Source organism: Halapricum desulfuricans (genome assembly GCF_017094465.1).
Taxonomy (GTDB): Archaea; Halobacteriota; Halobacteria; order Halobacteriales; family Haloarculaceae; genus Halapricum.
The window spans coordinates 1116902-1174572 of sequence record NZ_CP064791.1; the positions used below are offsets into that span (position 1 = coordinate 1116902).

At 63.4% G+C, this 57671-nt stretch carries 49 protein-coding genes and 1 pseudogene (1 of these 50 cut by a window edge); 15 read left to right on the forward strand and 35 right to left on the reverse strand.

All coding sequences use genetic code 11. The features are described 5' to 3' along the window. Both HSEST_RS05760 and HSEST_RS05765 read left to right on the forward strand, forming a co-directional pair. Window positions 1-129, forward strand: partial view of an alpha-amylase family glycosyl hydrolase gene (locus HSEST_RS05760; RefSeq protein ID WP_229122737.1) — the 3' end only. The gene continues 1923 nt to the left of window position 1, outside the view; 129 of the gene's 2052 nt are visible here — the last part of the coding sequence; the start codon falls outside the window, past its left edge; the stop codon is at window positions 127-129. Window positions 130-200: 71 nt separating this feature from the next. Further along, the gene (locus HSEST_RS05765; protein ID WP_229122738.1) at window positions 201-443 is read left to right on the forward strand and encodes a hypothetical protein; all 243 of its coding nucleotides are present in this window, start codon (window positions 201-203) and stop codon (window positions 441-443) included. A 61-nt stretch (window positions 444-504) separates the two neighbouring features. Here HSEST_RS05765 and HSEST_RS05770 read toward each other — a convergent pair whose 3' ends face one another. From HSEST_RS05770 to HSEST_RS05810, 9 genes are all read right to left on the reverse strand, one after another. Continuing rightward, window positions 505-2331 carry an FAD-binding protein gene (locus HSEST_RS05770; RefSeq protein WP_229122739.1) on the reverse strand — a complete coding sequence of 609 codons (1827 nt, stop codon included), beginning with the start codon at window positions 2329-2331 and terminating at the stop codon, window positions 505-507. A gap of 81 nt (window positions 2332-2412) precedes the next feature. Continuing rightward, window positions 2413-3495: a glutamate--cysteine ligase gene (locus HSEST_RS05775; protein WP_229122740.1), complete on the reverse strand. Its 1083-nt coding sequence runs from the start codon at window positions 3493-3495 to the stop codon at window positions 2413-2415. 52 nt (window positions 3496-3547) lie between these two features. Beyond that, a complete protein-coding gene (locus HSEST_RS05780; protein ID WP_229122741.1) occupies window positions 3548-4177 on the reverse strand; it encodes a fibrillarin-like rRNA/tRNA 2'-O-methyltransferase in 630 nt (209 codons plus the stop codon). After that, window positions 4174-5010, reverse strand: coding sequence for an NOP5/NOP56 family protein (locus HSEST_RS05785; RefSeq protein WP_229122742.1), 837 nt, complete (start codon window positions 5008-5010; stop codon window positions 4174-4176). The genes HSEST_RS05780 and HSEST_RS05785 overlap by 4 nt, the downstream gene beginning before the upstream one ends. A gap of 51 nt (window positions 5011-5061) precedes the next feature. Next, entirely contained in the window at window positions 5062-5607 is a 546-nt protein-coding gene (locus HSEST_RS05790; protein ID WP_229122743.1) for a hypothetical protein, read from the reverse strand. A 3-nt stretch (window positions 5608-5610) separates the two neighbouring features. Continuing rightward, window positions 5611-5970 (reverse strand): hypothetical protein, encoded by a 360-nt coding sequence (locus HSEST_RS05795; RefSeq protein ID WP_229122744.1) that lies wholly within the window; start codon window positions 5968-5970, stop codon window positions 5611-5613. Window positions 5971-6167: 197 nt separating this feature from the next. Then, on the reverse strand, window positions 6168-7511 hold the full coding sequence (gene truD / locus HSEST_RS05800) for a tRNA pseudouridine(13) synthase TruD (protein ID WP_229122745.1): 1344 nt from the start codon (window positions 7509-7511) through the stop codon (window positions 6168-6170). Window positions 7512-7610: 99 nt separating this feature from the next. After that, window positions 7611-8474, reverse strand: coding sequence for a 2-oxoacid:ferredoxin oxidoreductase subunit beta (locus HSEST_RS05805; protein ID WP_229122746.1), 864 nt, complete (start codon window positions 8472-8474; stop codon window positions 7611-7613). After that, complete coding sequence (locus tag HSEST_RS05810; RefSeq protein ID WP_229122747.1) at window positions 8471-10225, reverse strand: 2-oxoacid:acceptor oxidoreductase subunit alpha; 1755 nt, start codon at window positions 10223-10225, stop codon at window positions 8471-8473. Before HSEST_RS05810 ends, HSEST_RS05805 begins: the two co-directional genes overlap by 4 nt. 133 nt (window positions 10226-10358) lie before the next feature. Here HSEST_RS05810 and HSEST_RS05815 point away from each other — a divergent pair, with 133 nt between their 5' ends. Further along, entirely contained in the window at window positions 10359-11003 is a 645-nt protein-coding gene (locus tag HSEST_RS05815) for an FAD-dependent oxidoreductase (RefSeq protein ID WP_229122748.1), read from the forward strand. 276 nt (window positions 11004-11279) lie between these two features. Here HSEST_RS05815 and HSEST_RS05820 read toward each other — a convergent pair whose 3' ends face one another. Together HSEST_RS05820 and HSEST_RS05825 are read right to left on the reverse strand one after the other, a co-directional pair. Beyond that, window positions 11280-12134, reverse strand: a complete 855-nt coding sequence (locus HSEST_RS05820) for a coenzyme F420-0:L-glutamate ligase (protein WP_229122749.1) — start codon at window positions 12132-12134, stop codon at window positions 11280-11282. A 128-nt stretch (window positions 12135-12262) separates the two neighbouring features. Next, entirely contained in the window at window positions 12263-12541 is a 279-nt protein-coding gene (locus HSEST_RS05825; RefSeq protein ID WP_229122750.1) for a helix-turn-helix domain-containing protein, read from the reverse strand. A gap of 160 nt (window positions 12542-12701) precedes the next feature. Here HSEST_RS05825 and HSEST_RS05830 point away from each other — a divergent pair, with 160 nt between their 5' ends. The 3 genes from HSEST_RS05830 (at window position 12702) to HSEST_RS05840 (ending at window position 16165) form a co-directional block, all read left to right on the forward strand. After that, entirely contained in the window at window positions 12702-13529 is an 828-nt protein-coding gene (locus tag HSEST_RS05830; RefSeq protein ID WP_229122751.1) for an MBL fold metallo-hydrolase, read from the forward strand. Window positions 13530-13831: 302 nt separating this feature from the next. Continuing rightward, entirely contained in the window at window positions 13832-14245 is a 414-nt protein-coding gene (locus HSEST_RS05835; RefSeq protein WP_229122752.1) for a universal stress protein, read from the forward strand. A gap of 90 nt (window positions 14246-14335) precedes the next feature. Next, window positions 14336-16165 carry a hypothetical protein gene (locus tag HSEST_RS05840; RefSeq protein ID WP_229122753.1) on the forward strand — a complete coding sequence of 610 codons (1830 nt, stop codon included), beginning with the start codon at window positions 14336-14338 and terminating at the stop codon, window positions 16163-16165. Window positions 16166-16252: 87 nt separating this feature from the next. On the opposite strand, the gene HSEST_RS05845 is transcribed toward HSEST_RS05840, so the two are convergent. From HSEST_RS05845 to HSEST_RS05870, 6 genes are read right to left on the reverse strand one after another with little or no spacing between them, the layout of a single operon-like run. Next, entirely contained in the window at window positions 16253-16678 is a 426-nt protein-coding gene (locus HSEST_RS05845; protein WP_229122754.1) for a NusA-like transcription termination signal-binding factor, read from the reverse strand. A 1-nt stretch (window position 16679) separates the two neighbouring features. Further along, on the reverse strand, window positions 16680-19382 hold the full coding sequence (locus HSEST_RS05850) for a DNA-directed RNA polymerase subunit A'' (protein ID WP_229122755.1): 2703 nt from the start codon (window positions 19380-19382) through the stop codon (window positions 16680-16682). Next, the gene (locus tag HSEST_RS05855) at window positions 19382-22294 is read right to left on the reverse strand and encodes a DNA-directed RNA polymerase subunit A' (RefSeq protein WP_229122756.1); all 2913 of its coding nucleotides are present in this window, start codon (window positions 22292-22294) and stop codon (window positions 19382-19384) included. Before HSEST_RS05855 ends, HSEST_RS05850 begins: the two co-directional genes overlap by 1 nt. A 2-nt stretch (window positions 22295-22296) precedes the next feature. Next, window positions 22297-24123, reverse strand: a complete 1827-nt coding sequence (gene rpoB, locus HSEST_RS05860; RefSeq protein WP_229122757.1) for a DNA-directed RNA polymerase subunit B — start codon at window positions 24121-24123, stop codon at window positions 22297-22299. Window position 24124: 1 nt separating this feature from the next. Continuing rightward, window positions 24125-25690, reverse strand: a complete 1566-nt coding sequence (locus HSEST_RS05865; RefSeq protein ID WP_229122758.1) for a DNA-directed RNA polymerase subunit B'' — start codon at window positions 25688-25690, stop codon at window positions 24125-24127. 2 nt (window positions 25691-25692) lie between these two features. Further along, a complete protein-coding gene (locus tag HSEST_RS05870) occupies window positions 25693-25920 on the reverse strand; it encodes a DNA-directed RNA polymerase subunit H (protein WP_229122759.1) in 228 nt (75 codons plus the stop codon). A 260-nt stretch (window positions 25921-26180) separates the two neighbouring features. On the opposite strand from HSEST_RS05870, the gene HSEST_RS05875 reads away from it, so the two are divergent. Continuing rightward, the gene (locus HSEST_RS05875; protein ID WP_229122760.1) at window positions 26181-28133 is read left to right on the forward strand and encodes an AMP-dependent synthetase/ligase; all 1953 of its coding nucleotides are present in this window, start codon (window positions 26181-26183) and stop codon (window positions 28131-28133) included. 15 nt (window positions 28134-28148) lie between these two features. Here HSEST_RS05875 and HSEST_RS05880 read toward each other — a convergent pair whose 3' ends face one another. Both HSEST_RS05880 and HSEST_RS05885 read right to left on the reverse strand, forming a co-directional pair. Then, the gene (locus HSEST_RS05880) at window positions 28149-29594 is read right to left on the reverse strand and encodes a DASH family cryptochrome (RefSeq protein WP_229122761.1); all 1446 of its coding nucleotides are present in this window, start codon (window positions 29592-29594) and stop codon (window positions 28149-28151) included. Window positions 29595-29712: 118 nt separating this feature from the next. Further along, a pseudogene (locus HSEST_RS05885) lies at window positions 29713-30100 on the reverse strand (secondary thiamine-phosphate synthase enzyme YjbQ). A 100-nt stretch (window positions 30101-30200) separates the two neighbouring features. Here HSEST_RS05885 and HSEST_RS05890 point away from each other — a divergent pair. Then, entirely contained in the window at window positions 30201-30758 is a 558-nt protein-coding gene (locus HSEST_RS05890; RefSeq protein WP_229122762.1) for a universal stress protein, read from the forward strand. A gap of 1 nt (window position 30759) precedes the next feature. Here the strand turns inward: HSEST_RS05890 and HSEST_RS05895 are convergent, their stop codons facing one another. From HSEST_RS05895 to HSEST_RS05910, 4 genes are read right to left on the reverse strand one after another with little or no spacing between them, the layout of a single operon-like run. Further along, the gene (locus HSEST_RS05895; protein ID WP_229122763.1) at window positions 30760-32793 is read right to left on the reverse strand and encodes a SpoVR family protein; all 2034 of its coding nucleotides are present in this window, start codon (window positions 32791-32793) and stop codon (window positions 30760-30762) included. After that, window positions 32790-34097 (reverse strand): YeaH/YhbH family protein, encoded by a 1308-nt coding sequence (locus HSEST_RS05900; protein ID WP_229122764.1) that lies wholly within the window; start codon window positions 34095-34097, stop codon window positions 32790-32792. The genes HSEST_RS05895 and HSEST_RS05900 overlap by 4 nt, the downstream gene beginning before the upstream one ends. Next, the gene (locus tag HSEST_RS05905) at window positions 34088-36367 is read right to left on the reverse strand and encodes a PrkA family serine protein kinase (protein WP_229122765.1); all 2280 of its coding nucleotides are present in this window, start codon (window positions 36365-36367) and stop codon (window positions 34088-34090) included. Before HSEST_RS05905 ends, HSEST_RS05900 begins: the two co-directional genes overlap by 10 nt. Beyond that, the gene (locus HSEST_RS05910) at window positions 36367-38439 is read right to left on the reverse strand and encodes a PrkA family serine protein kinase (protein ID WP_229122766.1); all 2073 of its coding nucleotides are present in this window, start codon (window positions 38437-38439) and stop codon (window positions 36367-36369) included. Before HSEST_RS05910 ends, HSEST_RS05905 begins: the two co-directional genes overlap by 1 nt. Before the next feature lie 415 nt (window positions 38440-38854). On the opposite strand from HSEST_RS05910, the gene HSEST_RS05915 reads away from it, so the two are divergent. Beyond that, entirely contained in the window at window positions 38855-39244 is a 390-nt protein-coding gene (locus tag HSEST_RS05915) for a DUF5820 family protein (RefSeq protein ID WP_229122767.1), read from the forward strand. Between the two features lie 26 nt (window positions 39245-39270). After that, window positions 39271-39723: a UPF0179 family protein gene (locus HSEST_RS05920; RefSeq protein WP_229122768.1), complete on the forward strand. Its 453-nt coding sequence runs from the start codon at window positions 39271-39273 to the stop codon at window positions 39721-39723. 22 nt (window positions 39724-39745) lie between these two features. Here HSEST_RS05920 and HSEST_RS05925 read toward each other — a convergent pair whose 3' ends face one another. The 3 genes from HSEST_RS05925 to HSEST_RS05935 form a co-directional block, all read right to left on the reverse strand. Next, window positions 39746-40534, reverse strand: a complete 789-nt coding sequence (locus HSEST_RS05925; protein WP_229122769.1) for a succinylglutamate desuccinylase/aspartoacylase domain-containing protein — start codon at window positions 40532-40534, stop codon at window positions 39746-39748. 55 nt (window positions 40535-40589) lie between these two features. Then, entirely contained in the window at window positions 40590-41870 is a 1281-nt protein-coding gene (locus HSEST_RS05930) for an adenosylhomocysteinase (RefSeq protein ID WP_229122770.1), read from the reverse strand. Window positions 41871-41962: 92 nt separating this feature from the next. Then, window positions 41963-42877 (reverse strand): hypothetical protein, encoded by a 915-nt coding sequence (locus tag HSEST_RS05935; protein ID WP_229122771.1) that lies wholly within the window; start codon window positions 42875-42877, stop codon window positions 41963-41965. A 246-nt stretch (window positions 42878-43123) separates the two neighbouring features. On the opposite strand from HSEST_RS05935, the gene HSEST_RS05940 reads away from it, so the two are divergent. Then, a complete protein-coding gene (locus HSEST_RS05940; RefSeq protein WP_229122772.1) occupies window positions 43124-44752 on the forward strand; it encodes an MATE family efflux transporter in 1629 nt (542 codons plus the stop codon). Window positions 44753-44782: 30 nt separating this feature from the next. Here HSEST_RS05940 and HSEST_RS05945 read toward each other — a convergent pair whose 3' ends face one another. From HSEST_RS05945 to HSEST_RS05955, 4 genes are all read right to left on the reverse strand, one after another. Next, on the reverse strand, window positions 44783-45031 hold the full coding sequence (locus HSEST_RS05945) for a hypothetical protein (protein ID WP_229122773.1): 249 nt from the start codon (window positions 45029-45031) through the stop codon (window positions 44783-44785). A 654-nt stretch (window positions 45032-45685) separates the two neighbouring features. After that, window positions 45686-46723 carry an FG-GAP repeat protein gene (locus tag HSEST_RS05950; protein WP_229122774.1) on the reverse strand — a complete coding sequence of 346 codons (1038 nt, stop codon included), beginning with the start codon at window positions 46721-46723 and terminating at the stop codon, window positions 45686-45688. A gap of 711 nt (window positions 46724-47434) precedes the next feature. Further along, window positions 47435-47560, reverse strand: a complete 126-nt coding sequence (locus HSEST_RS14525) for a rubrerythrin-like domain-containing protein (protein ID WP_267491928.1) — start codon at window positions 47558-47560, stop codon at window positions 47435-47437. 93 nt (window positions 47561-47653) lie between these two features. Further along, window positions 47654-48940 carry an amidohydrolase gene (locus HSEST_RS05955; protein WP_229122775.1) on the reverse strand — a complete coding sequence of 429 codons (1287 nt, stop codon included), beginning with the start codon at window positions 48938-48940 and terminating at the stop codon, window positions 47654-47656. A gap of 94 nt (window positions 48941-49034) precedes the next feature. Here HSEST_RS05955 and hisG point away from each other — a divergent pair, with 94 nt between their 5' ends. Next, window positions 49035-49883 (forward strand): ATP phosphoribosyltransferase, encoded by an 849-nt coding sequence (gene hisG / locus HSEST_RS05960; RefSeq protein WP_229122776.1) that lies wholly within the window; start codon window positions 49035-49037, stop codon window positions 49881-49883. Window positions 49884-49904: 21 nt separating this feature from the next. On the opposite strand, the gene HSEST_RS05965 is transcribed toward hisG, so the two are convergent. Further along, window positions 49905-50555, reverse strand: coding sequence for a chemotaxis protein CheC (locus HSEST_RS05965; RefSeq protein WP_229122777.1), 651 nt, complete (start codon window positions 50553-50555; stop codon window positions 49905-49907). Window positions 50556-50710: 155 nt separating this feature from the next. Between HSEST_RS05965 and HSEST_RS05970 the strand changes: the two genes are divergently transcribed. Next, entirely contained in the window at window positions 50711-50956 is a 246-nt protein-coding gene (locus tag HSEST_RS05970) for a hypothetical protein (protein ID WP_229122778.1), read from the forward strand. 4 nt (window positions 50957-50960) lie between these two features. Here the strand turns inward: HSEST_RS05970 and HSEST_RS05975 are convergent, their stop codons facing one another. Then, window positions 50961-51803, reverse strand: a complete 843-nt coding sequence (locus tag HSEST_RS05975) for a COX15/CtaA family protein (RefSeq protein WP_229122779.1) — start codon at window positions 51801-51803, stop codon at window positions 50961-50963. A gap of 214 nt (window positions 51804-52017) precedes the next feature. Here HSEST_RS05975 and HSEST_RS05980 point away from each other — a divergent pair, with 214 nt between their 5' ends. Together HSEST_RS05980 and HSEST_RS05985 are read left to right on the forward strand one after the other, a co-directional pair. Next, window positions 52018-54264 carry an NADP-dependent malic enzyme gene (locus tag HSEST_RS05980; protein WP_229122780.1) on the forward strand — a complete coding sequence of 749 codons (2247 nt, stop codon included), beginning with the start codon at window positions 52018-52020 and terminating at the stop codon, window positions 54262-54264. Between the two features lie 221 nt (window positions 54265-54485). Beyond that, the gene (locus tag HSEST_RS05985) at window positions 54486-55397 is read left to right on the forward strand and encodes an alpha/beta hydrolase (protein ID WP_229122781.1); all 912 of its coding nucleotides are present in this window, start codon (window positions 54486-54488) and stop codon (window positions 55395-55397) included. Between the two features lie 34 nt (window positions 55398-55431). Here the strand turns inward: HSEST_RS05985 and HSEST_RS05990 are convergent, their stop codons facing one another. The 3 genes from HSEST_RS05990 to HSEST_RS06000 are packed head-to-tail and all read right to left on the reverse strand — an operon-like array spanning window position 55432 to window position 57586. Next, a complete protein-coding gene (locus tag HSEST_RS05990) occupies window positions 55432-56112 on the reverse strand; it encodes an HAD family hydrolase (RefSeq protein WP_229122782.1) in 681 nt (226 codons plus the stop codon). Window positions 56113-56167: 55 nt separating this feature from the next. Beyond that, window positions 56168-57064, reverse strand: a complete 897-nt coding sequence (locus tag HSEST_RS05995) for a DMT family transporter (RefSeq protein WP_229122783.1) — start codon at window positions 57062-57064, stop codon at window positions 56168-56170. A 36-nt stretch (window positions 57065-57100) separates the two neighbouring features. After that, the gene (locus HSEST_RS06000) at window positions 57101-57586 is read right to left on the reverse strand and encodes an SRPBCC family protein (protein ID WP_229122784.1); all 486 of its coding nucleotides are present in this window, start codon (window positions 57584-57586) and stop codon (window positions 57101-57103) included. Window positions 57587-57671: the final 85 nt, after the last annotated feature.

Genomic DNA, 57671 nt, shown 5'->3' on the forward strand with positions numbered 1-57671 from the left:
GTGTCCGTCCGGGAGTCACTCGCAGCAACGGATCTCGTGACCGGCGACGCGATCGATGTCGCACGCGCCGGCGGGGAGACGACCGTTTCCGTGGCGACTGTCGCTGTACTCGAAGTCGTGGGCGAGTAGCTGTCGTCGCGGCAGACGCCTGGCTGACGCTCGCCGTCACCTTTGATACTGATGCGCCCCTATCTCTAGGCATGCACGGGACGCCGGGAGACGTCTTCGAGCACGACCGACTCCAGGCGATCTACGAGGCGCGGTCGCTACTGATCATCGCGTTCGTCCTGGCGAACCTGGTGGGGTTGCAGCTGCTCAGGCTCGGCTTCCCGACGGCCGCCAATGCGGTCGTCACCGTCGCGGCGCTGCCGCTGGTGATCGTCGTCATCGGACTACTGCGAGAGACCGGTCGCTGGATCGGTCGTCACTGGCTGGTCGGCTGATCACAGTCGCTGGCCAGAATCGGTGGCTGACCACCAACTACGGGCGTCGAGCGGAACCCCCTCAGTACGAGCGCTCTTTGGGTTCGTAGGTTTCCTCGTCGCCCTCGAGGATGACGGGCTTGTAATAGAGTTCGGGCGACCCCTCGTTCCAGGCGAGCATGGTGTGTTTGATCCACTCGTCGTCCTTTCGCTCCTGATGGGCTTTCCGCCAGTGTGCGCCGCGGAACTCCTCGCGGGCGAGCGCGCCGACGGTGATCGCCTCGGCCAGATCGAGGATGTTGCGGGTTTCGATCGTGTGGATGAGATCGGTGTTGTACGTCCGTGAAGGGTCGGCGACGGCGACGTCCCGGTAGGCTTCTCTGGCGCGCTGGAGTTCCTCGAGTGCCTGTTGCAGGCCGTCCTCCTGCCGGAAGACGTTGACGTACTCGGTCATCGTCTCCTGGACGTCCGCCCGGACTTCCGCGTGGTTTGTCCCGTCTTCCTCGAGCAGTTGTTCGACGCGTTCGCGTTCACGCTCGACGGCGGTGTCCAGCACCGCCTCGGGTGCAGTCATCGCGCCATCGGCCGCGACGTCGCCTTCCGAGCCGTCGACGGCGCCGAGTTCGACAGACGCGTCGACGGCGGCGTCCTCGCTTCTGGCCGACGGACCGGTCTCGATTTTCGCTTTGGCCATGTCGCCTCCGGCAGCGTGCTTGCCGGCGCGCGCGCCGAACACGAGCAGTTCCGGCAGCGCGTTGCCGCCCAGCCGGTTCGCACCGTGCAGAGAGACGCAGGCGTTCTCGCCGGCGGCGTACAGGCCGTCGATGCAGGTCTGGCCGTTTTCGTCGGTCTCGATGCCGCCCATCGCGTAGTGTTGGCCCGGCTTGACCGGCATCGGCTCTTCGAGCCCGTCGACCCCTTCGAAGTCCTCCGCGAGGTGGAGGATGTTCTCCAGGCGATCGACGATGCGCTCCTCGCCGAGATGACGCATATCCAGGTGGACGTACTCGTCTTCGATGCCCCGTCCCTCCTGGACTTCGGTCAGCTCGGAGCGCGAGACCACGTCCCGGGAGGCCAGTTCCCCCTCATTGTTGGCGTACCCGCGTTCGAACATGAACCGCTCGCCGTCGTCGTTGTAGAGGATCCCGCCCTCGCCGCGAACCCCTTCGGAGATGAGCACGCCCGTCGACGGCAGGGTCGTCGGGTGGAACTGGATCATCTCCATGTCCTCGAGGGGGACGCCGGCGCGGTAGGCCATCGCCGCGCCGTCACCGGTGTTCGCGACGGCGTTCGTCGTGTGGTCGAACACCTGGCCCAGGCCGCCCGTTGCCAGGACGACGCCGTTCCGCGCGTGGAAGCCGGCGATCTCGCCGGATTTGATCTCGTAGGCGACGGCGCCGTGACACTCCCGATCCTCCGGGTCGTCGTGATCGGTCACGGCGAGATTCATCACGTACCACTCGTCGTAGACGTCGATCCCCCGTTTGACGACCTGCTCGTACATCGTGTGCAGCAGGTGATGGCCGGTCTCGGCACCGGCATAGGTCGTCCGCGGGAAGGACAGCCCGCCGAAGGGGCGCTGGGAGACCCGACCGTCGTCCTCTCTAGAGAAGGGCATCCCCCAGTGTTCCAGCTGGATCACCTCGTCGGGCGCGCTCTTGGCGAAGGTGTCGATCGCCGGCGCGTCGCCCAGATAGTCCGACCCCTTCATCGTGTCGTAGGCGTGCAGTTCCCAGTCGTCGCCCTCTCGAAGCGCGGCGTTGATACCGCCTTCCGCCGCGCCGGTGTGGCTGCGGACGGGATGGAGCTTCGTGACGAGCGCCACGTCCGCGCCTTCCTCGTGGGCCGCGATAGCCGCCCGAAGGCCGGCGCCGCCGGCACCGACCACGATCACGTCGTACTCGTACATTGATTATCGTCCATACGGATCAGCGTGACTTCAGGTTTTGCACTACACGGTGGCTCCGGTCGTCCCTGGCGGGGTTGCACGTCACTGGAGTTCGAGACGGAGCGAGTCACAGAGCGCGTCGACACCTTCTTGGTCCCGGATACGGCGCTGGCGATCCGCGCCGCTCTCGCCTTCGTACAGCTCGCGGATGCCATCGACGCCCAGCCGATCCGCTTCTCGGTGGACGACCTCGCCGAGATCGACCGTCCCGTCGCCGTCACGGGCAAGAAACGACGCGTCGTGGCCGTGACGGGTCGCTCGCCATTTGTTCTCATCAAGTAGTTCGCGCCGCATGTCGGTCCCGGATTCGCCGTCGTCGTATCGGGCAGCCAGGTCGAGCACGAGCGCGTGAGCGTACTCGACGAACGCCATCGTCCGATCGGGGTCGGCCTGTCCGTCCGGCGCACGGACCTCGACGGTACCGTATTCGGTGTGGGGACGCACGTCGAACCACAGTTCCCCACGATCGTTGATCGAATCCGTCTCCAGCATCCGTCGTTCGAACGCCCGGTACTCTTCGATCGAGTCGAAGGCCGTCGGCACGCCCGTGTTGGGCAGCCCCTCGAAGATCTTCGCTCGCGCCGAGGCGAGTCCCGTGTCGTATCCGTTCCAGTAGGGGGAGTTGGCCGACAGCGCCAGCATGATCGGCAGGTACCACCGGAGTTCGTTCGAGATCCACATGGCCTTGTCACCGTCGTCGACGCCGACGTGGACGTGGACGCCGGCGGTCGTGTTGCGGTGCTGCGGGTACTGGATCCGGTCGAGTTGCTCCCGGTAGCGCGGCTTCTCGGCATGTTCGAGTTCCCGCCATTTCGCCAGCGGATGCAACCCCGCGGCCGCGATGCCGAACCCGTGGTTGCGCGCGTGTTCGAGCAGCGCGTTCCGGATCTCGAGGACGGCCTCGCGTGCGTTTTCCGGCTCCTCGATCAGTCGTGTCCGGGTCTCGATGACTGTCTTGAAGAGTTCGTGGTCGATGCGGTCTTCGAGCACGGCGGGCGGATCGGATTCGTAGACCAGTTCGTCCGATCCGGCGGTCGGCCGGCCCGCGTCGTCGACGACGTAGAACTCCTCCTCGATGCCCAGCGTTCCCAGGCGGGTGAACGGCGACTCCGTGCCCGTATCCATCGCTACCACGCGTTTGGTTTCGGCCGGCTAAAACCTTCCCGTTACTGTCGGGTTATTGCCGCGGGGTCGCAACGACGCCCAGGTGATCGTCGTGGTACGGTTCCAGACGCCCGCGGTCGAGGATCTCGTAGCCCGAGGAGAGTGTCTCACAGACCCCCTCGAAGACGCTCTCTGGATCGGCCGTGACGTCTTCGCTGCGGGCCTTGATCGCCATGAGCAGGCGACCGTCGGGTTCGAGGAACTGTCGGTTCGCGAGCGCAACCTCTGCCTGGCCGCGCGTGGCAACGTCTTGGACGAGCACCTCGACCGGCTCGACGACGTGGGCGTAGGTCTCGGGCTTGCGAGCGTCTTTCAACAGCGGAAACAGCCGGTCGCGGTCGGCGGCGACCTCGATCAGATCGCGGGTCGGTCGCGGGGCGAACTCGACGGCGTAGGTCGGGCCAGCGAAGTCAGCGATGTGACTGACGGTCGTCCCGCTTGCGGCACCGAGATACAGCACGCGCTCGCCGCCCTCGAGGCCGTGCTCCAGGCCGTCTTCGAACATCGCGCCGACCTTCGAGCGGTCAGGATCCCAGCGTCGCCACCCGTCGACGGTCGGCTCCTCGGAGACCTGCGGCCCGCGTGTCGCGAGCGACTCCCGGCCGTCGAACGAGCGGCGCTGAACGCCCTCTGGGAGGCTCATTCGTTCTCACCTCGCGCCCGAATCGTCGCGATGCGGTCGTCGAGTTCGGCCTCAAGTTCGGGCCGGCGCTCGCCGCTGTAGTGGTCGACGCGGGCAGCGAGCGTCAGTTTGCCCGCCAGCGCCCGCGCCGCCGAGCCGCGATGTTCGGGGTCGGTCCCGCGGACGTACTCGTGGGTGTAGATGACCCCGTGTTTCGGCGAGGGAGCGTCCCCCCGTAGGTGGGCAAAGAGCGCGTCCTCGGCACCCAGGACCTGGACCGTGCCGCTGGTCGAACGGGCCAACTGCTTGAGCCCGCCCGAGAGCGCGATCAGCCGCGCCGCGAGCACCGGTCCAGCCATCGAGGAAAGGTTCGGCGCGACCTCCGGCGTGAACCGCTCGATCGACGCTCGGAGTTCGGTGGCCCGCTCGTCGAGGTCGACCACCTGTTCGGCGAGCGCACGCAGTTGTTCGTCGAGGTCGCTATCTGGTTCGTGCTCGGTAATCTCGCGGGCGAAGGCGACACCGCCGCCGGACTTGCCGACCCGGCTCCCGCCCCACTCGGCGACCCGCTCGGCCAGCTCGTTCGCGGTGCGTTCACAGTCGTCCATGGCCCGAACGGCGTGCACGAGTTGCTGGTCGTCGGCGCGCTCGCGCTGGGCGACGGCCTCGCGAGCAGTCTCGATGGTCGCCTCACGCAGTTTGTCGTAGTAGTCGTCCGCGTCACTGGCGAAGCCCGACGCGATCGCTCTGTCGGGCCACGCTGCCGGGGATTCGGCAGTCCCGTCTTCGATCGCGTCGCGAGCGTCGAGAACCTCGGGATCGACGCCCTCGAACCAGCCTGTGTCCGTGGTCATTGTCGGAGTGTATACGTTCCCCCCGTATATCGGTTCCCGAGTCGGTGTCGGTCACAGCGTCGCCAGTACTGCCTGGACGTAGCTGTTCGCGCCCCAACTTCGGTGCGGAGCGATCGTCTCGACGAGCCGGCGGGCCTGTTCCTCGCGCATGTGTCCGACTCGGGCGTAGTCGCGGAGCAACCGCGGCGTCGGCACGAGTGTCGCGCCCTCGATCAGCGCGTGGACCCGAGCGAGGTTGGTGAACTCGTCGGTGAGGAGGGCGTCTACGCCGAGGGCGTTCGCGAGCACGATCGCGGCTGTCTCGCCCTCGTCGAGCCCGTAGGCCGGCAGCGCGTCGTCGGCGTCTTCCCGATCTAACGGATCGACGACCCGATAGTGCTCGTCTGCCGCGCGGACGTTCGTCGCGGCCGCAGCGTGAACGTCGTCGTACCCAGCCATCTCTTGTAGCTCGGTCTCGACTTGCGTCGGGACGAAAACATCGCTCCCTGTCAGGAGGTACTGCAGCGGATCGGGTTCGGAAGCCGTGTCGTAACTCGACACGGACCGTGGAATCGCCAGACTCGCCAGTGCACACGTGTCGGCGACGACTGTCTCCATTGATCAGTCCTCTGGATCGACGGTCGCCGTCTCGCCGTCGTAGACATCGGTGTCTTTGTCTGGTTCCGGGACGTCCAGGGGGTCGCTCTCCAGATCGCGTTTCAGTAGCTGAAGCGTCCGTGCTCGTTCGGTCCCGACTAGCGTCTCGACAAGGTCGTATTCGATCCGATTGTCGTAATAGGCCTCGGCGACGTGCTCGCGAAACTGCTCGTTCTGGCGATGTTCCTGCAGATACTCCTGCAGGGCCTCGATGATAACGTCTGTCCGATCCTTCCCTTCGATGTCTGCCAGCGCGTCTGCCTGCTTGACGAGCTCCTCGGGCGAGAGAAAGTGGACGCGCTTGCGCTTGGAATCTGCAGCCATATGTGCAAAGTATGTGTGTCAGAAATGTAAATGTGTGCATGGCGTGTGCGTATACACCCCTTAGAAGTTCCACTCAGCTAGTTTCAGACGGACTCTTGTGGGGTTGAAGCGCGCCGACGGGCTCGCCAAAGCCACGCCAGACGAGTTTCAGACGGACTCCGCCAATATCTCGCCCAAACCCAAATCACGCCACTGAATTACGCGAGTGCGTCAGGATCAGCTTTCATGTATTCTCGCAGCAGGACAGTAGCGTAGGACCCTTTCGGAAGCGAAAACTCAAACGTCGGAGGGTCGCCTGAGACCGTCAGATTCGTCCGGACCAGGATCGCCCGACGCGTTCCGGAGGATTCGAACTCGCCGGGCAGATCGAAGTCGGCGGGTTCGATATCGAGATCAGCGAGCACCTCCTGGGCGATCTCAGCCGGTTCACCTTCGCCAAACTCGGTATCGGTCCCGACCAGCGGTGCGGTCACGAACGCTCGCCCGCGGTCGACGTGTCGCCGAGCCGTGTCGAGACGCGACTTGTTGACAACCTGGGTTCGGTCGGCATCGGGTAATTCGAGATCCGGCGGCGCGTCCCGGTCGCCGAAACAGATCACGTCGCCCGCGACCGGTTCGTCGAAGGGGAGTCCACGTCGAAGTCGCTCCGAGCAGATCCGGTTGAACACGTACGACTGGGCGGCGTTGACGAACAGCCGCTGCAGGTTCGTCGGGAGCGCGGTCAGCGCCGCCCGGAAGTCGGCTGGTTCGTCGCCGTCGATCTCGGCGAGGCGCTGTACCATCGCGCGCTCGTATCCGAGATACCCTGGCAGTGCTTCCGTTGCTCGTCCCCACTCCCGGTCGTCCCAGCATTCCTCGACGGTCGCCCGCGCGTCGCGCGTCGACTCGCGTTCGCGCTCGCTCGGGTTCCCGACGTACGTCCGGACCGCACCCTCCCAGTCCCGGCGGACAATCGCCAGTCCGACCTCGTGTGTGATCGCCCGTCGGCTCCCGAACCGCTGCTGGCCGAAGACGTTGGGCACGCCGACGCGGTCGTCGCTCCCGCCGAAGGCCCGGAGATCGCCGGTGATCGCCTCGATCGTCTCGACCTGTTCGGGCTCGGAGACCGTGATCTCGAAGCGATTGCCCGCGAGGTCGCCAAAGGTCAGTCCCCGGCCGGTCCGTCCGAGCACGTCGATGTCGGCACCCGCGAGGTCGACGCTCGCGACGGCCTCGGGATCGGCGTTCCGGACCGTGAACAGCTGGGTCGTGATCGCGTACTTGTCCTTCGTCCCGGCCCAGTCGACGCGTTCGCGGCTGATCCCCAGTCGATCCGACAGGGCACTCGCGAAGTCGTTGGTATCCCACTCTCGCAGTGTCGCCCGCAGCAGAATATGCGGATATCCGCCGGCATCAGCCTCGATGGGCTCCGGTTCGACGGTCTCGATCTCCTCGACCCGAAAGTGATCGGGCGAAGCACGGAGTTGCCCACCGATCCCCTCGGCGTCGCTGACGTAATAGTCGATTCCGACCGCCGCCTCGAGTGGGTGTGCGTCACGCATCGCGTCGCTCGAACCGTGCGGCGGCGGGAGTAAAGCACTGTCGCAACAGTTAGGACCGCCGTCGTGCCAGATATCTTTACGAACGTGTCGCCACCAGTATCAATAGAACTCCCTGACGAGATCCGTCGCCCCGTCAGGCGCGCCGTCCGGAATCTCGGCTTTGTTGGATCCGATTCCCTCCCGTTCCACGTAGGGCGTGCTGTCTTCGTCCTGGTAGAGGATGCCGATGTACTCTTTGTCGCTGTCGAGAACCCGGTCTTTGGCCTGGTCGAAACTGCCCGGATCGTGGTCGGTATCCTCCAGATCGACGATCGAGTCCCGGAAGTAGTCGTAGGTGTCGACGTCGTTGAACGTCACGCAGGGGCTGTAGACGTTGACGAAGCCAAAGCCGTCGTGTTCGATGGCCTGTTTGACGAGTTCGGTGTGTCGCTGGGAGTCCGATGAAAAGGACTGCGCGATGAAAGTCCCGCCGGCCGACAGCGCCAGCGCCTTCGGGTTGACCGGCGGAACGCTCGTCCCATCCGGGGAGGTCGCGGTCTCGAATCCCTCCTGGGAAGTCGGCGAAGCCTGTCCCTTCGTCAATCCGTAGATCCGGTTATCCATGACGACGTAGGTCATATCGACGTTCCGGCGGACGGCGTGGATGAAATGCCCGACGCCGATCGAGTAGCCGTCGCCGTCGCCGCCGGCGACCATCACCTCCAGGTCAGGATTGGCCAGCTTCACGCCGGTCCCGACCGGCAACGCGCGACCGTGGACCCCGTGCAGCGCGTAGCTGTGCATGTAGGTCCCGATCTTGCCGGAGCAGCCGATCCCCGCGACGAGGAACGTCTCGTCGGGGTGGTTGCCGGTTTCGGCGAGGGCTTTCATCATGCCGTTCATCGTCCCGAAATCGCCACAGCCGGGACACCAGGTCGGTTGCTTATCGGATTTGAAGTCCGTGAATCGAACGTCGGAACTCATTGTGGTACCTCCGTCTTCGCGACGGCGTCACGGATCGCTTCGGCCAGTTCGTCGGCCTTGAACCGGACGCCCGTGTACTTGTTGATGCGCTGGACGCGTTCCAGCGTGTCCTGTTCGATCAGGTCCGCGAACTGCCCGGTCGCGTTCGCCTCGACGACGAGCACGTCTTCGGCGGCCTCGACCGCCTCGGTGAGGTCCGGCCGCGGATGGATGTACGGCACTGACAGCAACCGGACTGACACCCCGTCCAGTTGCGTCATCGCTTCGCGGATCGCCCCCTCGTTAGAGCCCCACGTGAGCACGAGCGTATCGGCGTCCGGATCGCCGAACTCCCTGGGCTCGAAGGTCTCCCGTTCGCGCGCAGTCTCGACTTTCCGTTCGCGTTTGTCGACCTGTTCGACCCGCACGTCCTCGTCCTCGGTCCGGCGGCCGAGTTCGTCGTGTTCGAGCCCGGTCGTCATGTGCGCGCCGTCGGCCGTCCCCGGGAACGCACGCGGGCTGATGCCGTCTTCGGTCGCTGCGTGCGCGCGGAACCGTCCCTTCTCGTCGAGCCACGCCTCGACGTCTTCCTCGTCGACGACCTTCCCGCGCTCGATCTCGACGGCGTCCATGTCGAACTCCTCGGGTTCGTAGGTACGCTCGGTCACGGCCATCGAGAGGTCTGCCGTCAGATAGACCGGCACCTGGTACTTCTCGGCGAGGTTGAACGCCTCGATCGTCTTGTGGAAACACTCCGCAATCGTCGTCGGCGCGATAACGAATCGCGGAATCTCGCCGTGCCCGCCGTAGAGCATCATGTTCAGGTCCTCCTGTCCCTGTTTGGTCGGCATCCCCGTCGAGGGGCCCGAGCGCATCACGTTGGCTATCACCAGCGGCGTCTCCGTCGTTGCCACGAGTCCGAACGTCTCGCTCATCAGGTCGATTCCCGGGCCCGAAGTGCCCGTCATCGCCCGCGCGCCGGCCCGGGCGGCCCCCAGCGCCAGGTTGATCGCCGCGAGTTCGTCCTCGGCCTGGACGACCGCCCCGCCGAACTCCTCGATCCGGCCCGTGAGATACTCCATGATGTCGGTCGCCGGCGTGATCGGATAGCCGGCGTAGAACCGACACCCGGCGGCGATCGCGCCCATGCCGATCGCCTCGTCACCGTTCAGCAGGACGTAGTCGTTGTCGGTCGTTTCGAGATCGTATTCGAAGTCGTACTCGTAGTTCTCTCGGACGTACTCCTGCCCGAGCCGGGCCGCTTCCTTGTTGTTCTGGACGATTGCCCTACCCTTGTCGCCGAAGCGCTTTTCGAGCGCTTCGTCGAGGTTCTCGATCGGGAACGCCGCCACTTCGCAGGCTGCCCCGAGCGCGACGACGTTGCGCATGATCGCGCCGCCAGCCTCCTCGCCGAGCCCCTGTAGGGGCACTTCCAGCCCGATCATCCCCTCGGGCACCTCGACGTCCTGCATCGTCGTCTGCTCGCCGTCGTAGATGATGACACTCCCCTCGTGGAGTTCATCGAGGTTCTCGTCGATGGTCCGCTCTGTCAGCGCGATCAACACGTCGAGCCGGTCGACGACGCTCTCGACCGGATCGATCGCTGTGCGGACCTTGTAGGCCGTGTACCCCCCGCGGATGCGTGAGGCGAAATCCTTCGAGGTGTAGACGTGGCGGCCGGCACGTGACAGCGCGCGAGCGAAAATCTTGCCCGTCGAGTCGATCCCGTCGCCGGCCTCGCCACCGATGGCCCAGTTGAGATCCTCATGCATGATGAGGAAGGTTTCAAAGCGACCGACGAAAAGCCTTCTGGAACCCCACCCCGATGCCGCCGGCCCGGACGTTTTGTTACCTCGAATTGCACCTTCCGAAAGGACCATCCACCGCCCGCTCGGACTATCGGGCATGGACACGACGGATCTCACTATCGCGGCACTCGAATCGGTCGGCCCGGACGCGATCGCAATCACGTTCGACACGCCAGCCGGGTTCTCGGCGTATCCCGGACAGTTCGTCAAATTGACGCTCGATACCGACGACGGCGAGCAGTCTCGCTTCTATACGATCTCTTCGCCCGATGTCGCGGACACGTTCGAGATCACGGTCGGAATCGATCCCGAGGGCGAGGTGGCTCCGCTGCTCGCCGATCTGGAGCCCGGGGACGCTGTCTCCGTCGCCGGCCCGTTCGGCGACGCCTATTACCAAGGAAACACGGACGCGGTCGTACTCGCCGGCGGTCCCGGCGTCGGACCGGCGGTCGGCATCGGCGAACGTGCCCTCGACCACGGCAACGGTGCTGCTATCATCTATCAGGACCGCGATCCCATCCATCGCGACCGCCTCGACGATCTGTCCGAATCGGGTGGTTTCGTCCGTATCGTCGGGGAGGATGCCGATCTGAGCGAGTCTGTCGTGGCCGCACTTGACGCGGTCGATGACGACGCGCAGGTGTTCGTCTACGGCTTCGCGGACTTCCTGGACGGTGCGATGGACGCCCTCGAAGTGGCCGGCGGCGATCCCGAAACGGCAAAGGTCGAGAACTTCGGTTGAAAGCCCTCGCGGCGGTCTGGCGACCGCCGCTCGCCCTTTTCATGTCCGCCAGGGCCGCCTTGCGGTGCCGCGCCGATCGGCGCGGCATCCGCCTGGGTTACGCCGACGCTTTTCGCAGTCGCGGCCGCCGTGGCCGCGACAAACCGTCCTGTGGCCGCCCCGCTACTGCGGCCGCGCCCCGTTCCTCCCCAGGCGCGCGGCTGAAACCGCGCGCTGGCGTCCTGACTGTCTTGCATACGGTCTCAGTCGGTTCTTTGGTGAACTCTGGAGTTGCTATCAGAACCATTCACGGGCCTTCAGGCGAGCCGTCAACTGTATGCTCTTGCGAAGTCCGCGGCGGACGACCCCGCCTGAATTCGGCACACCCTCTCCATCCTCATACTCCAGTCCGCGGACGACCGTGACGGGGATCTGTTCGTCCGCCTGTCCGAACAGCAATGCTGACCCGGCAGTAAGTTCGTCTGCGATGAGGTCAACGCCGCCGACCTTCGGCGCACCATATAGATCTGTCTGTCCAAAGTTGCTATCGATCGCTTCGATCCCTGCACAGCCGATCGCCAGATCCATCGAACCCGGGCCGGCAATTTCCGAGTCAGCCAGGACGACGGCCACGTCTGCGTCTGTCTGTGCTTCGATCCCTTCGCGGAGGCGACGGGCACTCTCGTCGGGATCGTCCGGCAGCAGCGTCATCATCCCGTCCGGACTGTTTGACCAATCGACACCCGCGTTCGTACAGAGTCGACCGTTACGCTCGGTCACGAGCATCGCTGGAACGTCAGCAAGTGCTTCCTGCGCCGCTTCAGGGTCGACAGCGTGTTCCAACAGCACGTCTTCGCCGATCTCTGCGATCGGGACCGCACCGATGACCTCGCTTTCATCGTAGATGACGGCCACTTCCCGTGGATCAATGCCGGTGACATCGGCCACTCGGTGGTCGCGGTCAGTAACTTCGACCTCATCAGCTTCGACAAGTCGATTCTCGGCGAACGATACGACCTTCGCGGTAACGACGACGATGTCACCGTCTGCCAGGGGATACTCTTCAGCCGTCGTTTCGACGATACGGCCGACGAGATCGTCGTTTGGCTGGACCCGCCCAATATCAAGCCCGTGGAATGTTAGTTCTGACATCATTTAAATATCGGAAATAGCACCCTTCAACGCTGGGAAGATTGCATATCGATGAGAATAGACGAGATCTTTCGAGATACGTTCGCTCAGTCAGCCGATTATATTGAGAGAATACTAACTATATCTCGTCATCGCTCGAGTGGAGCTCGTGTATCAGTCGGAATGGGCGTCCCGGCTGGCTCTGTATCAGCGACATCAGTGTCCGCGGGGACGACCCAGACGCGCTCGTTTCCGAATGTTTTGCTTTCGATAGCTCCGTCCCGTTCCAGATCACGTAACTTCTCGGCCACCGTCTCGTAGGAGTCCGAGACGACATCCGCAACATCTTGCGTTGTCGTCATCCCCCCAGCATCAGTCATCTCCCCTTCTTTCACCGCCTTGAGAAGTGTTTGTGGGTCTGTTGTCATTATACAATGTGGTATGAGTTGACAAGGAATAACTCTGCTGGTCACGTAATTGACCGGTTCAGGCTCCATACGTAGCTATTCTGTCTAGGTCGGTCCGTCTACACGGCCGCCGCTCAGCCGGTCCGAAACGCTTAGCCGTGCCCGCGGCGGATCGACTGGTATGGTACACAGCGACTGGGGAGACTGGCTCCCGCGTGCGATTGAGGACGCTGATCCCGACGGCGTCGCGATCTGGTATCTCGGCTGCAACGGCTTCGCTCTCAAGGCCGACGACGGGACGACGCTGTTCGTCGATCCCTATCTCGGCACTGGTGATCCGCCCCGAACAGTCCGGATGATTCCGGTACCGTTCGATCCCGAGGACGTCGGTCCCGTCGACGCGGTACTGGCCACTCACGAACACAGTGACCACGTCCACGGCGAGTCGACCGCGCCACTCCTCGCCGATTCGGACGCATCCTTCTACGCACCGGACGACAGCCTCGCGGTCGCACGCGAGGCGGGCTGGGACGATCGGTGGGATCTCGATACCGATCAGTACGTCGAGGTCGAGGACGGCGATACCTTCGAACTCGGATCGCTGACGGTCAACGTCGAGCCCGCGAACGACCCGGACGCGACCCACCCTGTCGCCTACGTTTTCGAACACGACGCCGGAACGTTCGTCCACGGCGGCGACGCCCGTCCCGGGGCCTTCGAGTCCGTCGGCGAGACCTACGACATCGATGTGGGGGCACTGGCGTTCGGCAGCGCCGGGATGATTCAGGACAAACAGACTCGCGAACCCAAATACACCAAGTGGTACAACGACGAAAACGAGATTATTGAGGCCGCGACCGAGCTCCAACTTGAGACGCTCGTGCCGACTCACTGGGATATGTGGAAAGGATTGAATGCCGATCCAGCCGTTCTGCATCACCATGCTCGGAGTTTCGAGTATCCCGAGCAGGTCAACGTCATCGAGATCGGCGATCGATTCGACCTGTAGGGCTGGGGCGGGGCGGTCTTTTTCCCCACGTTTTTGCGCGAGTGACCGGCGGGAACGAGCGGAAAAAGTGGTCTCGGAAGGGATTGAATGCCGATCCAGCCGTTCTGCATCACCACGCCCAGAGCTTCGAGTACCCCAACCAGGTCAACGTCGTCGAGATCGGCGACCGGTTTAATTTGTAGTAGCGTGTCATAGAGACGTTCTTGACCTCTCTCCTGTCGGGTAGTACGAGTGAACTGATTGCTCACCTTCCCGGTCATATTCCATAGCTATATTATCCTTCCCGTGTCATTTTCTGACAGATGTACCGGGCGCTGATGCCGATTGATGGGAGTGAGTCACGCGGGGAGGCACAGGCCGAGGCAGTCATTGGGCTCCCGAATGCAACAGAGAGCGTCACCGTAACACTGCTGTACGTGTTTGACGACGCAGACCAGATGGAGACGACTGCTCCCGACGAACTCGACGGTGGACGGGTAGCAGCGACCCGATTACAGGACGCAGGCATCGCCGTTGAGCAATCCTCCCGTGTGGGCGATCCGGCGACGGAAATCCTTGCTGCAGCCGACGAGCTCGACGCCGATCAAATCGTTCTGGGCGGCCGAAAGAGATCACCGGTCGGCGCGATTCTCTTCGGTAGCGTCAGCCAATCCGTGATCGTTGACGCTGATCGACCGGTCACCATCACGGGCGACGCAACGTCACACTCTGCGTAACGCACCCGGCGAGAAGGGCGGTCTTATCGAATCTGATCAATGTGTGCTATAGCCACAACTTATATACTCGCACTACATATAATATTAGTGATGGATAAAGCACGTCACACAAATACCAAAACGCTAGATCGCACCGACAGTATCCCACTGGCGACGCGTCGGGCGGTCCTCGCAGCGGGTGGCGCTGTCAGTCTCGGGAGTCTCGCTGGCTGTACTGCGCTCGATGGGCTCCTCGACCGAGCCAGTGAGGAAGCGGTTGGGACCAAGATGGCGTCGCCAGCCGGCTTCTACGCCGGTGGCGAGATCGACGGCGTGACGGCGTACAGGAGCGGACCGGTCGACGTCCGGTTCGTCCCACCGAGCCTGCGGGCCGAGGACCGACGCATCGACGTCGACGGCTGGAGCACGACCACGACCACGAAGGCCCAGGATTACAACTCCTCGCGCTCGAACAAGCCGAGTTCGATCTGGGTCCCTGACCCCCGCGACGAGGACTCCGACGACGACGGTATCGGGACGCTCGCGGGGGTGCTGGATACCGAACGGGCGCTGTTGGTCTACGCGGACGCCGCCATCGAAGCCATCGACGGCCGGTCGGGCGACGACGCGACGGCCGCGCTCGAGGCGTTCAGCAAGGCGACGACGACGGTGCGGGGCGCGCTCGAAGACTGCCCCTCCGAGACCTGCAAGACCGTTTACGAACACGCGGACGGACGGAAGGACCTCGCCCAAGACGCAAGCGACGCCGTGGGCGCAGGCGAGTGGGACAGCGCGCGACGGTCCATGCAACAGGCTCGCCGGATCGTCCAGGGCGACATCGAGCGAATCCGCGGCGATCTCGACAGCGACGGCGACGGACTCCTCGACGGCACGGAGCCCCTCTACAACTACCTCGACGGGGAGCCGACGATCGGCGAGCACTTCGTCGTCAGTCTCCCGGACGCCAGCGTGCGGGGCGGCGGTCCGGCACTGGCCGAGGAACTCACGCCCGAGCGCGTCCTCGCATACTTCTTCGGCGAACGGGACGCCGATAGCTGTGGCGAGAGCGACCGGACCGTCGCGGTCCACCGGGATCTATCCTGCCGGGACCTCCTCACGTCGACGCTCGAACTCGACGACGGCTTCGACCTCGGCCGGCCCGACGACATCGACAAGAAGGATATCCGTCGCGGCGTCGCCGCCTTCGGAACCTCGGGCGGCGTCGTCGTCACCGGGGCATCGCCGGCGGCGGTCGCCGAGCCGATGGCGCGGGTCTCGGGCCGATTGCCTGGGGAGAGCGATTGTTGCTTCGACTATAATAATTCCTGGGGCGAGGAGACCACCTCCGGGGAGGCCGCCGTGTCCGAGACGTTCGTCATCCCTGTGGCGGCGACGCCGGCGGACAGTCCGCTCGCGATGCCCGCGCTATTCTTCGTGCGTCGGATCCGCCACGAGGACCAGCTGCTGTTTGTCGGCGGCTGGCAGATCGACGACGGCGCGCTCTACGAGAACAGCGCGACGCTGTTGACCGCCGACGGTCCGAACGTCGTCGCGGGGGTCACGCGTTCGGACATCGAGGACGGCGGTATCGACCTCGAGAAGATAGTAAGCGACGACAGAGTCGTTCGGAAAAAACCCGGGCGGACGAAATACTCGAACATCACGCTACAGAGCCAGTACGACCCGGACGCCGAGTACTTGCCCGCGGGTGCCCACTCAGTGTGCAGGGACGACGGCGACCTGTACTGCTGGGGAGTCCAGTCCCACGAATCACTCGCACGGCACGACACTCGCGACTGTGACGACGACGACGCCGATGTCCGCCCATCGGCCGTCACAACGGCGCTCGATGCACCGGTACTGCACCTCGTCGGGGCTGGCAAGGCATCGAACGACGTGAAGTTCAAGGCGGGGGCGGAGCTGTCGAAATCAGTCAACTGAGAGCATTGACGGCCGCCCGGGTGAACTTTAGACGGGTGTTTCCCTCGTGACTGGCCCGATCGACAATAGAACGGAGGTCGCGTCCGGTCAGGTCAACTCGACGCCGTCGATATCGAAGTGTCGTTTCGCCAGCGTTCGCGCGGCATCGATGTTGCGGCCGTCCTTGCCGATCGCGACGCCGGTGTCTTCCTGATCGACTTCGACGTAGGCGACGGTGTCGTCGTTCTCGCTGATCGTGACGTTGTACACCGCGGCGGGAGCGAGTGCGCTGGCGATGACGTCCTCGGCTGCGGGACCGTCCTCGACGAACTTGATCGACCGGTCGAGTTGCGATTCGAGTTCACGGACAGTTTCGCCGCCAGGGCCGATCGCCCGTGCCATCTCGCCGGCTTTCACCAGCACGAGCAGCCGATCGAACGTCTCGTCGATCACGCAATCGCGGACGGTCGCACCGGTCTCGTCCTCGATAATCGGGATGAGCTGGCGCGCTTCGTCGCTGAGCGTGATCGTCATATCAGTCTGCGGAGCCGCCCTTGCCGGGGTTCATCCGCAGGTCCACGTCGCCGGTACCGAGCTTGATCGGCTTGCCGACGATGACGTTCTCAGTGACACCGTCGAGTCCGTCGACCTCGCCGTGGATCGCGGCGTCGAGCAGGTGCGAGACGGTGACTTCGAAGGCCGCTCGCGCCAGGACGCTGTCCTTGTTGCCGGAGATGCCGTGGCGACCGATCGACTCGATCTCGCCATCGTTGGTCATGATGTCCGCGACCAACATCAGGTGACGGACGTTGACGTCGTCAAGCCCCTGTTCCGCGAGGGTGTCCATCGTCTCGTTGATAATCGCCTCGCGGGCGGCCTCGACGCCCAGCTGGCGATAGATCTCGTGGATGTTGTTACACGTCGTCCGGGAGGCGTCGACGCCCTCGATGTCCAGGACGTCGCCGAGGGCTGATCCCTCGGTGTACAGGACGAACTCCTCGCCCTCTTCCGTGTCCTCCTTGCGGATGACGACGCGGGAGACGTCCTCGATCCCCTTGAAGACGATCTCACGCAGGTCCTCGACCAGCTGCAGCAGGTCCCGGTAGGACGGCTCCTCGGGACCGAACTCGATGGCTGTGCCGGACTGGCGAGTCTGGACGCCCAGCGCGCCCTCGATAGTCGAGGCGATCTCCTCGGCGACGACCTCGACGTCGTCGACCGTTGGCCACCGTTCAGCCAGTGTGTCGGGATTGAGGTCGATCTGGACGAGCATGTCCGCGACGTTCGTCGAGATGTCCCCCAGTGCGAGGATCTTTGTCGCCTCGATCTTCCAGACGACCTCGTGGGCACGCTCGCGCTCGGTCGCGTACTCGTCCTCGAGGTGGACCGTCATCATCGGGGTGTCCGGGGTCTTCCGGGCGTCCACCAGTTCGATGAGTCGCGGCAGCCCCTGGGTCACGTCGATCTCGGCGACCCCCGCGTAGTGGAACGTGTTCATGGTGTTGTGGGTCACGACGCCCTGTGCCGTGGTGAACGTCTCCAGTCCGGTCACCGAGAAGTCGTAGACGTACTCGTGGTTGGGTTCGATCGTCTCGATCGATTCGATCCGTTCCCAGACGATATCGCCATCGACAGCCTGTTCAAGTGTGTCGAGTTCCGACGGATTCTCGTCAGTCCGCTCGTCGATCATCTCGACGAGCGAAGCAAGACGGTTGCGCCCGATCCGCTGGCGCTTGTGGGCACTGTTGATCTGACGCGAGGGAATTCCAGCTTCCTTGGCAGCGGTTTTCAGCGACTCGCCGAAGTTCGGAATCTGGTCACTCGCGTCCGGTCCGTCGACATCGACTTCAGTGGCCAGCGCAGCCAGTTCGCTGCCACGCTCGCCGACCATCCCAACTCGATCCGCGAATGCCGGGACGAACTTCTTCGGGACGCGAAGCGTCTTGGAATCGTCCTGCTGCCCGAAGGTCGCGTAGATGTCGAATCGTGACAGGAGCAGGGAAACACCATCGACCAGTTCGTCGCTTGTCGAACTGGCCCGAACGGCGTTTTTGCTGACGTTCCCGTCGCCGCTGAAGTAGCCTGAGAGCAGGCCACGGACAAACTCAGTCGTCGCACCGAACGCGAAGTCCGGAACGACCTTCGAACCGTCCTCAGTACAGGTGGCTCGCAGGAAGTCCACCAGAACGGTGCCGTTGACGCGGATGTCATAGCCAGTCGCGAATCCGCTGTCGTTCTCGTACTCGTTCACCGAGAGGTCGAAGCGCCCAGCGAACGCGCGAACGCGATTCTGGAACGTCTCTTCGACGTTCGAAATCGAGACGTAGTGATCTGTCAGGCTCCCTTCAGCGAGGAACGCGCCGAGGAAGAATCCGGTCTCCTCGTCGAGCGGGAACCGTTCGGGTAGCCCTACAGTTCCCTGTACCGGGTAGACGGCGTGTTCGTCGAGGTCGCCAGCTTCGAGCGCCTGGCGTTTGTTCCGGATCTGATCTTCACCACCCGGCAGTGTGGCTGTCCCGCCATCGGTCAGCGCCGACGTGTACCAGTAGTCGCTCGTCGGGAGGTGCTCGCGAAGGTCGACAGTTTCCTGCTGGTCGCTGTCAAACGACCGGACGACTGGCAGCCAGTCGCCCTCGTCGAGGTCATCGCCCGCGACGGGTACGACCTCGTTGTCCTGTCGAGTCACGAACGAGTGTGCTCTCGTCGCTCGGATCGACCGCCCCGATTCAAGCTCGAACCGGAGCAGTTCGTCCGGTGCTTCGTGGCGACTCACCTGTTCGAGCGGTTTCCATTCGGTACGCTCGTCTGCACGCAACGAGAGCACTTCCATGCCCTCTGGGCCGGACGTAACTTCGTGACCGTCGACGTCGGCGGTCTCACGTACGTCCATGAGGCCATCGATCAGCGAGCCGATCTCGGTGACGTCAGTCTCGCCGTCGCGCCGGACGAGAACGTCCTCATCGTAGGGAACGCTCATCTGCGTTCCGGGTTCCCCGATCGACTGGGCGGAGACGGTCCCGACCGGATCCAGTGGGTCGACGCGCGTGTCGACGTACCTGGATTCGACTGCGGAGGCAATCTCCTCAACGGCGTCGAGGTCCATCCCGCCGCGGTCGTCGATCGTCTCGTAGAGTTCGTTCTTCAGGCGGCGCGGCAGATCCGTGTCCTCGACGAGAACTTCGACGTCCTCGTCGACGTACTCGAATCGATCCGTAGCGTGGTATTGTGTTTCGCTCATCAGTCATCACCCTCCGCGAGCCACCAGTCGTCGGCGTGCTCCGAGAGGTTGGTCGGTCGCTTCTCGGTGCCAAGGAACTGCTGTTTTTCCGTCTCGTCTTCGAACTCTTCGTCGAGGATCCGGTCGGTGATGTCCTCGACGTCGACGGCAGCTTCTTCCTCCGCGGAGGAGACGTCGACGGGCGAGGTGCCGTCCTCGCCGAACTCGAACTGGACGATCGTGTCCGACGTATCCCGGACGGTGCCGTCGTACTGCGTCTCCAGTTCGGAGAGGGCGTTAATCAGGCGTCGCTGCAGGTAGCCGGACTTGGAGGTACGAACGGCGGTGTCGACCAGGCCCTCGCGGCCACCCATCGCGTGGAAGAAGAACTCCTTGGGTTCCAGCCCCTCGCGATAGGAGTGTTCGACGAACCCGTGGGCGTCCGCGCTGAGGTCGTTCGGCCGGTAATGTGAGAGCGTGCGGTCCTCGTAGCCGCGGTTGATCCGCTCGCCCCGAACCGCCTGCTGGCCGACCGCGCCGGCCATCTGGGTGAGGTTCAGCATCGACCCACGCGCCCCCGAGTCGGCCATGATGACCGCGGGGTTGTCGTCGGCGAAGTGATCCTCGGCGATGTCACCCGCGGAGTCGCGGGCCTTGCCGAGCGTCTGCATGATCTTCATCTCGAGGGTCTCGTCGACCGTGCGACCCGGCAGGGATTCGAGTTCGCCCCGTTCGTAGGTCTCGATGAGTTCCTGGACGCGCTCGTAGGCGTTCTCGATGGCCTCGTCGACCTGTTCCTGGGCCTCCGGCGGGATCGACTCGTCGTCGATCCCGATCGAGAACCCGAAGTGCATGATCGTTCGGATCGCAAGCGTCCCGATCTCGTTGATGAAGATCCGGGCACGGGTCTTGTCGTACTGTTTTGCGATCGTGTCGACGATCTCCCCGCCGAAGGCGCCGACCGCGTCCTCGTCGATCGTGCCTTCGAGGTGCTGGCCGTCCTCGATGAGAACGGTATCACCCGCACTGGAGGTGAACTCCAGGTCGAGCCCGTCCGGCAGCAGCTCCGAGAAGATCGAGCGGCCGGTCCAGTAGGGCGTGCCGTCTTCCTCACCGTCGGGTTCGGGCAGCGTGTCGACGCTGGTCGCCCGCAGCAGATCCAGCGCTTGGGTCTCGTTGAAATGGGGGTTCTCGTGAGTTAGCAGGTACGTCGCGGAGATGTGGTCCTGGATGGCTCCGAGGATGTTCTCCCCGAAGCGCGGACTGAGCATCTGCTCCTGGACGCGCATCAGCACGCGTGCCTCCGCACGGGCCTCCTCGTTCTGGAGGGCGTGCATGTTCATCTCGTCGCCGTCGAAGTCCGCGTTGTACGGCGGGCAGACGACGGTGTTCAGCCGGAAGGTCTTGTACGGCATCACGACCACTTCGTGGGCCATGATGGACATCCGGTGCAGCGACGGCTGGCGGTTGAAGATCACGATGTCGCCGTCGACGAGGTGTCGGGAGACCTCCCAGCCGGCCTCGACCTTCTCGGCGAGTTCCTCGCAGTTCTTCTCGGTCACTTTCAGCCGGCGATCGTCCGGTCGGCGGACGTAGTTCGCGCCCGGATGGCTCTCCGGACCGTTTCGGACGTACCGTCGCGCCTCTTCGAGGTTGCGCTCGGTGACGTTCATCGTCTGGGTCATCTCCGTGGCGACCCGGTCCGGGACCCCGACCTCGTTCAGACTAAGGGTCGGGTCCGGCGAGATGACCGTCCGCGCGGAGAAGTTGACACGCTTCCCGGACAGCGACCCGCGGAAGCGACCTTCCTTGCCTTTCAGGCGTTGAGAGAGGGTCTTGAGCGGCCGACCCGAGCGGTGTCGAGCCGGTGGCGTCCCGCTGATCTCGTTGTCCATGAAGGTGGTGACGTGGTACTGCAGCAGTTCCCAGAGGTCCTCGATGATCAGCTGGGGCGCGCCGGCCTCGCGGTTCTCCATGAACCGCTGGTTGATCCGGATGATGTCCACCAGCTTGTGGGTGAGGTCGTCCTCGCTACGCTGGCCGTTGTCCAGCGTGATCGACGGTCGTGCCGTGACCGGCGGGACCGGCAGCACAGTCAGGATCATCCACTCCGGCCGGGACTTCTCGGCGTCGATCCCCAGCACTTTCAGGTCCTCGTCCGGGATGTCCTCGAACCAGTCCCGGATGTCGCTGGGCATCAGCTTGTCCATGTCCTCCTCGGTCAGATCGACATCCAGGGCCTTCTCGATGGCCCGGCGGTCCTCCTCTCGGGGGCGGAACTCCCCGGAGAGGATGTCCTGGATCCGGCTGTCGTCGATTCCGGTTTCCTCAGCGAGCTCGTGTGGCGCAATCGGCTCCTCGTCCTCCTCGTCGGGCTCCATCGCGGCGGCGATTAGCTGGGGATACTCCGAGGAGAGCACCTGCTTGACCTCGTAGTAGGTCGTGGGTTTCTCGTGGTTGATGTCGTACTGGACCGCGCCACAGTGGGGACAGTAGTCCTTCTTGCGGGCCTGGCGGATCGCGGCCTTGGTGACGTCGTTGAGATCGTCGCCGAGCTCGCGCGTCCGGTCGAGGCGGTCGCGGAACTCCTGGCGTTCGTTCTCGTCGAGGGTGAGCCGCGAGCACTCACGGCAGGTTCCGCGCAGCAGCCGGCGAATGAGCTTCGAGAAGCCGACGTGGATCACGGGGGCGGCCAGCTCGATGTGGCCGAAGTGGCCGTTGCACGATCCGCTGTGCTTGCCGCAGGTCTTACATTCCAGCCCGGGGTCGATCACGCCCAGACGCGGGTCCATCAACCCCATGTCGATGGGGAACCCGTCGTCGTCGTAGGTGTCGGCCGTGATGACCTTGGTCGCGCTCATATCCCGATACTCCTCGGGGTCCATCAGCCCGAAGCTGAGACTTCCGATCGATTTTGGTGCGTGGCCTGACATTGTTAGACTGCGTCCTCCAGTTCGATCCGCGGTGCGATGCCCAGCGCCTTCATCTCGTCCAGCAGCAACTTGAACGCGTAGCTCATCTCGATCTCGTGGACATCCGTCTCCTCACCGCAGTTCGGACAGTAGACCCGGCGCTGGTCGACGTTCTCGACGGCGGCCATCCCACACTCAGCACAGATTGGGATGAACTCCCGGTCGGACTCATCGAGCAGCCGTTCCTTGAGGGTCATCGCTGCCCCGTGACCGATGAAGACGTCCCGTTCCATCTCCCCGATCCGGAGCCCGCCTTCCCGGGCACGACCCTCGGTGGGCTGGCGGGTCAGCACCTGCACCGGGCCGCGCGAGCGAGCGTGAATCTTGTTCGAGACCATGTGGTAGAGCTTCTGGTAGAAGATATCCCCGACGAAGATGTCGGCCTCGATCTTCTCGCCGGTAACACCGGAGTACATGGTTTCCTTGCCGCTGGAGTCGAATCCGTGTTCCTCCAGCGAGTCGCGCAGTTCCTCCTCGTCTTCGCCGGTGAAGGCGGTGCCGTCGACCCGGCGACCTTCCAGCGCGCCGACCTTCCCTCCGATCATCTCGAGGATGTGTCCGACCGTCATCCGCGAGGGCAGCGCGTGGGGATTGAGGATGAGATCCGGCACGACGCCCTCCTCGGTGAAGGGCATGTCCTCCTGGGGTGCGATGTGACCGACGACGCCCTTCTGGCCGTGTCGGGACGCGAACTTGTCCCCCAGTTCGGGGATCCGTTCGTCCCGGACTTTGACCTTCGAGAGCTTCGAACCGTCCTCGCCTTCCATCAGCGTGACGGTGTCGACGATGCCGGACTCGCCCGAGCGCATCGTCACCGACGTTTCGCGGCGCTTCTGCGGGGAGAGCCCACCCATGTCGTCCGGTTCTTCGAGGAACCGCGGCGGTGAGGTCTTCCCGAGGAGGACCGCGTTCTCGTCGACGCGGGTCTCGGGGTTGACCAGTCCGTCTTCGTCTAGATGGGTGTACGCGTCCTCGCCGCGAGCACCGCGGACTTCGTCATCCGGGATCTCGAAGCGATCCTCCTGGCCGCCGGGGTAGCGCCGTTCCTCGCCTTCGTAGGTCCGGAAGAAATGCGAGCGAGCGAGTGCCCGCTCGACGCTGCCCTTGTTCATGACCAGCGCGTCCTCGATGTTGAACCCCTCGTAGGACATGACGGCGACGACGAAGTTCTGTGCGGCGGGCCGGTCGTCGTAGCCGATCTGTTCGGTCGTCTGGGTCTTGACCATCGACAGCTGCGGGTAGTGCAGCAGGTGCTGGCGGGTATCGGGTCGGACCCGGTAGTTCGCGCTCGGCAGCCCGAGGGACTGCTTGATCATCCCTGACCCCATCGTAATCCGGGGACTGGCGTTGTGCTCGGGGTAGGGGATCATCCCCGCGCCGATCCCGAAGATGAGCTGGGGATCGACTTCGAGGTGCGTGTGATCCTCGGTGAGTTCCTCGCGTTCGACAGCGACGAGGATGTCCTCCTCTTCCTCGGCGTCGATGAACTCGATGTAGCCGCGATCGACCAGGTCCTGGAAGTCGATCTCGTCCGCTTCGAGAAGTTCGACTTCCCGCTCGGTCAACAGCGGTTCGCCGTCCTCGACGACGATCAGCGGTCGTCGTGCCCGGCCGGCGTCGGCGTTGACGATGACCTCGTCGGTGCGGTCTTTGACCGAGACGTTGACCATCTCGCTGACCTCACCGCGGCGGCGGGCCTGGCGGATCTGTTCGGCGAGCTGTTCGGGGTCGGGATGCGTGCCGACCAGACTTCCGTTGACGTAGACTTTCGCGTCGCGTCCCTGACTCATATTAATCGTCCGCGGGCTGTGTTTCGATGCTCTCGATGCCGGGGATGCCCTGAACTCCCATATCGGCGAGCGACTGTTTCAGATTCTGTTCGTTTTCGACGTTCTGGCTCAGCTCCATCGCCTGCGCGAAGTTCTTCACGAGCCCACAGTTCGGACCCTCCGGCGTCTCGGAGGGACAGATACGACCCCACTGGGTGGCGTGCAGGTCCCGCGCTTCGAAGTGTGGCTGGCTGCGACTGAGTGGCGAGCGAAGCCGCCGGAGGTGAGAGAGAACGCCCATGAAGTCCGTCCGATCGACGAGCTGGCTCACACCGGAGCGGCCACCGACCCAGTTGCCGGTCGCGAGTGGGTGCTCCAGTCGCTCCGTGAGAACGTCCGATCGGACGACCGTCGAAACCGAAAGCTGACGGTTGCGCATGTTGGCGCGTTCGAGCTGGTATTTCACGTCGCGCGCCAGCTTGTTCAGCGCCGTCCGGAAGAGGTCCCGCATGAGGTCGCCGGAAACCTTCAGGCGCTTGTTGGCGTAGTGGTCCTTGTCGTCGGACTCTCGCCGATCCAGCGCCAGCTCGAAGCAGGCCTCGGCCATCCGACAGAGGTAGTAGGCCTTGTTGATCCGGACTTCCTCCTCGTCGATGCCGTCCTCGTGAAGGTGCGGCAGGAGATAGCGATCGATGACGTAGTTGGCACGTTTGAGCTGGTAGTTTTTGCCCTGGCCCGAGGCGACCCGTTTCCCGAGCTTCTCGATGGCCTCCTCGGTCGTCTGGACGTCGGCGGCCTCCAGGTTCTCCAGCATGAACTTCACGATCTCGGGGTCGTCGCTGACGCGGTGGACGATCTCCTCGTCGGATTCCAACCCGAGCGCACGTACGAGCGTGACGAAGTCGACCGAGCCCGAGACCGAGGGGAACGACACTTCCAGCAATCCGTCGCGGGTGCGTTCGGTCAACACCAGCGCGCGATAGCCCCGGCGCTGTGAGAAGGTCTTTGCGACCTGGACCTCGTCGCCGTACTTGCTGTCGTATTCTGCGAGGATCTTGTTCGGGGCGAGGTCCTCGCTGGTCATCAGCACTCGCTCGGACCCGTTGACGATGAAGTAGCCACCGGGGTCGGCGGGGTCCTCGCCAATGTCGATTAGTTCCTCGTCGGAGAAGCCGGCGATGTTACACTTCTCGGACCCGACCATGATCGGCATGCGACCGATCTTGGTCTCGGTCTGGTCGACGACCCGCTCTTCCTCTTCCTCGCCGCCCTTGACGATAGCCATCTCCATGAAGACCGGCGCGGAGTAGGTGATGTTCCGCAACCTGGCTTCCTGGGGGTACAGCAGTTCCTCGCTACCGTCGGCCTCACGAACCCGGGGCGTGACGACGCGGACGTCGCCCAGTTCGACCCAGACGGGCTCCTGGCCTTCCTTGTCCCCGATATCGGTTTCGATGGTCGCCTTCTCGTCGACGACCTCCTGCATCCCCCGTTCGAGGAAGGCGTTGAACGAGCGGAAGTGGTGTTCGGCGAGGCGATCCTTCGAGAAGTATTCCCGTGAAATGGTTCGGCGTTGTTCTGTATCCATGCTTACTCGATTACGAGTCGATAGACGACCGCTCGGTCTGTGGTTCGCGAATCGCGCTCGACCTTGATCACGTCGCCAACCCCGGCGTCATCCGGCAGCCCGGGATCGGTTCGTTTGATCTTCGGCAGATCAGTCTTTTTGATGTCGTACTCTGCGAGCACGTCCTCGAGTTCGTCGCTGTCGAGGACGGTGTGGTCCGGGACGAGTTCGTGTTGGCTTACATCTACCATGTGTGGTGTGGGTTGACCGACTAGAGAAGGCTGTTCGAGATACTACAGCTACCTATTGGCGGCATCCATTTAACCCTTGCCAAAACCGCCTGCAACAGCTATCGACGACCCCGCGAACGGTACCCGTGTGTACGAGGACCACTATCAAAGGTGTTGGGGTCCGAGCCGCCGTGGCCGCGCCACGTCCGCCCCGGGCCGATCGCATCGCCCCGATTGCCTCTTCCACGATGATTATTCATAAGGGATTCGAACAGCCGGGTATGGACACGCGGAGCTGGCGTGACGCGGAACGGGAGCACACAGACGCGGTGGTCGGGCGGGACACGCTCGCGGAGATGTTCGAAGGGGCGGCCGATCGCAACGCGGCGCAGGACGCGCAGCTGTACAAGACGGGCTGTTACGAGCGGACGCTGCCGGCGACCGAGACGCCGGGTTCGGAGTCCGGTCGCTACCGGGCGCTGACGTACGCGGAGATGCGCGAGAGCGTCCGCCATCTGGCGGCGGGGTTTCGCGAACTCGGGGTAGGCAGCGACGATCGGGTCGGCATCTTCGCGAACACGCGCATGGAGTGGGCCCAGACCGATTTCGCGCTGCTCGCGGCTGGCGGTGTCGTCACGACCGTCTATACCGAGTCCTCGCCACAGCAGGTCGGGTTCCTGCTGGGCGATCCCGATGCGATCGGGGTCGTCGTCGAAAACGGCGACCTGCTCGATCGCGTGCTGGAGGTCGAAGACGACCTCGACTTGGAGTTCATCGTCGCTATGGACGAGATCTACGGTCACGGCGACCGCGAGGACATCTACACGCTGGGCGAGGTCGCACGCCTCGGCGCGGACGCGTTCGAGGAGTCCGCCTATCGGGGCTGGCTGGGAGAGCGCGACCCCGGGGACCTGGCGACGCTGATCTACACCTCTGGGACGACGGGCACGCCCAAAGGCGTGAAACTCACCCACTGGAACCTCCGGTCGAACGTCAACCAGACCCGCAAGCGGATCGGGCCACGCCCCGACAAGCCCGAGGATGTCCCCACTCTGGATAGCGGTACGCGGACGATCTCGTTTCTCCCGCTGGCGCACGTCTTCGAGCGGACCGCGGGCCACTTCCTCATGTTCGCCACTGGCGCGACTGTCGGGTACGCCGAGAGCCCGGACACCATTCCGGAGGACATCAACAAGATCCGGCCACAGACCGGGACGAGCGTCCCGCGGATCTACGAACGGATCTTCGGCCGGATGCGGGACACGGCCGGCGAGACGGCGACCAAGCAGCGGATCTTCGAGTGGGCAGTCGACGTGGCCCGAGCCTATGCCCGGGCGGATCCGCCGGGACCGTTGCTTCGGGCCAAACATCGGCTGGCGGACTATCTGGTCTACGAGAGCGTCCGGAGCCGGCTCGGTGGCAACGTCGAGTTCATGGTCAGCGGCGGTGGGAGCCTCGGTACCGAACTGGCCGAGCTGTTCCTCGGGATGGGACTTCCGATCCTGGAGGGGTACGGTCTGACTGAAACGTCGCCGGTCGTGTCCGTCAACCCACCTGAGGACGTCCGACCCGGGACGCTCGGACCGCCGGTCGTCGACGTGGAGACGCGTCTCGACACGGAACTGGTCACCGACGAGGAGTTTCCGGACGCCGAGGGCGAAGTCGGAGAGCTACAGGTCAAGGGCCCGAACGTCTATCCCGGGTACTGGGAGCTTCCCGAGGACACAGAGCGCGTGTTCACCGACGACGGCTGGTTCCGGACTGGCGACATCGTCGAGCAGACCGCTGATGGGTATCTGATCTATCGCGACCGGATGAAACAGATCCTCGTGCTCGATACGGGCAAGAACGTCGCCCCGGGCCGGATCGAAAACGAGTTCGCCACCAGCGAACGGGTCGAACAGATCATGGCCGTCGGCGACGGCCAGAAGTTCGTCAGTGCGCTCATCGCGCCGAACTTCGAGCGACTCGAACGCTGGGCTGAGCGGGAGGGGATCGACCTGCCGGACGATCGCACGCGGCTCTGTCAGGACGAGCGCGTCCGCCAGTGGATCGGCGAAGAAGTCGAACGGGTCAACGAGAACCTCGAACCGGTCGAGCAGGTCAAACAGTTCCGACTCACGCCGGAGGAGTGGACGCCCGACAACGAGCTGTTGACGCCCTCGCTGAAGAAAAAGCGCCGGACGATCCTCCAGCGGTTCAACAACCAGGTCGAGGATATCTACGAGGAGTAGTTCCCTCATCGAGACCTACGACGAGGGGCCATCGAAGTGCATGTTGGGGTCGACTATTGGCTCGGGGTACTCGACCCTGAGTTCGACACCGTAGCGCGCCTGTTCGTCGGCGTCCATCCGCCAGGGCTCGTGGGCGTACCGGGGTGGGAGATCCGCTAACTCGGGCACCCAGTGACGGACGTACTCGGCGTCGGGGTCGTAGTTGTGTGCCTGCCAGAGCACGTCGAACGCCCGGTCGCGCGAATCGGTTCCGACGCCGGCGACGTACGCCCAGTTGCCGTAGTTCGAGGCGACGTCGTAATCGAGTAGACTGGATTCGTAGTAGGCAGCCCCCCAGCGCCAGTCGATCCGGAGCGTGTTCGCCAGAAAGGAAGCGGCGTTCTGACGGGCGCGGTTGCTCTGATAGCCCGTCGCTGCCAGCTCCCGCATGGCCGCGTCGACGAACGGGAAGCCGGTCTCACCGTCGGCCCACCGCCGGAAGGCAGTCTCGTCGCGGTTCCAAACGATCTCACGGTCCTGGATTCCGCCGGGCGTGAAGTACGCGTCGCCGTGTTTCGCGAGCTGGAACTGGAAGAAGTCACGCCAGCGCAACTCGAACACCAGCCAGTACGTCGAGTCGTTCGAGACGCGCTCGCGCTCGTATCGATCGACCGCCCGCTTGACCCGTCGCGGCGACAGACAGCCCTGTGCGAGCCACGGCGAGAACTTCGAGGAGAAGTCCATCCCGAGCAATCCGTTTCGCGTCTCACGGTACTCCCGCAGCCGGTCGCGCTCGAAAATATACGTCTGCAGTCGCTCCAGGGCCGCCGACTCCCCGCCGGGGACGGGCATCGGCGTGTCGTCGCCGGGTGTGTCATCCGTCCGTTCGTCGTATCCCAGCTCCGACAGCGTCGGGATCGACCCCCCATCCATGTCGGGTGTGGGAACCGACTCGGGCGGAGCCAGTGGCTCGGGAACTGACGAGTTCGCTTCCACGCTGTCTTTCCAGGGCGTGAACGTGTCCTGGACGTGCTCGATTGCCGTCGGCAGGTCTTCGATCGCGTGTAGCGTGTGGGTCCAGTGGGTCGTCAGATCGACGCCGACTGATTCGAGTTCGCTCTCGACGGCGGATGCAGTCCGACGCTCCTCAGTTCCGGGAAGCCGCTGGGCGTGGACTGCGTCGGCGTCGACGGACTCGGCGACGGCGGGAACGACTGACCCGGGATCGCCGTGGCGGACGAGCAACTCGCCGTCGCGTTCGTGCATTCGCTGTCGAAGGTCCTGAACGCTCTCGCGGACGAACCGCGCTCGGCGGCGTCCGATCCGAGGTTCGTCGATCCAGCGGCTCCTGGCTCCGAACAGCCCAGGTTCGAACGTGTATAGCGGGACGACGCGGTCGTTTTCTTCGAGGGCCCGCTGGAGCGTCGGGTTATCGTGGACGCGAAGGTCGCGGCGAAACCAGACAACTGCCACATCTGCCATATCCATTGCTGGGCACTACAGCCCCCTTACCACCATGCCGAAACAGTTTGATGTCGGGCCGATCGCACGAAATCTGGCCGTTCGCTATGTATCGACGACTGTGATATCTGGCCGTTCGCTATGCATCGACGACTGTGACCCGAAGTTCGCGCGTACGAGGTCCGTCACACTCGACCAACAGTGCTGATTGCCAGGTGCCGAGATCAAGCTGGCCGTCGCTGACGGGAACGGTCACGCTCGGCCCGACGAGTAGCGCCCGGACGTGACCGTCAGCGTTGTCGTCGATCTCGTCGTGTGCCCACCCCGTATCCGGAACGAGCTGATCCAGCGCGTCGGCCAGATCCCCGAGGAGGTCAATCCGCTTCGTTGACTGTCACCCCAGCGGTCGTGTGCTGCACGAACACCGTCGCGACTCCGTCCGCGTTCTCCGGCAGCGCTTCGGTGACAGCGTCCGTTACGTCTAAAACCTCCGATCGGTCGTTCGTCTCGACCGAAACTGTCGGCATACCCGCTGCATCGCAAGTTGACGGTATAAACACAGTTGATAGATAGAAAATATACTAATTAATAGAAATATATAATAACTAATAGGACGAACGTTCGGGCATGGACACGATAACGATCCTCATCGCTGTCGGACAGGAAGACAGGGAACGAGCCGAGCGGATGGCCAAGACGGTGCGCACGGTCGTCGGCGATCGGGAATCGCGGGTGCTCGTCGGACACGTGCTGACCGAATCCGAATACGAGCAGACGGCCGAGCGGCTGGAACCGGCGACAGACGCCGAGACTAAAGCCATGTCAGCGGCGCGGCCCGAAACGAGCGTGGCGTACGCCGGTACAGCCGGCGAAACGTCGGCCCCGGGTGAAGCCGAGCTACCGACCGAAGCAGCCGTCAAGCGGGTCATCGGCCAGCGGACAGTCGTTCGCGATCTGGTCGAGACACTTCAGGAGGCCGGATTCGAGCCCGAAGTGCTCGGCGGCGTCGGTGATCCCGCCGAGGGCATCGTCGCGATGATCGACGACCACGACGCGGATTTCGTCGTAATTGGTGGCCGCGACCGCTCGCCGACCAGACAGGCGATGTTCGGCAGCGTCTCTCAGGAGATCCTTCGATCCGCGCGTTGTCCGGCCATCTCCGTGCGAGGGATGGACGAAGTCTGACTCAACGCAGCCACTCGTCCGGTTTCGTGTCGTAGTCGATGTCGGTCGCCGCGAGGTGCTCGACGTCCTCCCAGGGGACGTCCTCGACGGTGACGTGCGCACCGTCGTAGCGCAGCCGGCGGCCGACTTCGGTCGGGTCGGGCTCTCGGTCCCGGCGTCGGGCGACCTCGACGTCGCTCTCGTCGTACTCCTTGTCGATGGTCAGCAAGTTCACGGGCCGTCCCCAGAGTTCGAACACGCGCTTGAGTACCTCCGTGGCCCGTTTGTCGTCGAGGACGACCCCGTTGTACCGGTGGGCCAACAGCAGCTCGCCGGCGTTGTCGTAGTTACCGTCCGCGACGACGATCGTGGGCTTCCCGAAGTTGGTGAACTGCAACAGCAGCTTCTTTTTGACGTCCTCGTGATCGGTCGAGGAGACGCGGAACTCCCCCGACTTCTGGGAGTGTTCGTATGCGAAGTAGTCGTTCGCATCGACGAACTCTTCGGTGAGAAACGCCTCCAGGAACGTCACGTCGTTGTGGCTCTGGCGGACCTCGCGCATCCGGTCCCAGCCGCGAGCGTACTCGACATCGGCGAGTGCCGCCTCGACGCTTCCATAGCGGCTGTCGTCGAAGAGGTAGCGGCTGATCCGCTCTAGCTCTTCCAGACCGATCCGGCCCAGGAACCCGCGGTTCTGTGCCTGGACCAGCGAGTAATGTCGCTGGACCAGTCCGTCGTAGGTGAGGACCGTCCAGGGGTAGGTCTCGACGTCGATCGCTCCGCTTCGAGCGCGTTCGAGTGCCTTCGCGTCGATACGTGGATCGTCCGGGTCGATCTCGTCGAGATGGCCCGGCACGTCTTCGAGCCACGCCGGCGGCTCCAGGACCGACCGGACCGCACCGAAGTCGACGGTATCACGGAAGTTCCGCCAGGTGATCCCGTCGACTTTGAGGAGTCGCTCGACGACTTCCCGCCGGTTGGCGGTGTTCTCGACGTACTGCCACAACTCCAGTCCGAGTTTGTACGGGTTGAGTCCGCCCGAGCCGAGCACCTTCGACATGTGATCGGCGTAGGTGACAAACTCGTCGTCGGCCGCAAAGCCCTCACCGACCATCATGACCGACTCCCAGTAGCTAGCCCACCCCTCGTTGAGCACCTTCGTCATCTTCTGGGGGGCGAAGTAGTAGGATTCCCGACGGACGATCTCCAGGACCTCCTTCTGCCAGTCGGTCATCTCGATGGCCTTCCCGGCTCCCTCGTCGTGCTGCTTGCCGTGTTTTCGGAGGAATCCGACGACGTCTCTCTCGGGAGTGTCCGGGAACGAGACTGACCCGTCGTCGTCACTCTGGGTGTCGAGCCACTCCTCGTCGAACACCTGCTGGCGCACCTCTTCGGTGAGATCCAGATCGTCCAGGTGATCGGCCACGTCGGCGGTGTCGAGGTCCTCGGTCCTCTCGTCGGTCACGACGGGCGCGTACGGGCGGTGCTGGTCGATGGTGTCCTCCAGACAGAGAACGTGATCGATCCACTTTTCGACCTCACCCCGGTCGATCTCGGGGTCGGTCATGTATTCCTCGATCGTCTCGGCGTGGCGGGCGAGCATCGCCGTGGCGTCCGGCCCCGACTCCGGCCGAGCGTCGGATCGGTTGTCCGGCGCTTCGTCCCGGCCGGTGAACAGTCCGAACCACTCGTTGTTCGCGAAGAAATCGGCGTGGGCCTCGACGTGAGTGATGACCGCCTTCTGGTCGGCCAGGGTGTTTGACTCTTGGAGGAACGCGTGGGCCGGGTTGTCGTTGTTGACGATCTCGAAGGCCTTCCCGCCGAGGAACTGGCTCTGCTTTCGCTGGCGGTCGTACTGCATGCCCCACCGCCAGTGGGGGTATCGCTCCTGGAACCCGCCGTAGGCGATCAACTCGTTCATCTCGTCGTAATCGACGATCCAGTAGTTGACCGGATACGGGGTCAAGCCGAGTTTTTCGGCGAGCTCACCGGCTTTCTCGACTGGTTCTTGCAGGTTGTCCGCGATCCGTTGGGCTTCGATGCGTTCGTCTATCATGACTGTTCGTCCGTGCTGAGGATCTCGTAGATGGCGTCGACCACGTCCCCTGGTCCGTTGACGTAGGCCACGGCGACGTCGTCGGCGTCCCGGAAGTGCCGCTCGACCTCTTCGGCGTGGGTCGCGTTGATCGCGTTCCCGCTGGGCTGAGTCTCGACGTAGGCGTGGAGATTCGCCGGGATCGCTTCCATCAGCGGGATTACCTTGTCCTCGGTGTCGTTCGACGAGTTTTCGCTGTCGCCGGCGGCGAAGACGTAGCGGTTCCACTCGCTCCAGGGATAGGCTTCGTCGAGCGCTGTCATCGCCAGCTCGTAGGCGCTAGAGATGCGAGTCCCGCCGCCGCTGCGGATGCCGAAGAACTCCTCGCGGTTGACCTCCCAGGCCTCGGCGTCGTGGGCGATGTAGACGAACTCGGCGTTGTCGTACTTGCCCTGGAGATACCAGTCAAGCGGGGTGAAGGTCCGCTCGACTAGCTCGCGTTTCTGCTGGCGCATACTCCCGGAGACGTCGCGGATGTTGACCACGACGACGTTGCGCTCTTTCTCCTCGATGATCTCGGGGTAGCGATAGCGTTCGTCCTGACGCCGAAAGGGGATCTCGTTGATCCCTTCCCGGCGAATGCGCTGGGCTGCACTCTCGTGCTCGACGCGTTCGGTCATCTCCTCGATGGATCCCCACCGGTCGCGCTCGTCAGCAGGCATCCCCTCGTAAGCGTCCTCGATCCACGCTCGGGAGACGGGGATGTTCTCCCCGCGGGCCCACTCGTAGACCGTCGCCGGGCCCCAGCCGGCGACTCGCAGGGCCTCACGGACGTACGCCTCGTCGAAGTCCATCGCCATCTTGCGCTTGAGCCCCTCCTTGAACAGCCGCTCGAAATCCAGCGTCGAGGACGGTCCGGTCCGGGTGATGTCGGTGAAATCCCCTTCTGTCTCCTCGACCACCTTCTTGCCCTTGGGATCGAGATCCAGCCCGAGCTGTTCGTCCAGTTCCCGGGCAAACTCCTCGGGATCCATCTCGTAGTACTCGTGATCGCCGCCCTCCTCGCCGGGGTCGCCGTCCTCGTCGCCGTCGTCCGGCTGTGGCTGTTCGACGGGGTCACCTTCTTCGGCGCCCTCGCCCTGGCCGACCCCGCCCCGGTCGCGCCGGTCGTAGACGAACTCCGGCAGATCGACGATCTTGATCGGGATCCGGACCGAATCCGCCCGGGACTTCCCGAGGTCACCGTACTGGATAAACTCCGCGAGATCCTGGCGGCGCTTCTCGCCGACCTCGCGGTAGCGTTCGAGGTCGTCTCTCAGTCCCATCTGTAGCTCACCTGTCCCATGACGTGGCGGCTGGTCAGCTCCGCGCCGGCTTCGCTGTACTCGAACAGATCGGTCATGTTCTCGATCGTCCGCGCCTTGACACGGGCCGTCTCGGTGTTCGCCGGCGGGTCGTCCCACTGCCGCGGATCGAAGTCCTCGTGGGTCCGCTTGACGTCGGCCCAGTCGTGGCTGCCAAGCACGGTTCGGATCACCGGGATCTCCTTCGGATTGACGTCGCCGACCTGGAACTGTTCGTCGCGGTTGTGCCAGGCGTAGCGGTTCAACGCGGTGATGATCCGGTCTGTCCGGAACTGCTCGACGTTCCGGGTGGGCTCGTTGCCGTGATAGTCCCGCTCCTCGAAGCGGCCGAGGTGCTCGATCTCGAAGACCTTCATCTTCAGCGGGTCCGGGTCGACACGTTCGCCCCGTTCGTTTTCGATTCGTTCGTCGGTCGCCCACGCGTAGACGTGCTCGATGTACTCCTCGACAGTGGACTCCTCGACGCGCTTCTCGCGCATGATCGCCGCCAGCACGTCCTCCTCCTGCCGGTTGAAGATGTGGTTTTTGACCGGGACGACCCGTTCTTCGAATTCTGCAACTTCCTTCGTCGAGAAGACCGGTGCCGTTCGGAGGCCGGTAGCCATCGCGTCTAGCACGTCTCTCGGCATAATGATGTCCTCGACGGGCAACTCGGCGTGATACCGCTCGGTCTCGGTCTGGAGCAGGTCGGCGATGACGTCTCTGGTGTAGGTGACCGGGATCCCGCGTTCGCCATCGCTCGCGCTGTCGGAGAACGCGAAGGCGTCGATCTCGCGGCGCTCGTCGCCGTCCTGGAGGTAGCCGCGGTCGAACAGCAGGGCCTTCTCGACCGGATCCAGTTCGCTCGGGAGGTCGCTATCGTCCAGTCGGGACACCACGTCGTACAGCGCCGCCGCTTCGAGGGTGTGCGGCGCGAGTTCGCGCTCGCGAACGCCGTGTTCCCGGCGCACGTCCACTCCGGCAGGGCTGCGGATGCGCCCGTCCAGTTCCGTCCAGGAGTCGGCCTGCCAGACCGTCGTGTCGTTGGTCAGTTCCCGCCGGAGGAGTTGCGTCTCCAGCGAGAGGTTCGTCAGGTAGCCGAAGCGGTGTTTGTTCAGCCGCCGTTTGAGCGCCTTCAGTGGGTCCTGGCCCTCGCGGTCGGCGTGCTGGTTCAGCGTCGCTTCCAGGTCCGGGTTGGAGATGATGACCAGCTGGGTGTCGATGTCCATCCCGATCCCCCGGTCCAGCTTGACCGCACCTTCGTCGGGGACGTTCAGCAGCTTCTGCAGGAGGTCGGCGTGCTGGGCGGCGTCCTCGACGATCGTCAGCAGGCCGTTCCCCTGGCTCAACACGCCGTCGTAGGAGAACGCCTGGGGGTTCTTCCGCCCGCGGGAGTCAAGCTCCCGCAACATCCCGGCCATCCAGGAACCGACGAGTCGTTCCTTGGGGCTCCCTTCGTCCTCGCTGTGGAGGACGCCGATCCCCTGTCCGACGTCGACGACGTAGTTTTTCACCCGGAGATGGCGCGGGCTCGTCACCGCCGAGAACAGATCCGCGACACCCTCGCGGCGGTACTGCTCCTCGAGGTACTCGTAGGCTTCCCGGGAGAAGGGGTCGAGATCGCCCTCGACGGAGACGCTGTCGTGCTCGTCTAGTTGCCCGTTGATCGCTTCGAGCAGCTCCGCTCGGACCGTCTGCGGGAAGACCGTCAGGGGGTGGACCTGCACCGGACTCTCGTACCAGTCGTCCTCGTCGCTGACCTGCCGGTCGCCGTAGGTGAGGCCGGTGGCTTCCCCGTCGGCCCCGGCGACGTTCCACTCGACGGTGTATCGCCGGCCGGCGTCGGTCCTGGAGTAGGCCCGCAGCCCGTTGATGAGACAGCGCTTGAGCTCGGACTTGCCGGTGGCTGTCGGCCCTTCCAGCCAGACAATCTTCTCGTCTTTCCCGCGGCGAGCGGCGATCGATCGCAGGTCGTCCACCAGCCCGTTTAGTACCTCGGTGTTGCCGAGGATCGCGTGTTCGCCGTCGTTGTGCGGGTCGTCGAAGAAGCGATAGCGCTCGCGTTCTTCCCCCTCCTCGATGACCGTGCGGGTGCCGGCGTCCTCGATAGCGTCGAGCAGGTACTTCGAGGCGTGGGCGGCCAGTTCCGGCCGGTCGAGCAGCAGGTCGACGTAGCCCGGCAGCGACAGCGGCTCCTGGTAGGTCGCGTCCAGTTCCCGGTCGGCCGCGGTGATGAATTGCTCCCCGTCCATCAGTCTTCCATCTCGCTTTTCGCGACTTCCGCGCCGGCGAACTCCAGCACCTCCCTGGCACCCTCCTGGCTGTAGCCCTGATCGATCAGCGCCTCGATCCACGCTGACCGCTCGTCGTCGTCCATCTCGCCGGAGGACACCAGCGCCGAGAAGTTGATGTTGTGTTTCTTGTCTTCCCAGAGCTTGCGCTCTAAGGCGCGGCGCAGTCGGTCGTTGTCCTGTGGGTCGAAGCTCGACCCTTCACGAGCCCGACGGGAGACCCAGTTAGCGACCTCCTGGCGGAAGTCGTCCTTGCGGTCCTCGGGCAGGCTCAGCTTCTCCTCGACGCTGCGGAGGAACTGCTCGTCGGGTTCCTGCTCGCGGCCCGTGATCTCGTCCTCGACGGTGTCGTCGTCGATGTAGGCCATCACGTGGTCCATGTACTTCTCGCCCTGGCGCTGGATCTCCTCGACGTCGTAGGCCAGGGCGTGGCGGACGTCCTCGATGGCGCGGTCCTTGTACTCCTCCCGGACCAGTTCGAGATAGCGGTAGTAGGTATCGAACTGCTCTTCGGCGATCGAGCCGTGGTGTTCGAGGTTCGCTTCGAGGTGGTTGAACGTCGTCAGCGGCGAGAGGAACTCCCGATCGCGGTGCATCGAGTCCATGATCGCCTCGGCGATCTCGTCGCCGATGAACCGCGGGCTGACGCCCTCCATCCCCTCGCCGATCTCGGCGGTCGCGTCACCCTCCTCGCGGAGCTTCTTTACGTCGACGTCGTCGGTCGCATCGATCTCGCCGTTGTAGGCCTTGGCTTTCTGGATCAGGTCGATCTTCCCGGCATCGGGCTCTTCGATCCGGGTCAACACGCCGAACAGCCCCGCCATCTCCAGGGTGTGGGGTTCGACGGAGATGTCAGGCAGATCGGCGTTGCGTAGCATCTTCCGGTAGATCATCGCCTCGTCTTCGTAGCCCAACACGTACGGAAAGTCGATGCGCTTGGTCCGGTCGTTGAACGCCTCCATCTTCTCGTCGCCCTTCTTCTCTTTGTACTCGGGCATGTTGGTCCGGCCGACGATCACCTGGTCGATGTCGATCCGAGGGTTGTTCTTGGGTTTGATCGTCTGTTCCTGGGTCGCGTGCAGGAAGTCATAGAGGAACTCCCGCTGGAGTTTCAGGAGCTCCTCCCCGGAGAACAGCCCCCGGTTGGCGTTGCAGAACGCGCCCGAGTAATCGAACGCCCGCGGGTCACTCTCGCCGTAGATCGCGATCTTCGAGTAGTTGACGTCACCGGTCAGCTCGGTTTCGTCCTGGTTTTTCTTGTCTTTGGGCTCGAAGGTCTCGATAGCCTGTCGCATGTTCTCGTCGGCCACGAGGCGGACGATTTCGACGTGGCCCTCCAGCACGGTCTCTAGGTCGTCGTCGTAGTACGCCAGCAGCCGATCCATGTAGAACTCGCTGGCGGGGTCCAGGGCCTGCTCGTTGCGGATCGTGTACGGCGCATCCAGCAGCTCGTTGATGTCGTCGAGGATGTCCTGGCGTTGCTGTTCGGGGATCAACACCAGCGGGTCCTGGTTCATCGGCGATCGGACTGTGTCGTCGGCGGGGTCCTGATCGGGGATGACGTCACAGAGGTTCGTCCACCGGAAGGTGTACATCCGCCCCTCATCCCGGCGGGTGTAATCCTCGAAGTACCGCCGGACCTGCCGGTCGAAGTCGGACTTCCCCGATCCGACTGGACCGAGCAGGAGTTTGATTCGCTTTTGGGGCCCGAGTCCGCGCGCGCCGCTTTTGACCTTGTTGACGAACTCGTGGATCGACTCGTGGATGACACGGCCGTAAAAGGTGTTCTCGCCGTCGTTGATCGGGTCCTCGGAGGCGAGTTTGTACTCGACGAGGCCGGCGTCTTCGTCGTACTCGGTACCGTAGTAGTCGAACATATCGGCGACGCGCTGATGGGCGCTACGGGCGACCGCCGGCTCCTCGTACAACTGATCGAGGTACCACTCGAAGTCGTGGTGATCACGGAGGTCGGCGGGGATCGAGGCCCGGTAATCGTCGCTCAGTTCTGACAGAGTGTCTGGATTGCTTGTCATGCTATCACGAACGGGGTGGAGGACAGTCGAGCCCGTCGGTTACGGGACCCTCCACTGTTCTCGGAGTCGTGTGCCGACCGACGGCTCGTCCCACGGGAGGGCAGACTCGCTGACTGATGCCGTCCACCGCACGATACGGCGGCGCGACTGTCGCGACCGAAACCTGCATAGTGACAACCTGATCCGTGATACCGTGTGGCACATTTTCCGATACTGTAATACCTAAGGGACTCTCATATACTTAAACCCTCGTTTCATTCGGGATGTGAGTAACACCCGTGGTCGCAGGAAATCGGATTATAGGACCGCTCCGAAACCACATTCGGTTATTCCTGATTGCTGCGCCTCGCAGTCATTTATAAACCCACTCCGGCCGACCGGGAAGCTCTTTTCCGTAGGGCCGGTGAAGCGGAACATGGATCTCGCGGACGCGCTGCCGACGGACTGGTCGCTCTGGAACGAGGAGGCCGGGCGGGTCGTGATGGTCTATCGGCCGGACGTCTTCGACAGTGAGGCGTTCCCACCGCCGTGTTTGCCGACGCTGTATCTCACGAAAGGGTCGCGAGGTCGCCGCCCGGGCAGGCCACAGCCGGATCCCGACGATCCCTGGTACCTGACGCTGTCGCTGGAGCCGGACGTGACCGCCGACCGGCGGGAGTTCGACGGTCGAAAGGCGGCGATGGACGGTGCCGTCGAGTTGGCGAATACATTCTCCGACGGAGAGATCGACTATCGGTCGCTGTATCAGGTACCTCGGGAGGCGTATCTGGCGAAGCTCGACGAGTTGACCGGGCGGGAAGCTTAATCGGCTCGGGAGAGTACCGACAGTCGATGGCGCAACTCACGCTCGTCGGCACGCGTCTGGCGGAAGTCGGACAGACGTTCGTCTATCAGGGGGCTGCAGCGGCCTGCGAGGGGTGTCCCTACCGCGATCAGTGTCTCAATCTCACAACGGGGCGCAAATACGAGGTCGTCGAAGTCCGGGACAACGCCAGCGTCCTCGACTGTGGCGTGCACGATACCGGCGTGCAGGCCGTCGAAGTCAAGCCCGCGCCGATCCAGGCCAACGTTGCCTCACAGGGAGCGTACGCCGGGAGCAAAGCCGCGCTCGAAGGCCCCTGTCCGTACACGGACTGTCCCAGCCACGGGTACTGTGAACCCGCCGGCGCGGCGTTCGACGAACAGTACACGATCGACGAAGTGCTCGGCGACCCACCCCACGACTATTGCATGCTCGATCGCGATCTGACGCTGGTCGAACTGGCACCGCCGGACGACGCGTGAGATCGATCGCGGGATTGCGCCGCTACGCGGAACTGTCCACTTTCTCTGCCACGTACCCGAAGACGTCCTCATAACCGTATGCCGAGAGTAACACGGGATAAAACGGCTCGTCCGCGACAACGGTGTCGCCATCCGCGGCGGCGAAGGGGTCGCCGGCCTCGACACGTTCGAAGTTCGAGACGAACACCTCGTATTCGTCGGCGTCGTCTTTCGGGACGACGTCTTTGAGTGCGTACACCCCGTGTTCGCGCGGAGCAAGCGGCGGCTCGTCGGCCAGCACACCGGTCGCTCGCAGGAACTCCCGGACGATCCGGGTGGCGTTGTCCGCGGCGACTGTCGATCCCTGATAGCCAGCCTCGACCTCCACGAGCGTCTCGACCGACTGAAAGAGCCGTCCGTCGTCGAACGGGCCGGTTTCGACGATTGCATCGACGGACAGTTGCCGTGCGAGCTCTTCGGACGGGCTACCCGCCCGCTCGACGATCGCGAACGGCCCCTCGTAAGACTGTGTCGAGTGCAACGCTAGGGTCGTACACCCTTCGAGTTCGGCCGTCAGCTCGGCCGCGAGCCGCGATTCGTGCGTCGGCCCGTCGGGATCACCCGGGAACGTTCGGTTGAGGTCCTCCTCGCAGTAGCGCTGCTCGGCCGCCAGCGCCCGCTCGTTCGCGACGATCAACTTCACAGGTCGCTCGATGGGTGGGTCAGACGCCAGTAGACGGTCGATCGCCGTCACGCCACACGGTTCGTCACCGTGAATTGCGCCGACGACAGCGACGGACGGTTCGCCAGCACCGAGCTGTTCGATCCGCATTACTACCGGATTAGGCAGTCGGTCATTTATATTGCTCGTCTGCGCGACCAGTCGCTCACGTCCCGTGCTGCCAGGAGTCCATGTACTCGCGCTGTTCGGGCGTCAGATCGTCGATATCGATCCCCTCCGCGTCCAGTTTGATCTCCGCGACTTCACGATCGAGTCGGTCGGGAATATTGTGGACGCCGGCGTCGTACCGCTCGCCGTTCGTCGCCATCTCGCGGGCGGCGACCGCCTGGATCCCGAAGCTCTGGTCCATGACCTCGACGGGGTGGCCCTCGGCTTTCGGCGCGGCGAGGTTGACCAGCCGCCCCTCAGCGAGGACGTTGAGCTGGCGGCCGTCGGGCATGACGTAGCCGGTGACGCCGTCGCGAGCCTCGATGACTTCCTCGGCCATCGCGTCGAGGTCCTCGAGGTTGATCTCCACATCGAAGTGACCCGCGTTCGCCAGCAGCGCGCCGTCCTGCATATTCTCGAAGTGCTCCTCGGTGATGACGTCGCGGTTGCCGGTCGTCGTCACGAAGATGTCACCCTCGCGGGCGGCCTCGTCCATCGTCGTGACCTCGAAGCCCTCCATGTGGGCCTCCAGTGCCTGGCGCGGGTCGATCTCGGTGACGATCACGTCGGCGTTCATGCCCGAGGCCTTCTTGGCGACGCCCTTGCCACACTGACCGTAGCCGCCGACGACGACGGTCTTGCCCGCGATCGCGAGGTTCGTCGTCAGTTCGATCGCGACCATCGAGGCCTCGCCGGTCCCGTGGACGTTGTCGAACAGCCGCTTCATCGGCGTGTCGTTGACGGCGAACATCGGATACTCCAGCGCGCCGTCCTCGTCCATCGCCCGCAGGCGGTGAACGCCCGTGGTGGTCTCCTCGCAGCCGCCGATGATCGAGTCGATCAGTTCGGGGTACTCCTCGTGGACGAGAAAGACCAGATCCGCGCCGTCATCGATCGTGATCGTCGGATCGTGATCGATCACGGCGTGCATGGCCTCGTAGTACTGTTCGTCGTCGACGCCGCGTTTGGCGTAGGAGGTGATCGACTCGTGGGCGTCAAGCGCCGCACTCACATCGTCGTGCGTCGAGAGGGGGTTACACCCCGTGATCGCGACCTCCGCGCCCGCCGCCGCGAGCGCCTCCGTCAGGACGGCCGTCGTGGCCTCGACGTGCATCGCCATCGCGACGGTCTCGCCCGCCAGTGGCTGTTCGTCCTCGAAATCCTCGCGGAGCGACTCGACGATCGACATGTGCTGGCGCGCCCAGTCGATCTTCTTGCGTCCTGATTCGACTGCCGACTCGACGTCCTCAAGCTGCTGGGTAATCGGCTGTCCGGTCATACCCCTATCAATGGACACCGGGGAGAAAACCTTGCCGAAGCACTCCGGTCAGAATATGGCTGCGGTAGCGAGACGAACGTTCGATGCTCGCGTCACCGACCGCCGCGAGCGTGCGACGGTGGGCCACGTCGACGGTCGTCGTCTTCGGTTTCATCGTCGCTCGACGGACCCATGTCTCCAGGTGGACCCTGAGTCACGTTCCCGGACGGCCCCCGGGTCGTGTTATCGGACGGACCAGCACCTTCAGGCGGGCCCTGGGTCACGTTCCCGGACGGCCCCCGGGTCGTGTTTTCGGACGGGCCAGCGTGTTCTGGCGGGCCCTGAGTCTTGTTTTCGGGCGGACCAGCGTGTTCGGGCGGGCCCTGGCCCGGGTTGAACGTCGTCACGAACGACGAGACGGTCTGGCCCATCGGGCCGGAGACGTTCTCGCTCATCACGGTCTGGACGAACGCGCCGACGTAGAGCCCGAACGGTTCGCTGTCGTTGACCGTGACGTTGCTGTGGTCGACTTCGCCGTCGTCGATGGAGACGTCGAGGTCGAGGTCGAACAGCCGATCGGCTTCCCCATCAGTTTCGTTGGTGTCACGGTCGCCAGTCTCGTTCTCTAGGTCATCATCCTCGCTCTCGTTTACGTCACGCTCGTCTGTCTCGTTCTCAGCAATCGATTCCGCGATCAAATCGGCCGTCGTCGTGGCGGAATCGTTATCAACAGTGGCCGTGACCGTGACCGTCACGTTCTCGTCCGGTGCCGACAGTTCGACGAGGCCCTCGTCGTCTGTCGTGTAATTACCGGCCTCTTCGTACGTCGTATTTCCATCAGCAACAGTCACGTTCGCGTCGGCGACGGCAGTACTGTTTTCAGTACTGTGCTCCGTCACCGAAACCGTGACGTCGTCGCCCTCCTGAGTCACCGACACATCCAGTCCATCCGCGGCCGCAGCTGGCCCGACGACGGAGAGGGCCACGACGGCGACCACGGCAACTGTTAGAAGCTGTTTCGCGTGCATCTCACTCCGTACTCACCCCTATATCCACATAAACACGCAATCCCGTTCAATCCGTTCAGCTGCGAGTCCGAGCGCACAAGAAGGTCAGAGATTAGCTTGTAAAGTTTAAAAATATCTCTGGATGTTTATTTCATACTATACCAACTGATGCCGGCATGTCGTCACGTTTTTGTTTATCGATAGGTCCTGACTAACTAGTCAGTATGTTGGCCGTGAGCCGAGTTCCGCAGTGGGAGGGTGACGCGCGTGTCGACTGACGAGTCCGGGCGCTCGGTCAATCTCACCGAGGGATCACTATTACGTCCACTCATAGCGCTGTCGCTGCCGATCGTCGCGTCTCAGTTACTGCAGGTGATGTACAATCTCGCTGACACGTTCTGGGTCGGGCGTCTCGGACAGAACGCGGTGACGGCGCTGTCGCTGTCGTTGCCTTTCGTCTTCCTGATGATCAGTCTCGGCGGCGGGTTGACCGTCGCCGGCACGGTGCTGGTCTCCCAGAATACCGGTGCGGGCAACACCGAACGCGTCAGTCACGTCGCCGGCCAGACCATCGCGTTCGTCTCGCTGGTGTCGATCGGGCTGGCTGCAATCGGATTCGTCCTCTCGCCGGTGTTGTTGCCGCTGATCGGTGGTTCAGCCGACGCCGAAGCGATCCGGCTGGCAGTCGTCTACACGCGGATCATCTTCGTCGGCGTCATCTTCATGTTCGGCTTTCAGATCTTCCAGGCGCTGTTGCGCGGGTACGGCGACACGGTGACACCGATGTATCTGATGGGCGCGAGCGTGACGATGAACATCCTGCTCGATCCGATCTTGATCCTGGGATTCAAGAACAACCTTCTGTTCGAGCTACTCCACGACGCGCCGCTGCTCGGCAATCTCGGCTGGATCGACGCGCTCCCGTATCTGACCAGTCCCGAGTGGCTCCACAACCTGCCGTTTCTGGACGTGAACTTCCTCGCGCTGCAGGCCGACCTCTTCGCGGCGACTGGATTCACCGGGATGGGCGTGACCGGCGCGGCGGTCGCGACGGTCGTCTCCCGGGGCGTCGCGGCGATGATCGGCTTCTGGCTGATCTTCTCCGGCCGCCTGGAGTTGACGGTCTCGCTGTCGGATCTCCGGCTGGAGCTGGAGACCGTCAGGAAGATCGTCGACATCGGCGTCCCGACGGCCGCCGAACAGAGCGCCAACTCGCTGGCCTACACGGTGATGACTTCCCTGGCAGCGATGGTCAGTGGCCCCGCAGTCGCGGCCTACGGGATCGGCAACCGGATCAACACGTTCGTGTTCCTGCCGGCGGTCGGGCTCGCCCGCGGGACCGAAACGGCCGTCGGCCAGAACCTCGGTGCCGAACAGAACGCCCGGGCCAAACGGGCGGTCCTGCTCTCGACGGGGATCGTCGCTGTAGTCTTCGGCGTGGTGAGCGTGCTCGTGTTCCTGCTCGCTCGCCCGCTGGTGACGGTGTTCATCCCCGGCGACCCGACGGTCATCAACCTCGGGACGGACTACTTCAAGATCATCGGCCCGACCTACGTGTTTATGGGCGCGTTCCAGGTCATCAACGCCGGGTTCCGCGGTGCCGGCAGCACGCGGACGGCGATGGCCTTCTCGATCGTCTCTCAGTGGGGTGTCCGGATCCCGCCGACGTTCCTGCTGATCACCGTTGCCGGCGTCGGCGCGATGGGCGTCTGGGGCGGGATCGCCTTCTCGCACATCGCCGCCGCGGCGGCTGTCGGCGTCTGGTACGTCTACGGCGACTGGGCCGACAACGTGCTGGACGAAGACGAACCGGGCGAGGAAATAGCTGCGGACGACCAGGCCGCCGATCCGAACGGGGACGGCCAGCCAGAGGGCGAGCCGGCCGTCGACGACTGACTGTCAGCCTTCTGGTCCCCGCACAACCTATTAAATCGGGTTGCTGGTTATTCCCTCGTATATAAGATATATGATCACTATCGCGCATAGCACGCTGATAACAGATCCAACTATCCCGACAACAACGCTTCCGTCGAGTAACTGCCTTGCTGCACCGAGGCTGAAAATCCCTAGAAGAGCCAATAAAACGCCGAGTATCGTCCTATCAATGGAATCAGACAAGTTTCCCATTTCGTTCGCCATATGTTTCTTAGCCTCGCTACCCTTATATTTCTTCATTAATAAACATCCGCCACCGCGTCGATACCTGTGAGTCGGAGCAGTAACTGGAAATCGCAGCGGAGGGTGGCGCAATGGGACACCTGACGCTGATCAACTCCCGGAGCAATAAACCGAATGGCTCTTACCGAAGACAGTGAAACACAGATATCTATCTCGGAATTGGTAGATGGGGCTGTGCAAGATACAACGCGCATAGTCAGCACACCCCGGTCACGATACTGGTGAGCAAACGAGGCAGAGAGGATCTTCGACATCAGCGTTGACCCTGGTAGCATCGACGAGGTATGGAGTCTCCCTGTCTCTGCATCGTGTAACAGCCTGGTACATACTCTATAACAAGGTAGTATCGTAATCTGGTTACGGATATGAGTTGCGCTAATTGTGACACCGAGATCAAGGCGTACACGCTTCGGGTACACCCTGAGGGGTCCGACTCGCCCGTCGACATCTCGTTCTGCTCGACCGACTGTCTCGCAACCTGGGTGTAAGCCACTCCCTGTTTCCGGAACCCCATTTGCTCTGGTGGACAGACGAGATACGACCTCGGTGATCTGGTAGAGACAGGGGACTCACGTACTGTTGCATCCCCCAATCCATATGAGAGATACATGAGTATTGATACAATGACGAGAGAACTCTCCGTTGGTACTATCAGGTGAAAACGTATGCCGCTACTGTATTCTCACTGCCATGCCCCCATCCGGCTCCGAGGAGGGCAGTCGGTCCATTGCTGGCCAGCGCCACTGTCAAGCCGACTGCATCATTGTGGTCACTATTGTCGGGGGCGAGTTTCCCCTGTTGGGTCCACGAGTCATCACTGCGGGAAAATACGTACATTGACCCCGTGTCTACGCCAGTATCGTAGGCGCCGATAAGTGCGGTTGATCTGTCATCGGCTAGTGCTACCGACCTTCCAAAGTATTCCTCTTCGTTTCCGTTTTCAGCGGAGAGTTTAGCCTGTTGGGTCCAGTCCCCACTATCACGGATAAATACATACGCTGATCCCGGGCTCTTTCCGTTGGAATCCTCGTCGCTCACGGCCCCGATAAGAGCAGCCCTCCCGTCGCCAGTGACTGCTACCGGAGAGCCGAAGTTGTCGTTGCTATCCCCGTCGCCAGGAACAAGCTTGGCTCGGCGGATCCACGATCCGTCACGGTAAGTGAACACGTATACTGACCCCGATTCGTTCCCGTGCGGTGTTTCATCCTGGGGGGCACCGACCAGAGCGACGGTTCCGTCGGCCGACAGCGCCACCGATGCGCCGAAGCTGTCGCCTCCGTCTCCGTTCTCGGGAACGAGCTTTGCCTGTTGGGTCCAGGACCCATTCGCTCTCGAAAACACGTACGCTGATCCCGCGCCCTTCCCATTGGGATCTCCGTCGTGTTCTGCCCCGATAAGAACACTCAAGCCATCGTCAGCTACCGCTACCGCAAAGCCGAATGTATCCCCACTATCGCCGTCGTTAGGAAGGAGTTTGGCCTGTTGGGCCCACGATCCGTCACTCCGGGTAAACACATACACTGCTCCCGCCCTTTCTCCATTGGAATTATTATCAGACAACGCTCCGATGATGGCAGTTTTCCCGTTGTCAGCCAGCGCCACCCCGTCACCGAAGTAGTCACCCTCGTGGCTCTCGTCAGGGGCAAGTGTGGTCTGCCGTGTCCAAGATTCCGTTCCCTGTGCGAACACATGGACCTCTCCTTTCAAGGATCCATGTGGATCGTCGCCGCTGAAGGTGCCGATGAGCGCAGTTTCACCATTTTCAGCCAGCGCGACTGACTGGATAGCAATGATGCTGCTAGCCCCTTCATTAGGGACGAGTGTCCCTTGTTGGGAATCGAATGGGGCAGCAACTGTTCCCGGATTAGATTCAGCAAGACTACTACAACCGGCGAGGATGGCCAGACTAGATCCTCCCGCCAATTGGAGAAGTCGTCGCCGTTTCCGATCCATAGGCTCAGATTGGATTGTCGATGAAAAATAATTTGTGGGGAACTGAGGATTATCCGACCGATGTGAGCCGAGGGCAGATGTTAAAGCGCGGACTCTGTCTCGGCAACCATAGATTCGAACATGAGACTCATTAGCCAGCGTGTCGCAACACGTCGGCCCTATGTTGAGCAATTCTTTGTGTTCTCAAGAATCTTTCTGAGCTTCTGGATACGCGCCTTGCACGTTACGAGAACCAAGACATCATTCAATTCTGATAGTCTGCTTTCTGTTCGATATGCAGGCTCGTTCTACCGGCCGACTCACAAAAACGGATTGAGAAATAACGGACGTGCTGTGATGGATACAACCTCTATATCTTGCACACCACTCTGTACCAATATCACGTATTCTATGATTGTTTCACCAGATTTGGCAAGAGCCAACTGAATTACTAAGAGCTGGGTGATTCTAGGGTGATTCCCGCAACTCGCCGCGACAGTCCGGACACGCTGCCCAGTACGACGCCGGGACAACAGATTTTCCGCAATCCACACATTCGAATCGCACTCTACTGGACGCTTGTTTGGAACTCATCGGGAGAAGCTCCGCTACCGTCGCTAATAAAGGTTTTCGGAAAATAACTATATCCGACTAGATGCCCTGATATATCCTAATATTGTAATCGAGTTAGTCTGCACGGCCGACGAGTGACTGCGCTCGCTCGCTCGCCCGCTCCCGCACGGCTTGCTCGTCGAAGACCGTCACCTCGCGATCGCGCATCAACACCTGTCCGTCGCAGACGGTGTGTCGCACGTCGCTCCCGCGGGCGGCGTACGCCAGGTGACTGACGAGGTCGTGGGCGGGCGTCAGATGCGGTGCGTCGAGGTCGATCACGGCCAGGTCGGCGTTCGCTCCCGGTTCGATCCGGCCCGAGTCGAACCCGAGAATCTCGGCACTGCCGCGGGTCGCCATCTCGACGACGCTATACGCATCGACGGCGCTTGCGTCCCCGGCGGCGAGTTTGCCCAGCATTGCGGCGTCACGCATCTCGTCGAACATGTCCAGATCGTTGTTCGAGGCCGCGCCGTCGGTGCCCAGTCCGACCGCCACGCCCGCATCGAGCAGGTCCTGGATCGGTGCCATCCCCGAGGCGAGCTTCATGTTCGAGGCCGGGCAGTGGACCACGCCCGCGCCGCGCTCGGCCAGCAGGTCGATCTCGCCGTCGTCGAGGTGGACGCCGTGGGCCAGATAGTCCTCTGACTCGAGCAGTCCCAGATCGGCGGCGTACGCCAGCGGGCGCTGTCCGTGCTCGTCGACGATCGGGTCGACCTCGTCGGTCGTCTCGTTCGCGTGCAGATGGATCGGCACGCCGGCCTCGCGGGCCTCGGGCACGAACTCCCGGTAGTACTCTTCGCCGACAGTCGTCAACGAGTGGGGCATAAACGCGGTCCGGATCCGTCCGTCGGCAGCACCGTCGTACTCGCGGGCGAACGCGAGGCTATCTCGCATCTCCTCGCGGGCGGCCTCGTCGTCGTTCCCGATTGTGATCGCCCCGTAGCCCAGCCGTGCGCGCATACCGGCCGCCTCGACGGCGTCGGCGACCTCCGACATGAAGAAGTACATGTCGTTCAGGGCAGTCGTCCCCGACTTGATCATCTCGACCAGTCCGAGTTCCGCGCCGGCCCGGACGTCCTCGGCGGTGAGTTCGGCCTCGGCCGGCCAGATGTCCTCCTGGAGCCACGCGTCGAGTTGTTTGTCGTCGGCGTAGCCACGCAAAAGCGTCATCGCGACGTGGGTGTGTGCGTTGACGAGTCCGGGGATCACGAGCCCGCCCGCCGCGTCGAGTTCGTCGTCGCCTGAGAGATCACCGATGTCGATAATCTCGCCGCTGTCCTGATCGAGCAGTACGTCCGTACGCTCGACGGAGTGGTCGGGACGCAAGACCTGACCGCCCGAAACGAGGAGTTCGCTCATGCCTGTTCGTTCGTCGGGGGATACTTTGAACCGTTGGGTTCGTCGCTCGCCGCCGGAGGGAAAAGCAATTGCCCGCCCGCCTCCACGTTCCGGTATGCGCATCGCCGTCCCCAACAAGGGCCGTCTCCACGAGCCGAGCGTCGAGTTGCTCGAACGCGCCGGACTGCACGTCGTCGACGGGGCCGACCGCAAACTCCACGCTGAAACGGTCGATCCCGAGGTGACGATCCTGTTCGCCCGCGCGGCCGACATTCCCGAGTACGTTTCCGAGGGGGCCGCCGACGTGGGCATCACCGGCTTCGATCAGGTCGCCGAAGCACAGCGGGACAACCTCGTCGAACTGCTCGATCTGGAGTTCGGGAGCTGCAAGCTCGTCCTCGCTGCGCCCGAAGACGACGATATCGAGTCCGTCTCCGATCTCGACGGTGGGACGGTCGCGACCGAGTTTCCGAACATTACCCGGGAGTTCCTCGACGAGCAGGGCGTCGACGCCGATATCACCGAGGTTTCGGGCGCGACGGAACTCACGCCGCACGTCGATATCGCCGACGCGATCGTCGATATCACCTCGACCGGGACGACCCTGCGGATGAATCGCCTGGAAGTCATCGCGGACGTGCTCGAATCGTCAGTGCGACTGTTCGCCCGCGAGGACGCTCGCGACGACGAGAAAGTCCAGCAGATCGAAACCGCGCTTGGGTCAGTGCTGTCCGCTGAGGGGAAACGCTATCTGATGATGAACGCTCCTGCGGACGCCCTTGACGCAGTCAAGGAGGAACTCCCTGGCATGGGCGGACCGACGGTGATGGACATCGCCGGCACCGACGATGTCGCGGTCCACGCAGTCGTCGACGACAGCGAGGTCTTCGAGACGATCAACGCGCTGCAGTCAGTCGGTGCGAGCGACATTCTCGTAACCGAAATCGAGCGGCTCGTCGAGTGATCGTCTGCGGTTTCGGCGTGGTCACTTGACGATATCGGTCGAGGCGGTCGTGTCCTCTCTGACGTCCGTGTCGAGGTCGATATCCGTGATGAGCTCGACGAGTTCCTGCAGACGGGGGAACGTGTAGGCCGTGAGTTCGACGTCGGTGTCGTCGGCGACGATATCCGAGTCGACGACGAAGACGATGTCCTCGTCCGGCCAGCCGCCCATCTCGTCGACGATATTGCTGGCGGGACCGTACATAAACGAGGGCGTCGAGATGTCGATCGTCGTGTCCAGGACGTTCGCCCACCCGTCGATGTAGCCGGAGGTCATGATGTTGCCAATCTCCTGCATGGCCGACCGTTCCATGTCGGTAAAGAGGCCATCCGCAGGCTCGTCGTTGCCCATGCCACCGACCATCTGTTCGACGAGTTGCTTGCTGTCCGCCGGGTCGATCAGAAAGAGTACGTATCCGTGTGGCGAATCGACCAGTTCGACGAAGATCCCGACTTGCTTCTGGGACCCGATATGCGTTTTCACGTCCTCGATATCGAGAAAGTTGATCTTCGAGACTTCGATGCTGGCGTCGAGGCCCGCCATCTGACTGAGGTGATCGGCGACCGTCTCCGATCCTTCTCTGGCCATCTGGTTGAACAGATCCAGCTTTCGAACGTCGACACGGAGGCTCATACCTGGTACTGTGTTCCCACGATTGTAAGATTGCCGTCCCTCGGCTACGACAGTCTCGTCCTCGGCTGGCGGCCACTACAGCGTGCCAATCACGGCAATTTATGCCGGTCCGTATCCCAGGTGTACGTACGTCGGACGATCCGGCGGTGGACATCGTGAGTTCGAAACTAGGATACGCGGAGATCGCACTCGGAACCGCGATCGCGTTCTGGGGGACCGTGCAGGTGCTGGTCTCGTTCGGCGACACGGCGACAGTGTTGCTGTGGGGGGTTGCCGTCCTGCTCGGGTTGTTCGTCAGCGCGTACGGCGTCGTCTCGGTAATGCGTACCCACGACGCCGACGAGGCGGCCGACCCCGACCAGGCGATCAGCAAGACGGATTCGCGCTTCGGTCGCAACTAGTGGGCTAGCGAGCGAACGACCCGCTCATCGGAGCATCCCCGTCAGCCGCGCGGAAGGCGAACCACGCGGCCCCGAGTAACACGACAAAGACCAGCCCCGCAACGCTGTCGGCAACGAGCAATCCTTGCGGATCGAGTCCGTGGCGGCCGAGTACCATCTGAACAGCCAGCAGGGCGGCGGCCACCAGACTCAGATACCCCTGTCTGATTGCGTCGCGATCGCCCGTCGCGCGCGTCCAGGTCCCGATCGCGACCAGCAGGGCGAACAACACGAGTGCCAGCCCGTAGTAGACGATCTGGACCTCCGGCGTGTAGGAAAAGACCGTCCCGAAGCTGAACAGATGCCCCAGCGGGACGAGCGCGAGCGCGACCACCGCGCCAGTGCGGAGCCGTGCGGTGTCGGCACGGTTGTACTGTACTGCTGTCGCATAGACGATCAGCGTGAAAATCGTCAGTGCGGCCAGATAGTGAGCCGCCTGAACCGGTGGCGAGTAGCCCCACGGGAACAGGCCACCGACCGTGACCGTGAGCGCGCCCAGACCGATCTGGACGGGGAGCAACGCGATCGCCGCGACGAGGCTGTACCTGACCCGGCGGCTCGCGCCGCGCGTCCACGCGAGGCCGGTAATCCCGAGTAACACGAACCCGGTCACCATCGCGACCAGCCGGTGGAACCACTCGACGAAGCTCATCCAGTTTGCGGGAAACAGGCCGAATACGGCCCCGTCACAGAACGGCCACCGGGCGCCGCAGGTGAGACCGGCCCCGACTCCCGCCGTGTACACACCCAACAGCATGAGGACGAACGTCAGTCCGGTCGCGCCCGCCAGCAATCGCCGGAGTTGCATGCCAGACAGTCAGTGCCCTGGCCACTTAGAAGCGTTCGGTATTGGACTGTGTTGCCGCTTGATAGTGGCCGTCGTAACTCTGTTCCGGGTCGAACGCAGTCGTGCGGTCGCACCGGTCAATCGTTACAACGGTCACTGTGACTCGACACTGTTCTGAAACCGGAAGTCCTCTTGGATGGCCTAGATTTTTGGTTCCCCCTGACAGCCATCACCCATGGGACTCGACGAGGACGCACTCGACTACCACCGGCAGGAACCGCCCGGCAAGATCGCGATCGAGACGACCAAGCCGACCAACACCCAGCGAGACCTCTCGCTGGCGTACTCGCCGGGGGTCGCGGCCCCTTGTCGGGAGATCCGGGACGACCCCGAGTCGGTGTTCGAGTACACGGCCAAGGGCAACCTCGTGGCCGTCGTCTCGGACGGCAGCGCGACGCTCGGGCTCGGCGATATCGGACCCCAGGCGTCAAAGCCGGTCATGGAGGGCAAGGGCGTGCTGTTCAAGCGGTTCGCCGACATCGACGTGTTCGATCTGGAATTGGATACGTCCGAACCCGAGGGGATGATCCAGGCGGTCACGGCGATGGAGCCGACGTTCGGGGGGATCAACCTGGAGGACATCAAGGCGCCCGAGTGTTTTGAGGTCGAGTCACGACTGCGCGATCGACTCGATATCCCGGTCTTCCACGACGACCAGCACGGGACCGCGATCATCTCCGGCGCCGCGCTGTTGAATGCCGCCGAACTGGCGGGCAAGGACCTCGACGAACTGGAGGTCGTCTTCTCCGGGGCCGGCGCCAGCGCGATCGCTAGCGCGCGATTTTACGTCTCGCTCGGGGTCGAACGGGAGAACATCACGATGTGTGACTCCTCGGGGATCATCACCGAATCGCGCGCCGAGGCTATCAATCGGTTCAAACAGGAGTTCGCCAGCGACAGTGCCGAGGGGGATCTGGCGGACGCGATGGATGGTGCGGACGTGTTCGTCGGGCTGTCGGTCGGCGGGATCGTCGACCAGGGGATGATCCGATCGATGGCCTCGAACCCGATCGTCTTCGCGATGGCCAACCCCGATCCCGAGATCGGCTACGAGGAGGCTAAATCCGCCCGCGAGGATACGGTCATCATGGCAACCGGTCGCTCGGACTACCCCAATCAGGTCAACAACGTGCTCGGATTCCCCTTCATTTTCCGGGGCGCGCTGGACGTGCGGGCGACCGAGATCAACGAAGCGATGAAGGTCGCGGCTGCGCGGGCGCTTGCCGACCTCGCACGGCAGGACGTACCGGACGCGGTCGTCAAGGCCTACGGCGACGAACCGCTGCAGTTCGGGCCGGAGTACATCATTCCGAAGCCGCTTGATCCCCGAGTGCTGTTCGAGGTGACGCCCGCCGTCGCCGAGGCCGCGATCGAGTCGGGCTGTGCCCGGACGGAGCTAGACACAGACACCTACGTCGCACAGCTCGAAGGACGCCTCGGCAAGTCCCGCGAGATGATGCGGGTCGTGTTGAACAAGGCCAAAAGCGACCCCAAACGCGTCGTGCTGGCCGAAGGCGCCGACGAGAAGATGATCCGTGCGGCCTACCAGCTCGTCGATCAGGGCATCGCGCGCCCGCTTTTGATCGGCGATCGCGACCGGATCGAAGCGATCGTCGAGACGCTGGGGCTGTCGTTCGAGCCGGACATCCTCGATCCGGACGAAACGGACCTCCAGCGGTATGCCGAATGGCTGTACGAGCAGCGCCAGCGCAAGGGCGTCACGCGGCGTGAGGCTACCGAGCTGGTACAGAACGGTGATTACCTGGGGAGCGTCCTCGTGGCGACGGACGAGGCCGACGCACTGTTGACCGGCCTCACCCATCATTATCCGTCGGCGCTCCGGCCGCCGCTCGAGGTCGTCGGAACGGCTCCGGACACCGAGTACGCGGCCGGCGTGTACATGTTGACGTTCAAAAACCGCGTCGTCTTCTGTGCCGACGCGACGGTGAACGTCGCCCCCGACGCGGACGTGCTCGCGGAAGTGACGTGCCACACTGCCGAACTGGCCAGGGAGTTCAACGTCGAGCCCAGAGCGGCGTTGCTATCGTATTCGGACTTCGGCAGTGTCGACACTGACGGGGCCGCGGTACCACGCGAGGCCGCCGAGAAACTGCGCTCGGATCGGAGCGTCGATTTCCCGGTCGACGGGGAGATGCAGGCCGACACGGCGCTCGTCGAGGAGATGCTCACCGACAGCTACGAGTTTGCCGAACTCGACGAGCCGGCGAACGTGCTCGTCTTCCCGAATCTCGAGGCCGGTAACATCGGCTACAAGTTGCTCCAGCGGCTCGGTGGAGCCGACGCGATCGGGCCGATGCTCGCCGGGATGGACAAGCCCGTCCACATCATCCAGCGCGGCGACGAGGTCAAAGACATCGTCAATCTCGCCGGGGTGGCAGTCGTCGACGCCCAGCAGCAGTGATGTCGCTCCGAGTCAGGCCGAAAAACATCTTCGGGACTTAATTTCCCGACCCGCAGGGATAATGGTTAGATATATATGTCCGTTCGCTGTCCCTTCCGGTTATGCGTTTGAAAAAAGCGGCAGCAATCGCTGCTACATGTGTCGTAATCATATTCGCGCTGGCCGGTTGTTCGGCGCCGACGGACGATGGTTCGACGACAGTCGGTTCGCAGACGGACGCTGTGGAGACGACCGACACGGACACGAAAACGGACGGCGAGAGCGGGACGGAAACTACTTCGGACGAACAGTCGACGGAGACAACGGCCGATGGGGAGAGAGACGGTGAGACGACCACGTCGAGCGACGATGCTCCGGCGTACCCGACTGGGGAGATCACCACGATGTCAGTCGAGATGCCCCAGTTCGACAATCGAACGCGGACTGTGCGCGTCTACACGCCGCCGGGCTATTTCGAGAGCGATCGGTCGTATCCGGTCGTGTACATGCAGGACGGGCAGAACCTCTTCGACAACGAGACGGCATACAACGTGGAGTGGCAAGTAGACGAGACGATGGATCGCCTGGCACACGAGAAGAACCGTTCGGCAATCGTCGTCGGGGTCGACAACGGGGGCGGCGATCGGATCACGGAGTACGTACCACCGGAATTAGGAGAACCGGGTCAAACTAAGAACGGAGATCGATATGCCGCGTTCCTGGCGGAGACGGTCAAGCCAATGATCGACGAGACGTACCGCACACAGCCGGACCGGGCGGCGATCATGGGCTCGTCGCTGGGCGGATCGATCTCAGTCTACACGGCCTTCGAGTACCCGGAGACGTTCCCGTACGCGGCCGGGCTGAGTACGGCGAGTCCGCCTGCCAACGTGACCGCGTCGTATCTGAACGAGACGGGTGCCGGGCCCGAGCGGGTCTACATGGACTGGGGGCTCGAAGAGGGTCCGCGGTCGGAGATGTTCGCTCAGCGCAATCAGGCGTTCGCAACGAACATCCAGCATCTGGGCTACGAACCAGGTGAAACGCTGCTGACAGTCATCGACGAGGACGGGACCCACAGTGAATTTGCGTGGCGCGAGCGCTTCCCGCGCGCCGTACAGTGGATACTGACCGGCGAGGATCCCGCAGCCTGACAGTCACTGCGTTTCACAGCAGTGGCGGATTCCTCTACCGGGGGAGAGACGACAACGCGCTCGGGAGTTCGCCGGGGGAGTTGACACTCGCGACCGGTTCGACCGGGCCGTCGGCCGGTGGCTCCCCGACGAACACGGACGGCAGATCCGCCGCCGCGGCACCGAGGACGTCAGTCTCGTAGTTGTTCCCGACGTAGACCGCACGATCGGACGGAACATCGAGTGCTTCAAGCGCACGCTCGAACGGTTCCGGATCGGGCTTTGCCGGCAGGTCGTAGCCGGCGTAGACGACAGTATCGAGATAGGGTTCGATCCCAAGCGATTCGAGCTTTGGATCCTGCATGTCCGGGCCACCGTTTGTTACCATCGCGAGCGGGAAGCGCTCGGCCAGTCGCTCGATCGCTTGCGCCCCGCCGTCCAGGAATCGGACGTTGCTGTGATCGCGTTCGGCAGCGTAGGCGTCGGCGACTTCGCGGCCGAGCTGGCGGTCGTGGCCGTTCTCCGCGGCCAGATCGGCGAAACACAGTCGGCGCCGCTCCAGCATCGAGTCGGCCCGGTCGGCGTAGCTATCGACACGCTCGACGTACGCTTCGGGCGAGAATATCGGTTCGACGCCGACCGCGTCAAACGCGGCCGGCAGCAGTTGCTCGGTCCCCCGGGTGTACTCACAGAGCGTCCCGTCCAGATCCAGCAGGACAGCGTCGTATTTCGTCATGTACGCGCCTCCGTGCTGCGATCGTAGGTGATTTGCGGTTCGCCTGCGCTCGCTGTCATGGATTCGGTCGGGCACGTGCGGTGAGCACGATCCCGACGAGCACGACGACACCGCCGACGGCCGTCATCGCAGGCGGCACTTCTCCGAGCAACAGCAGTGCCAGGAGCGTGCTCCCGACGGGTTCGCCGACCAGCGTGACGCTGACGACGCTCGACTCGACATGTGCGAGCGCCCAGTTGACGACGGTGTGTCCGAAAATCCCCGGGCCGACCGCCATCGCGAGAAACAGCATCCACTCCCGCGGTGGATACGGGCCAAGCGACGCACCCTGGCCGACAGTCCAGACGAGCAGTCCGATCGCGCTGACGGTGTACACGACGATCACGTACGGGATCAGCGGCAGTCGCTGGCGGAGTGATCGCCCGGCGAGGACGTAGCCCGCGGCCGCGAGTGCGCCCACGAGTGCGAGCGCGTCGCCGTACAGCGGGTTCGAGCCGGCGAACGCGCCGCCGGAGAGCAAGTCCCCGACCGACAGGAGCACGCTCCCGGCGAGCGCGACTCCGATGCCAACGACGATACGCCGGTTCAACCGCTCTTCGAGCAGCCAGGCGGCCCCGAGCGCGACGAACACCGGCTGTGTCTGGACCAGCGTGACCGAGGCGGCGACGCTGGTCCACTCGAGGCTCTCGAACCAGGCCGCGAAGTGTGCTGCCAGCGCGAGTCCGGACGAGGCGGCGACCAACCAGTCGCGCATCGATAGACGGGCAAAGGCCTCGCGATAGCGGACGACCGCGACGGGTGCGAGCAACAGCGTCGTGAACAACACGCGATAGAAAGCAGCGACTGACGAGGGTGCGCGACTCCAGCGGATCAAGATCGCGCTGGTACTGACTGCGACGACTGCGAGCGCGAGCGCAGCCAGCGGCGGAACGACGGGGGTGTCGCTGTCCACGGTTCGACCTCGGCCGCCGGCTGGTTCACCGTTTCGTTATGGTCTTTCGAGCAATTCTTTCGTCTTCCGGTGGCGATAGCGGAACATCGGTTCGAGTCCCACCCACGCGAGCGGGCTCCCGACGCGACCGACGGGGCCGCCGGGAAGGTCGTATTCGACGAAATCCCGGACGAGCGTCGCCGACCCGTCGCGGTAAAACGAGTGCGTGTGGACCCAGTGGGGGAACGGCCCCTCGGCCATCTCGTCGCGGAACATGGCGTAATCGTCCTTACGCTCGCGGGCGACAATCTCGGAGACCCATCGCTGGCGCGGCCCGACACCGAACGGCTGGATCGTCGAGACCACTGTCGATCCCGCTTCGAGGGTATCCGGGTCGGACTCGCCGTCGGGGCCGCGCTCGGCTTCGATCTGCAGATGCATCCACCCCGGTGTGAGTGCGACGAGCCCGTCGCCGGTTGCATGGAACTCCCAGACTTCCTCGAACGGAGCCTCGACCCGGACCGATCGCTTGTAGGTTGCCATAGCCGTTCGTTCGGGCCGCGCGACAAAACCACTTTTTACCACGGACCGAAATTCACGTTGGGTATTTTATATTTGGGGAACGATA

Coding starts and splice junctions, on each gene's coding strand:
- HSEST_RS05765 (WP_229122738.1), top strand. CDS start 201: ATGCACGGGACGCCGGGAGACGTCTTCGAGCACGACCGACTCCAGGCG.
- HSEST_RS05770 (WP_229122739.1), bottom strand. CDS start 2,331: ATGTACGAGTACGACGTGATCGTGGTCGGTGCCGGCGGCGCCGGCCTT.
- HSEST_RS05775 (WP_229122740.1), bottom strand. CDS start 3,495: ATGGATACGGGCACGGAGTCGCCGTTCACCCGCCTGGGAACGCTGGGC.
- HSEST_RS05780 (WP_229122741.1), bottom strand. CDS start 4,177: ATGAGCCTCCCAGAGGGCGTTCAGCGCCGCTCGTTCGACGGCCGGGAG.
- HSEST_RS05785 (WP_229122742.1), bottom strand. CDS start 5,010: ATGACCACGGACACAGGCTGGTTCGAGGGCGTCGATCCCGAGGTTCTC.
- HSEST_RS05790 (WP_229122743.1), bottom strand. CDS start 5,607: ATGGAGACAGTCGTCGCCGACACGTGTGCACTGGCGAGTCTGGCGATT.
- HSEST_RS05795 (WP_229122744.1), bottom strand. CDS start 5,970: ATGGCTGCAGATTCCAAGCGCAAGCGCGTCCACTTTCTCTCGCCCGAG.
- truD (WP_229122745.1), bottom strand. CDS start 7,511: ATGCGTGACGCACACCCACTCGAGGCGGCGGTCGGAATCGACTATTAC.
- HSEST_RS05805 (WP_229122746.1), bottom strand. CDS start 8,474: ATGAGTTCCGACGTTCGATTCACGGACTTCAAATCCGATAAGCAACCG.
- HSEST_RS05810 (WP_229122747.1), bottom strand. CDS start 10,225: ATGCATGAGGATCTCAACTGGGCCATCGGTGGCGAGGCCGGCGACGGG.
- HSEST_RS05815 (WP_229122748.1), top strand. CDS start 10,359: ATGGACACGACGGATCTCACTATCGCGGCACTCGAATCGGTCGGCCCG.
- HSEST_RS05820 (WP_229122749.1), bottom strand. CDS start 12,134: ATGTCAGAACTAACATTCCACGGGCTTGATATTGGGCGGGTCCAGCCA.
- HSEST_RS05825 (WP_229122750.1), bottom strand. CDS start 12,541: ATGACAACAGACCCACAAACACTTCTCAAGGCGGTGAAAGAAGGGGAG.
- HSEST_RS05830 (WP_229122751.1), top strand. CDS start 12,702: ATGGTACACAGCGACTGGGGAGACTGGCTCCCGCGTGCGATTGAGGAC.
- HSEST_RS05835 (WP_229122752.1), top strand. CDS start 13,832: ATGTACCGGGCGCTGATGCCGATTGATGGGAGTGAGTCACGCGGGGAG.
- HSEST_RS05840 (WP_229122753.1), top strand. CDS start 14,336: ATGGATAAAGCACGTCACACAAATACCAAAACGCTAGATCGCACCGAC.
- HSEST_RS05845 (WP_229122754.1), bottom strand. CDS start 16,678: ATGACGATCACGCTCAGCGACGAAGCGCGCCAGCTCATCCCGATTATC.
- HSEST_RS05850 (WP_229122755.1), bottom strand. CDS start 19,382: ATGAGCGAAACACAATACCACGCTACGGATCGATTCGAGTACGTCGAC.
- HSEST_RS05855 (WP_229122756.1), bottom strand. CDS start 22,294: ATGTCAGGCCACGCACCAAAATCGATCGGAAGTCTCAGCTTCGGGCTG.
- rpoB (WP_229122757.1), bottom strand. CDS start 24,123: ATGAGTCAGGGACGCGACGCGAAAGTCTACGTCAACGGAAGTCTGGTC.
- HSEST_RS05865 (WP_229122758.1), bottom strand. CDS start 25,690: ATGGATACAGAACAACGCCGAACCATTTCACGGGAATACTTCTCGAAG.
- HSEST_RS05870 (WP_229122759.1), bottom strand. CDS start 25,920: ATGGTAGATGTAAGCCAACACGAACTCGTCCCGGACCACACCGTCCTC.
- HSEST_RS05875 (WP_229122760.1), top strand. CDS start 26,181: ATGGACACGCGGAGCTGGCGTGACGCGGAACGGGAGCACACAGACGCG.
- HSEST_RS05880 (WP_229122761.1), bottom strand. CDS start 29,594: ATGGCAGATGTGGCAGTTGTCTGGTTTCGCCGCGACCTTCGCGTCCAC.
- HSEST_RS05890 (WP_229122762.1), top strand. CDS start 30,201: ATGGACACGATAACGATCCTCATCGCTGTCGGACAGGAAGACAGGGAA.
- HSEST_RS05895 (WP_229122763.1), bottom strand. CDS start 32,793: ATGATAGACGAACGCATCGAAGCCCAACGGATCGCGGACAACCTGCAA.
- HSEST_RS05900 (WP_229122764.1), bottom strand. CDS start 34,097: ATGGGACTGAGAGACGACCTCGAACGCTACCGCGAGGTCGGCGAGAAG.
- HSEST_RS05905 (WP_229122765.1), bottom strand. CDS start 36,367: ATGGACGGGGAGCAATTCATCACCGCGGCCGACCGGGAACTGGACGCG.
- HSEST_RS05910 (WP_229122766.1), bottom strand. CDS start 38,439: ATGACAAGCAATCCAGACACTCTGTCAGAACTGAGCGACGATTACCGG.
- HSEST_RS05915 (WP_229122767.1), top strand. CDS start 38,855: ATGGATCTCGCGGACGCGCTGCCGACGGACTGGTCGCTCTGGAACGAG.
- HSEST_RS05920 (WP_229122768.1), top strand. CDS start 39,271: ATGGCGCAACTCACGCTCGTCGGCACGCGTCTGGCGGAAGTCGGACAG.
- HSEST_RS05925 (WP_229122769.1), bottom strand. CDS start 40,534: ATGCGGATCGAACAGCTCGGTGCTGGCGAACCGTCCGTCGCTGTCGTC.
- HSEST_RS05930 (WP_229122770.1), bottom strand. CDS start 41,870: ATGACCGGACAGCCGATTACCCAGCAGCTTGAGGACGTCGAGTCGGCA.
- HSEST_RS05935 (WP_229122771.1), bottom strand. CDS start 42,877: ATGCACGCGAAACAGCTTCTAACAGTTGCCGTGGTCGCCGTCGTGGCC.
- HSEST_RS05945 (WP_229122773.1), bottom strand. CDS start 45,031: ATGAAGAAATATAAGGGTAGCGAGGCTAAGAAACATATGGCGAACGAA.
- HSEST_RS14525 (WP_267491928.1), bottom strand. CDS start 47,560: ATGAGTTCCAAACAAGCGTCCAGTAGAGTGCGATTCGAATGTGTGGAT.
- HSEST_RS05955 (WP_229122775.1), bottom strand. CDS start 48,940: ATGAGCGAACTCCTCGTTTCGGGCGGTCAGGTCTTGCGTCCCGACCAC.
- hisG (WP_229122776.1), top strand. CDS start 49,035: ATGCGCATCGCCGTCCCCAACAAGGGCCGTCTCCACGAGCCGAGCGTC.
- HSEST_RS05965 (WP_229122777.1), bottom strand. CDS start 50,555: ATGAGCCTCCGTGTCGACGTTCGAAAGCTGGATCTGTTCAACCAGATG.
- HSEST_RS05975 (WP_229122779.1), bottom strand. CDS start 51,803: ATGCAACTCCGGCGATTGCTGGCGGGCGCGACCGGACTGACGTTCGTC.
- HSEST_RS05980 (WP_229122780.1), top strand. CDS start 52,018: ATGGGACTCGACGAGGACGCACTCGACTACCACCGGCAGGAACCGCCC.
- HSEST_RS05990 (WP_229122782.1), bottom strand. CDS start 56,112: ATGACGAAATACGACGCTGTCCTGCTGGATCTGGACGGGACGCTCTGT.
- HSEST_RS06000 (WP_229122784.1), bottom strand. CDS start 57,586: ATGGCAACCTACAAGCGATCGGTCCGGGTCGAGGCTCCGTTCGAGGAA.